Below are 57132 nucleotides of genomic sequence, written 5' to 3'. Positions count from 1 at the left end.
GCGCTGAAGAGCGGCGGTGACACCGAGCTGGAGTACGGCAACCTGCTGACCCTGCCGGTCGGCGGCGGGCTGCTCAACGTCGAGCCGGTGTACGTGCGCGGACGCGGCGCCAAGTACCCGACGCTGCAGAAGGTGCTGGCGGTGTACGGGAACGACAACGTGGCGTTCGAGAACACCCTGGAGGACGCGCTGAAGAAGGTGTTCGCCGGGGCGGCCCCGGGGACCACGCCGACCGCGCCGTCCACGCCGAACAACCCGGGGACGTCCACCAATCCGGGGACGTCGACCGGTCCGGGGACGGCGACGCCGGGCGGGACGATCTCGCCGGAGCTGCAGAAGGCTCTCGGGGACGCGGAGAAGGCGTACAACGACAGCCAGACCGCGTTCAAGAACGGCGACTGGGTGGCCTACGGCAACGCCCAGAAGGCGCTGGGCGATGCGCTGAAGGCGGCCGAGGCGGCCCGCGGCGGGAGCCCGGCGCAGGCCCCGACGCCGGGCGCGACCCCGGGCGCGACGCCGACCGGATCGCCGTCCGGGCAGCCGTAGCCGTAGCCGTAGCCGTAGCCCGCTGAGCTGCGGCAACCGATTCCTGTTCCACCCCGCACCCGTGCTATGGTTCAACTACCGACGCGGGGTGGAGCAGCTCGGTAGCTCGCTGGGCTCATAACCCAGAGGTCGCAGGTTCAAATCCTGTCCCCGCTACTCAGTGGCCAGAGGCCCGGAGGATTCTTCCTCCGGGCCTCTGGTGTTTTCCCCCGAAGCGGCGGGAACCGCTCCGGTACCATCAACCGTCGCCAACGACGACGGCACGGGGTTTGTGGGGCCCGAGTGTCGGGAAATCGACAAAGCGCCGAAGCAATTTCGTCGGCTTCGGGTCGGCCCCGCCCGAATTCGGCCGGGGCAGGTGTACGCGGGTTGCGGGTGGTGCGACGATGGGACACATGGGGGACGGTGCGCGGCTGCTGACCGGCCGTCGGTTCCGGTACCTCCCCTGGGGGTCCCCCCGGCCGCGGGCCGGGGCATGATGCCGCGACACTCTGGGGGAGCGGGAGTCGGCATGAGGCTGATCGGCAAGAACGGGTCAGGCACCAAGTCCGCGGCGGCCACCGAGGCGGACACCGACGCCTGGGCGGAGAGCCCCGAGAGCCGCCCCGGAGCCCTGCCCGCCCAGCGCACCAGCGGCCTGTCCGAGCGCCCCCCGGTCGCCGGCTACGGCCCCGACAGCCTGGTCCGCGTGCCCACCCGTCAGTTCGCCGACGCCGTCCGCCCGTACGGGCCCGACGGCGCCGCCGCCGACGGCCCGAACGCCGCCGCACTCGACCCGGCCGGCCTGGACACCACCAGCTTCGAGACCGCGCTGGCCGCCCGCGAGAGCGCCGCGCTGGAGGCCCGCCACCGGCAGGCCGCCGACGACGGCGACCCGGACGCCGCCAGCCGGCTCGGCACCCTGCTGCTGCGCCGCGGCGACCTGGAGGACGCCGAGCCCTACCTGCGCGCCGCCGCGGCCGCCGGGACGCGCGCCGCCGCCAACAACCTCGGCGTGCTGCTGCACCAGCAGGGCCACCGCGCCGAGGCCGCCCAGTGGTGGCGCCAGGCCGCGGTGGCCGGCAGCGCCCCCGCCGCGCACGCGCTCGGGCTCCAACTGCGCGACCAGGGCGAGGAGGAGGCCGCCGAGTACTGGCTGCACTTCGCCGCCGACCACGGCCACCCGCTCGGCGCCTACGCGCTGGGCGACCTGATGGAGCACCGGCGCGACGTGCGCGCCGAGCGCTGGTTCAAGGTCTCCGCCGACGCCGGGCACCGGGAGGCCGCCTACCGGCTGGCCCGGATGCGCGAGGCCGCCGGGGACAAGGAGATCGCCGAGGCCTGGTACCGCACCGCCGCCGCCCGCGGCCACGCCCGCGCCGCGCTGCGCCTGGGCGTGCTGCTGGAGGAGCGCGCCGCCACCGACCAGCCGCTGCTGGAGGAGGCCGCCCGCTGGTACCGGCAGTCCGCGCAGAACGGCGAACCGCGGGCCGCCTGCGCGCTGGGCTTCCTGCTGCGCGACTCCGGGGACCTGGCCGCCGCCGCCGAGTGGTGGCGGGAGGCCGCCGAGGCCGGCGACGGCAACGCCGCCAACGCGCTGGGCGCCCTGCACGCCGGCCGCGGCGAGTCCAAGGAGGCCGAGCACTGGTACCGCACCGCCCTGGACGCGGGCGACCAGAACGGCGCCTTCAACCTCGGCCTGCTCTGCGTCGCCACCGGCCGCGACCAGCAGGCCGAGCAGTGGTACCGCCGGGCCGCGTACGCCGGGCACCGGGAGGCCTGCAACGCGCTGGCCGTGGTGCTGCTGCAGCGCGGCGAGGAGACCGGCGCCGAGCCGTGGTTCTCCAAGGCGGCCGAGGCCGGCAGCGTGGACGGCGCGTTCAACCTGGGCGTGCTGCACGCCGGGCGCGGCGAGCAGCGGCAGGCCCAGGAGTGGTACGCGCGGGCCGCCGCCGAGGGCCACGGCGAGGCCGCGCTGCAACTGGCCGTCGCCCAGGAGCAGCGGGGCAACCTGGGCGGCGCGCTGGAGCGCTACCGGCAGGCGGCGTCCGGCGGGTCGGCGGAGGGCGCGTTCCGGCTGGCCTCGGTGCTGGACCGGCGCGGTGACGCGGACACCGAGGCCGAGCACTGGTACGCGCTGGCGGCCGATGCCGGGCACCGGCGGGCGCAGGTGCGGATGGGGGTGCGGGCGGCCGAGCGCGGCGCGCTGGAGATCGCCGAGAGCTGGTACCGGCGGGCGGCCGAGGCCGGCAGCCGCAGTGCCGCCTTCAACCTGGGGCTGCTGCTGGCCCGGCAGGACCGCGAGGCGCAGGCGATGCTCTGGTACACCCGGGCGGCCGACGCCGGGCACGGGCGGGCGGCGCTGCGCCTGGCACTGCTGGCGCTGCGCCGGGGGGAGCCGGTGCAGGCGGAGAACTGGTGCCGCCGGGCGGCCGACTACGGGCCGGCCGAGGTGGCGGAGCGGGCCGGGCGCCTGCTGGGCGCGCTGCACGCGGAGCTGAGCGCGTAGGGCGTGTCCGGAGGCCCCCGGGGCGGCGGTTTCTGGGGGCCGTGTTGGTTTCCGGGGGCCGTGTTACGGCGTGCCCGTGCAGTCCGGGCAGAGGCCGCGGTAGGTGACCTCGGCGGTGGTGACGGTGAAGCCGAAGCGTTCGCCGGCCGGGAGGGCGGCGAGCGGGTCGCCGTGCGGGTGGACGTCGCGGATGGCGCCGCAGCCGGAGCAGACCAGGTGCTGGTGGGCGCGGTGGGCGTTGGGGTCGTAGCGCTTGGCGCGTCCGTTGGTGGCGACCTCCAGGACCTCGCCGAGGCCGACCAGTTCGCCGAGGGTGTTGTAGACGGTCGCGCGGCTGATCTCGGGCAGGCGGGCGACGGCGCGGGCGTGCACCTCGTCCGCGGTGAGGTGCACGTGGTCGCCGTCGAGGACCTCGGCCACGACCCGGCGCTGTGAGGTCAGCCGCCAGCCGCGTCCGCGAAGTCGTTCCAGCAGGTCGCTCATGGGAACAGGGTAAGTCACGCTCTGAGATTGGTTCCAGTGTTGACTTGGACAAAGTCCAAGTTAGGATCGAGTCGTCACGACCGGATAACGCGGAGGCCCTCTTATGACGACCCAGGACGAGCTGCGCCCCACCCTCACCACGGAGGCGGGTGCCCCCGTCGCCGACAACCAGAACACCGAGACCGCGGGCCCCGGCGGCCCGGCGCTCATCCAGGACCAGCAGCTCTTCGAGAAGCTCGCGCACTTCAACCGCGAGCGGATCCCGGAGCGCGTGGTGCACGCCCGTGGCGCGGCGGCCTACGGCACCTTCACGGTGACCGCCGACCTGACGCCCTACACCCGGGCCTCGTTCCTGTCCGAGGTCGGCAAGCAGACCGAGGTCTTCCTGCGGTTCTCCACCGTGGCCGGCAACCTCGGCTCGGCCGACGCGGTGCGCGACCCGCGCGGCTTCGCGCTGAAGTTCTACACCGAGGAGGGCAACTACGACCTCGTCGGCAACAACACCCCGGTGTTCTTCATCAAGGACGCCGTGAAGTTCCCCGACTTCATCCACACCCAGAAGCGCGACCCGTACACCGGCTCCCAGGAGGCGGACAACGTCTGGGACTTCTGGGGCCTGTCGCCCGAGGCCACCCACCAGGTGACCTGGCTGTTCGGCGACCGCGGCATCCCGGCCAGCTACCGCCACCTCAACGGCTACGGCTCGCACACCTTCCAGTGGCAGAACGAGGCCGGCGAGCACTTCTGGGTCAAGTACCACTTCAAGACCGACCAGGGCATCAGGAACCTCACCCAGGACGAGGCCAACCGGCTGGCCGGCGAGGACCCGGACAGCCACCAGCGTGACCTGCGCGAGTCGATCGAGCGCGGCGAGTTCCCCAGCTGGACCGTGCAGGTCCAGATCATGCCGGCGGCCGACGCGGCGAACTACCGCTTCAACCCCTTCGACCTCACCAAGGTCTGGCCGCACGCCGACTACCCGCCGGTCGAGATCGGCCGGCTGGAGCTCAACCGCAACCCCGACAACGTCTTCGCCGAGGTCGAGCAGTCGATCTTCTCCCCGTCGCACTTCGTGCCCGGCATCGGCCCGTCCCCCGACAAGATGCTGCAGGGCCGCCTGTTCGCGTACGCGGACGCCCACCGCTACCGCGTCGGCATCAACGCCGACCACCTGCCGGTGAACCGCCCGCACGCCACCGAGGCGCGCACCAACAGCCGCGACGGCCACCTGTACGACGGCCGCCACGGCCGACAGAAGAACTACGAGCCGAACAGCTTCGGCGGCCCGGTGCAGACCGGCCGCCCGCTGTGGGCCGCCACCGCGGTCACCGGCGCCACCGGCAACCACGAGGCGCCCTCGCACGCCGAGGACGACGACTTCGTGCAGGCCGGCAACCTGTACCGGCTGTTCTCGGAGGACGAGAAGCAGCGGCTGATCGCCAACCTGGCCGGCTTCATCGCCAAGGTCTCCGCCGACCGCGAGGACATCGTCGAGCGGGCGGTCGACAACTTCCGCAAGGCCGACGCCGACTACGGGCAGCGGCTGGAGGCGGCCGTCCGGGAGCTGCGCAAGCAGTAGCCGGGACGCGCCCCGATGAGCGGCGGGCCCGGTCGACCGGAGGACCGGTCGACCGGGCCCGCACCATGTTCGGCCGGAGGACCTAGACGCTCAGGCGGCGCAGGGTCTCCTCGTGGAGGATGCCGTTGCTGGCGACGGCGTCGGCGCCGCCGGGGCCGGACACGCCGTCCAGACCGGTGAAGCGGCCGCCGGCCTCCTCGACGATGACGCAGTTGGCGGCCATGTCCCAGAGCGACAGCTCGGGCTCGGCGGCGATGTCGACCGCGCCCTCGGCCACCATCATGTAGGACCAGAAGTCGCCGTAGGCGCGGGTGCGCCAGCAGGCGCGGGTGAGGTCCAGGAAGGGGTCGAGGCGGCCGCGCTCCTCCCAGCCGGAGAGCGAGGAGTAGGAGAAGGAGGCGTCCTCGATCCGGGAGACGCCGGAGACGTGGATCCGGGAGGCCTTGGTGAGGCTGCGGCCGGCGTAGGCGCCGAGGTCCTTGGCCGCCCACCAGCGGCGCTGCAGCGCGGGGGCGGAGACGATGCCGACCACCGGGCGCTCGACACCGTCCGGGCCGTCCTCCAGCAGGGCGATCAGGGTGGCCCAGACCGGGACGCCGCGGATGTAGTTCTTGGTGCCGTCGATCGGGTCGATCACCCAGCGGCGCGGGCCGGAGCCCTGGAGGCCGAACTCCTCGCCGAGCACCGCGTCGCGCGGGCGGGCGCGCTGCAGCACGCTGCGGACGAGTTCCTCGGCGGCCTTGTCGGCGTCGCTCACGGGGGTGAGGTCGGGCTTGGTCTCGACCTTCAGGTCGAGGGCGCGGAAGCGCTCCAGGGTGACCGAGTCGGCCGAGTCGGCGAGGACGTGGGCGAGTCGGAGATCGTCGTGGTAATCGGCCATGTCCGAAACCCTAGCGATCCCGCCCGGATCGGGACAGCCGGGCTCGCGGACCGGGACGGGCCCGCCGGAGGCGATTGGGCTCGCGGACCGGGACGGGCCTGCTCAGTGCGCCGAGCCGCTGAGCTGGAGGCCGATCACGCCGGCGATCACCAGGGAGATGGACACCAGCTTCAGCACCGAGGTGGTCTCGTCCAGGAAGACCATGCCGTAGATGGCGGTGCCGGCCGCGCCGATGCCGGTCCACACCGCGTAGGCGGGGCCGACCGGCAGGCTCTTCAGGGACAGTGTGAGCAGGCCGAAGCTGCCCAGGGCGAACACGCAGAAGCTGATGGTGGGCCAGAGCTTGGTGAAGCCCTCGCTGAGCTTGAGGTTGATCGCGAAGCCGGTCTCCAGCAGGCCGGCCAGGACCACCAAGGCCCATGCCATCGCGTGCCCTCCCTGTCGATCGACGGGTCGGACCGCGCTGTGGCCCGACCTTCCTATGATCGCCAGGCCGGCGCGGTCCGACACCTCGAACGGTCGGGAAACCCATGGGACGGTAAAACCGCCGCCCGGGTCAGTCGCCCTCGCGGGCCTCCTTGCTGGCCAGCAGGCGGCGCAGCGAGTAGAGCCGGGCGCCCTCGGCGTGGCCGCCGGCGACCCAGGCGTCCAGCGCGCAGTCCGGCTCGTCGTGGCTGCAGGCGCGCGGGCAGTCGACGGTGCCGGGCTCCAGGTCGGGGAAGGCGTGGATGACCCGGGACGGGTCGATGTGCGAGAGGCCGAAGGAGCGGAAGCCCGGGGTGTCGATCACCCAGCCCGGGTCCAGCGCCTTCTTGGAGCCCGGCTTGGCGCCCGGGGGCGGGGGCAGCCGCAGCGCCAGGGCGGACACGGTGGTGTGCCGGCCGCGCCCGGTGACCGCGTTGACCCGGCCGGTCTGCCGCTGGTGGTCCGGGACGAGGGCGTTGACCAGGGTGGTCTTGCCGACGCCGGAGTGGCCGATGAACACCGTGGAGAGGCCGCGCAGGTGCGCGCGGACGGCCTCGGCGCCGGCCGTCTCCAGTTCGTCCCGACGGGTGACCACGTAGTCGATGCCGAGCGGCGCGTACGACTCCAGCAGCGGCCCGGCCGGGGCGAGGTCGGCCTTGGTGAGCACCAGCAGCGGCTCCATGCCCGCGTCGTACGCGGCCACCAGGCAGCGGTCGATCAGCCGGGGCCGGGGCTCCGGGTCGGCCAGCGCCGTGACGATGGCCAGCTGCTGGGCGTTGGCGACGACGATCCGCTCGTACGGGTCGTCGTCGTCCGCGGTGCGCCGCAGCACCGAGCTGCGCTCCTCGACCCGGACGATCCGGGCGAGCGTGTCGGTGTCCCCGGAGAGGTCGCCGACGATGTTGACCACGTCGCCCACGACGACGCCCTTGCGGCCCAGCTCGCGGGCCTTCATGGCGACGATCTCGCGTTCCTGCTTGGTGCCCGGGTCGATCAGGCAGGTCAGCCGGCCGCGGTCGACGGTCAGCACCATCGCCTCGGCGGCGTCCTCGTGTTTGGGCCGGATCCGGGTCCGCGGCCGGGAGCCCCGGCGGGCGGGGCGGTTGCGGATGTCGTCCTCGTCGGCGTCCTTGCCGTAGCGGCGCATGTGCTCAGTCTCCGCTCAGGCGTCCGCCACCGCTTCGCCGAGCAGTTCCGCCCACATCTTCGGGAAGTCCGGCAGGGTCTTGGCGGTGGTGGCCACGTTCTCCACCTCGACGCCGGGCACGGCCAGGCCGACCACGGCGGCGGCGGTGGCCAGGCGGTGGTCCTCGTAGGTGTGGAAGACGCCGCCGTGCAGCGGGCGCGGGCGGATCCGCAGGCCGTCCTCGGTCTCGGTGACGTCGCCGCCGAGGTCGTTGATCTCCTTGGCGAGCGCGGCGAGCCGGTCGGTCTCGTGCAGCCGCAGGTGGGCGATGCCGTACAGGTGGGACTCGGAGTCGGCCAGTGCGGCGACGGCGGCGATCACCGGGGTGAGCTCGCCGACGTCGTGCAGGTCCGCCTCGATGCCGTGGATCCGGCCGGTGCCGGTGAACTGCAGGCCCTCGTCGGTGAACTCGCAGGCGCCGCCCATCCGGGTGTAGATCTCGCGCAGCTGGTCGCCGGGCTGGCTGGTGTGCTTGGGCCAGTCGCGCACGGTGACCCGGCCGCCGGTGACCAGGGCGGCGGCGAAGAACGGCGCGGCGTTGGAGAGGTCCGGCTCGACCACCAGGTCGCGGCCGATCAGGGCGCCGGGGGTGACCCGCCAGACGTCCTTCTCGCCGCCGTCCTCGGGGGCGTCGACCTGGACGCCGGCCAGGCGCAGCATCTCGACGGTCATCCGGATGTGCGGCAGCGACGGCACCGGGCCGCCGACGTGCCGGACCTCGACGCCCTGGTTGTAGCGGGCGCCGGAGAGCAGCAGGGCGGAGACGAACTGGGACGAGGAGGAGGCGTCGAGCTCGACCGGGCCGCCGTCGAGCGCGCCGGTGCCGTGCACGGTCAGCGGGAAGGCGCCGCGGCCGCCGTCGTCGATCCGGGCGCCGAGCGCGCGCAGGGCGTTGATCACGCCGTGCTGGGGGCGCTCGTAGCTGCGCGGGTCGCCGTCGAAGTGCACCGGGCCGTCGGCGAGGACGGCGAGCGGGGGCAGGAAGCGCATCACGGTGCCGGCGTTGCCGACGTCGATCGAGGCGGGGCCGCGCAGCGCGGGGGTCGGGATGACCCGCCAGGCCTCGCCGCCACCGGTGCCGCCGGAGTCGTTGTTGACCTTCTCCTCGATGCCGACGCCGAGGGCGCGCAGGCCGTCGGCCATCAGCTGGGAGTCGCGGCTGCGCAGCGGCCGGCGTACCCAGCCGGGCTCGTCGGCGAGCGCCGCCAGCACCAGGGCTCGGTTGGTGACCGACTTGGAGCCGGGGATGGTGACGGTGGCGTCAACGGGGGTGGTCGCGACGGGGGCGGGCCACAGGGTCTCGGTCATGGGGCCAAGTTTAGGGGCCGTACCGGAACGGCCCCTGCGCCAACCGCATGGCGGGACGGGGGAGGCCCGGTGCAGGGGTTGTGGCAGCCGGCCCGTGCCGCGGGGGCGGCCCGGTGCGGGGCCGGGAGCAGCCGGCCCGTGCCGCGGGCGAGGTTCAGTACAGGGGCTGGAGCAGCCAGCTCGCGCTCAGGGCGAGGCAGGCGAGGGCGGTGAGCAGGAAGACGGTGATCCAGGCGAGGCCGGGGATGTGGGTGAGGCGGGCCAGTTGGTCGGCGTCGGAGTCGCGGGCCCAGCCGATGCGGCGCTGGTGCTGGAGTTCGAGGACCGGGCGGACGGCGCCGAACAGCAGGAACCAGCAGCCGAGGTAGGCGAAGCCGGCCTGGACCTCGGTGCTGCCGAACCAGGAGACCAGGAAGAAGGCGCCGCCGGCGACCAGCACGGTGAACAGGCCGAAGGCGTTGCGGATGCGCACCAGGAGGGCGAGCAGCAGGACGACGGCCAGCCAGAGCAGCAGGGTGATCCGGCCGGTGGAGAGCAGGGCGGCGCAGCCGAGGCCGAGCAGGGCGGGGGCGGTGTAGCCGGCGGCGGCGGTGAGGATCATGCCGGGGCCGGTGGGGCGGCCGTAGGAGAGGGTGAGGCCGGAGGTGTCGGAGTGCAGCCGGATGCCGGCGAGCCGGCGGCCGGTGACGAGGGCGATCAGGCCGTGGCCGCCTTCGTGGGCGATGGTCACGGCGTTGCGGGTGACGTGCCAGAGCGGGCGGGCGAGGACGGCGAGCAGGGCGGCGCCGGCGGTGGCCAGCACCAGCCAGCCGGGCGGCGCGGGCTGGGTGCCGGTGACCTGGTTCCACAGTTCGCCGAGGTTCTGGTCGGTGGGTTGTGCGCTCATCGTCTCGTCTCCGCCTCCGTCCGCTGCGTTGGGCCGTTCGGGGCAGCCTCCCATGCGGGGACGGGCGGGCGGGAGCGGACGGTTCTCCTGGCGGGATGAAGAAGTGGTGAGCGGGGGCGGCATGGCAAGCTGGCCCGCATGTGCGGTCGCTTCGCAGCCAGTGGCAAGCCCGAGGACATCGTCGAGCTGTTCGGCGTCGAGCAGTGGGATCCGGCGGAGACGCTGGCCCCCAACTGGAACGTCGCCCCGACCACCAGCGCCTTCGTGGTGCTGGAGCGGGTGCCGAAGGGCCGGGCGCGGCCGGTGCGCCAGCTGAGGGTGCTGCGCTGGGGTCTGGTGCCGCAGTGGTCGCGGTCGGCCGAGACGGCGGTGAAGATGATCAACGCCCGTTCGGACACGGTGCACGAGAAGCCCTCGTACCGGCAGGCGTTCGCCTCGCGCCGCTGCATCCTGCCGGTGGACGGCTACTACGAGTGGCAGACGGTGCCGGGCGAGCGCGGCAAGGCGCGCAAGAAGCCGTTCTTCGTCTCCCGGGCGGACGGCACCCCGCTGGCGCTGGCCGGGCTGTACGAGTTCTGGCGCGACCGGACGGTGCCGGCCGACCATCCGGCGGCCTGGCTGGTGACCTTCACCATCGTCACCACCGACGCCGAGGAGTCGCTGGCGCCGATCCACGAGCGGATGCCGCTGTTCCTCGACCCGGGCTCCTACGACGAGTGGCTGGACCCGGGGCTGGACGACCCGGAGGAGCTGCGCCGGCTGCTGATACCGCCGCCGCCCGGTGCGCTGCTGGCCACCCCGGTCTCGCCGGCGGTCGGCAGCATCCGCAACAACGGGCCGGAGCTCAAGGAGCCGTGGGCCGAGGCGGAGTACGAGACCACCCTGTTCTGACGTCTTCTGCCGTCCGATGTTTGAAGTTCGACGATCGAGTCCTGACAGCTGAGGGAGCCTGAGCCGGTTGGAGCGACCGACGATGACCACCGAACTCGTCCCCACCGAGGTGGGGGACGCCCGGATCAGCTACCACCGGGCCGGTGCGCCGAAGGCGCTGCTGGCGCTCGGTCACGGCGCGGGCGGCGGGATCGAGGCCCGGGACCTGGTGGCGCTGGCCGCGGCGCTGCCGGCGCGCGGGATCACCGTGGCGCTGGTGGAGCAGCCCTGGCGGGTGGCGGGCAAGCGGCTCGCCCCGGCGCCGCGCACGCTGGACCGCGGCTGGACCCCGGTCGCCGGGCGGCTGGCCGGTCAGGGGCTGCCGCTGGTGGTCGGCGGGCGCAGCGCCGGGGCGCGGGTGGCCTGCCGGACCGGGGCGGCGAGTGGGGCGGTGGGGGTGGTGGCGCTGGCGTTCCCGCTGCACCCGCCGGGCCGGCCGGAGAAGAGCCGGGCGCAGGAGCTGCTGGAGTCGGGGACGGCGACGCTGGTGGTGCAGGGTACGGCGGATCCGTTCGGCGGGCCGCAGGAGTTCCCGGAGCTGCCGCCCGGGCACGAGCTGGTGGCGGTGCCGTACGGCGGGCACGGTTTCGACGTGCCCAAGCGGGCGCCGGTGGGGCAGGACGAGGTGCTGGAGGCGATCTGCCGGGCGGTCGGGGACTGGGTGCTGCGGGTCGTCTGAGGCGGCGGGGGCGGCCGTGAGCGGGGGGTTTCCACTCGATCACCCGTACGAGCGATTTCGGGGCGGGCGCGGGAATGCGGGCGGGGCCGGGGTGGTTGGCACTCTCGTCAGCACGATTCCCGGTTGAGAGGCAGGGCAGATGGGTTCGATCGCGTGCCCCGAGCGGTCAGAGCAGCGCGAGGCCGCCGCGGCGTTCGGCCCCGCCTGGTCCGACTGGATTGTCGCGGGCGAGAAGCCCGTCAGCCCGATATCCTCCATTTCGGGGCGGCCTGCCGTGGGTCGTGCCCGCCATGCCGAGGAGGTGGGTCCGGTCGTCGGGACCGAGCACGAGGCCGAGCCGGGCCGGGGCCCGGAGGAGGGCCAGCCCGTGGGCGAGGCGCTCACCGGTGAGGAGCTGGCCGAGGCGATCGGTGAGGACACCTTCCGGGTGTCGGCACAGGAGAGCGAGGAGGCCCGGCGGGAGCGCTTCGAGCGCGACGCCTTGGGCTACCTGGATCCGATGTACTCGGCGGCGCTGCGCATGACGCGCAACCCCGCGGACGCGGAGGACCTGCTCCAGGAGGCGTTCGCCAAGGCGTACGCGTCCTTCCACCAGTTCCGCGAGGGCACGAACCTCAAGGCCTGGCTGTACCGCATCCTCACCAACACGTTCATCAACTCGTACCGCAAGAAGCAGCGCGAGCCCCAGCGCACGGCGGCGGAGGAGATCGAGGACTGGCAGCTGGCCCGCGCCGAGTCGCACATGTCGACCGGTCTGCGCTCGGCCGAGACCCAGGCGCTCGACCACCTCCCCGACAGCGACGTGAAGGACGCGCTCCAGGCCATTCCGGAGGAATTCCGGATCGCCGTGTACCTCGCGGACGTAGAAGGCTTTGCGTACAAGGAGATCGCGGACATCATGGGTACTCCCATCGGTACGGTGATGTCCCGGCTGCACCGCGGCCGCCGTCAGCTGCGCGGCATGCTGGAGGATTACGCCCGTGAGCGCGGGCTCGTCCCGGCCGGCAGCGGGGCAGGGCAGGAAGCGAAGGGCTCGGGCTCATGAGCTGCGGCGATCCGCACGACACGGAGTGTGGCGAGGTCCTCGACCACCTCTACGAATTCCTCGACAACGAGATGACCGAGGGCGACTGCGCCAAGCTGCGGGTGCACTTCGAGGAGTGCTCGCCCTGCCTGAAGCAGTACGGGCTGGAGCAGGCGATCAAGGCGCTGATCAAGCGCTCCTGCGGCTGCGACGACACCCCGGCTGACCTGCGCAGCAAGGTGCTGGCCAGGATCGACTCGATCCGGGCGGGGCAGCGTTCGGGCGAGCAGGTGGTGGTCGCCGTCGACACCACGGTCGAGTTGCACGTCGAGGCGGACCGGCCGGCGCCGGGCGCCGGCGAGGCCCCGGAGGAGTCGACGGTCCGGCCCGGTGCCACCGTCGAGGCGGGCGCCCCGGCGGAGTAGCCGCCCGGCCGTCCAACGGCCGGGCGGAGCAAGCGGACGGGCCTGCCGGCGAGGGCGGGCCGAGCGGTCCGGACACGGAGTCAGGCGGCCCCGGGAGCGTGCGCTCCCGGGGCCGCTCCCTTTGTGCTTGCATGCGCCCCTCACTCGTTCGAGTGAGTTGGCGGTGCGCCAGCAGCGTCGTCGCGCCATCATGCGTCCTTACGCCCGGGTGGCGGCCTATCCTCCTGACGGACGCTCACCGCCGGTCCGCCCGGCGAGCTGAGGCAACGCGGGCCCGGACGTCGGGGAGGTCGAGATCGCTATCGACGGCGAAGACGCGGCCCTGCCGGAGGGGGCGATGCGCTACCTGGTGGCCGTCCCGGTGGCGGCGCTGTGCTGCCTGCTGCCGCTGCTGCCGACCGGCGTGCCGCCCGGGGTCCCGCGCTGGCTCGGCGCCCCGGTGGACTGGCCCAAGGTCGGGCTGCTGGCCTTCCTGCACGGCTGCTGGGAGTCACTGGCCCAGGGCCTGCCGACACCCTGCCTGCGACTGGTCCGCCGGCTGCTGCGCCGCCCGCCGCCGCCCGAGCGGGCGCTCTCCCGCCCCGGGGTCAACGCCTTCTTCCCGGTGCTGTTCGCCGGCGTGCTGATGCTGCCGCCGGCCGCCGCCGCGCTGGTCGCGGTGCCCACCGCGGTGCTCGGTGGCCCGGCCGGGCGCGGCTGCCGGACCCGCCAGCTGTGGAACGGCTCCCAGCTCGCGCTGTGCGCCTTCGCCTCCGCGGCCGCCTTCCACCTGCTGCACGGGCCGCAACTGCTGCTCGGCTCCCGCTTCCCGGCCGCGCTGCTGCCCGGCTTCGCCGCCGTCGTCACGTTCTGCCTGGTCAACGGGGTGCTGGTGGGCGCGATGCTGATGCTCGCGGAGGACCGCCGGCCCGTCGTGCTGCTGCGCGGGGCGGTCGCGGTGTGCGGGCTGCCGGTGCTGGTGCACGCGGCCGGCGGCCTGATGGTGGCCGTGCTCTGGCAGGGCCCGTACGGGGCGTTCGCGGCGCTGCTGGCGCTGCTGCCGCTGTCGATCTCGGCCTGGGTGTTCGCCCAGGGGCAGCGCGAGCGGGACGCCCACCAGGCCACCGTGCAGTCGCTGGTGCAGGCCGTGGAGATCAAGGACTCGTACACCCGCGGGCACAGCGAACGGGTCGGCCGGGCCTCGGTGCTGATCGCCGGTCAGCTCGGCATGGAGGCCGAGCGGCTGCGCACCCTGCGCTTCGCGGGGATCCTGCACGACGTCGGCAAGCTGGGCGTGGCCACCGAGTTGCTGCGCAGAAACGGTCCCCTCAGCGAGACGGAGCGGCGGGCCGTCGAGGTCCACCCCGTGTACGGGTACGAGCTGGTGCGCGGGATCGCCTTCCTCGGCGAGGCGCACGCCGGGATCCTGCACCACCACGAGCGGATGGACGGCCGGGGTTACCCGAGCGGGCTGGTCGGCGAGCAGATCCCCGAGTTCGCCCGGATCATCTCGGTCGCCGACGCCTTCGACTCGATGACCTCCACCCGCTCCTACCGGCGCGGCCGCCCGGTCGCCGAGGCCGTGGCGGAGCTGGAGCGCTGCTCGGGCAGCCAGTTCGACCCGGTGATGGTCCGGGCGCTGATCGACGCGCTGGCCGGGCACGACTGGCAGCCGGTGCTGCCGCCGCCCGGGGACGGCATCCGGGCCGTCCCCGACATTCCGCTCGGAGTGCCCGAGCCGGCCCGGGCGGCGCCGGGCCGGGTGCCCGCGCAGGGCGGGAGCGTCCCCACGGCCGGGCAGCCGTGACCGCGGCCGGCCGGGAGGCCCGCGTGGTGCACGCGGCGGCGGCCGCGCTGCTGGTGTTCGCGGTGGGCGCGGTCGCGCTGCGCGGGGTGGCCGGGGCGCGGGTCGCGCTGGCGTTCACGGCGCTGATCGCGCTCGGCGAGTGCGTCCGGATCACTCTTCCGGGCGACCGCGAGCAGGCACCGATCGGCGCGGCCGGCGCGCTGGCGTACGCCCTGCTCGGGCCGCTGCGCGGGGTGCCCACCGCGCCCGGGATGCTCCAGGTCGTCGCGGTGACCGGCGTCGGCCTGCTGCTGTCCTGGCTGCCCGGCCTCGCGTTGCCCCGGCTCAGGGCGTGCCGCCCGGGCCGGGGCCGGCCGGGCCCGATCCAGCGGGCCCGCCCCGGCCGCCCGCACCGGCGCCCGCCCTGGGCCGACCCGGCCCGGCGGGACAGCGCCGCCCGCCGGCTGCTCGGGGTCGGCTTCGCGGCCGCCGTCTTCCAGCCGCTCTACAACGGCGGACTGGTCGACCGCTTCTCGCCCGAGGGCCCGGCGTACGGGGCGTTCCTGACCGCCGTCGCCGCGCTGGCCGCGCTCTGCGACGCGACCCTGGCGGCGCTGCTGCGCCGGTCGGCGGCGGGTCTGGAGGGCGGGCTGCGGTTCCCGGCGGCGCTGGAGGACGAGCTGCGCTCGCTGTTCGGGATCGGCTCGGCGATCGTCGCCACCGGGATGCTGGTCAGCCTGGCGGCCGGCGAGGTCGGGCTGTGGGCGCTGCCGCTGTTCTGTACCCCGCTGCTGCTCGCCCAGGTGTCCTTCCGGCGGGCCGCGGCCGTGCGGGCCACCACCGGGCAGACCATCGCCAGCCTGGCCCGGGCCACCGAGGTGGCCGGCTACACCCCGCACGGGCACGCCCGCCGGGTCGCGGACACGGCGTGCGCGCTGGGGCGCGAGCTGGGGCTGGGCACCCGGGAACTCGCCCTGCTGGAGTACGCGGCGCTGATGCACGACGTGGGCCAGCTGTCGCTGGTCGAGCCGGTGCCGGACGGCGCGACCGCGCTGCTGCCCTGCGCCGAGCAGCAGCGGATCGCCCGGCTGGGCAGCGAGGTGATCCGCCGCACCGGGGTGCCCCGGCAGGTCGCCGAGCAGGTCGCCCGGCTGGCCGATCCGGTGCTCGGCACGGCCGGCGGGGACGGCGCGGTGCCGCTGGCGGCCCGGATCATCCGGGTGGCCAACGCCCACGACGACCTGCTGACGGCGGCCCGCGGCCGCGGGGTCGGCGAGGCGGTGGGCCGGCTGGAGGCGCTGGAGGTGCTGCGGCTGGGGCGCGGCCGGGTGTACGACGCCCGGGTGGTGGACGCGCTGGCCCGGGTGGGCGGCTAGGCCCTGCCCGGTGGATCAGGCCCGGGCTCGGGCGGGCTCGGGCGCGGGCCTGAGTTCGGCGGCTGACCCGGGCTCCGGTGGAGCGCCGCGGACCGGCGGGCCTCCGTCGGGGTTGAGGCGGGGCGGCCGGGCGGGCAGGCTGGGTAGGGGCGGCCCCAACCTCGGCGGTGGGGAGCGCGGGCGGGGGCGGGCGTGGTTGGATGCGGTCGTAGCGTGGAACACCGACCCGGGGCACCGTGCCCCGGACCCCCGCGGAAGTGGATCCGGACGCGGCGGTACGGGACTTGAGCGGACGACGACGGCAGGGACGAACGTGAGGATCTTCCACCGGGCACGGCACCGGCCGTCCGCCACCTGGCGGCAGACGACCGACCGGGCCTTCACGCTGATCGGCGACGGCCGCTACGAGGACGCCGGCGCGCTGCTGGTGATGGCCGCCGACCTGGAGCCCTGGCTGTCCGACTCCTGGTTCAACCTCGCCCTGCTGCACAAGTTCCGCCGGGACTGGGAGCAGGCCCGCTCGGCCGGGCTGCGGGCCGTCGCCCTGCTGGACCGCGAGCACGGCGCCCCCGACTGGTGGAACCTCGGCATCACCGCGACCGCCTTGCAGGACTGGCCGCTGGCCCGCCGCGCCTGGCAGGCGTACGGGCTGAAGCTGCCCGGCGGCCCGGGCGGGCAGCAGGACGGCCCGGTCAGCCTGGACCTCGGCACCACCCCGGTGCGGCTCTCCCCGGACGGCGAGTCCGAGGTGGTGTGGGGCCGCCGGCTGGACCCGGCCCGGATCGAGGTGCTGTCCATCCCGCTGCCGTCCTCCGGCCGCCGCTGGGGCGAGGTGGTGCTGCACGACGGCGCCCCGCACGGTGAGCGGGTCACGGACGGGGTCGCCTACCCGGTGTTCGACGAGATCGAGCTGTGGGCGCCGTCCCCGGTGCCGACCTACGTGGTGCTGCTCCAGGCCGCCACGGCGGGGGACCGGGACGCGCTGGAGCGGGTGGTCGCGGACGCCGGCTACGCGGCGGAGGACTGGACGTCCTCGGTGCGGCTGCTCTGCCGGGCCTGTTCGGAGAGCCGGATGGCCGCGGACGACGGGAACACCGCCCACCACGACCCGCACGACGACGGCGACGCCGCTCACCCCGGACACCTCAGCCACCTCAGCCAGGGCGGGGAGGCCGGAATGTCCTGGCTGGTGGAGCGCGAGTGCGGGATCGCCGCGCCCGCCCTGCTGGTCCGCTCGCTGCTGGACCGCTGGGCCGCGTCCTCGCCCGGCACGCGGGCGTACCGCGATCTGGAAGAAGTCTGTTGAGCGCGCCGCTTACCCTTGAGCGGTGTACCCGGCGAGAGCCGAATACCTGGACCATTCTCGGAAGCGGAAGCGGATAAGCAGCGATGGCGGAGCAGCAGGACCACCAGCACGACCACGACCATGACCAGGAGTCGGCGGCCGACGAGGCCCCGCTGAAGGTGGTCGGCGAGCAGCCGGACCTCTCCAAGGGCACCGCGCGCCCGATCACCGTGGTGGGCAACCCGGTCCTGCACCGCGAGGTCAAGGACGTCACCGCGTTCGACGGTGAGCTGTCCGCGTTGATCGACGACATGTTCCAGTCGATGTACGCGGCCGAGGGCGTGGGCCTGGCGGCCAATCAGATCGGCGTGGACCTGAAGGTCTTCGTCTACGACTGCCCGGACGACGAGGGCGTGCGCCACGTCGGCCACGTGATCAACCCGACGCTGGAGGAGTACCCGGCGGACCGCCGGCGGGTGCTGGACGACAGCAACGAGGGCTGCCTGTCGGTGCCGGGCGCGTACGCCGAGCTGCCCCGCCCGGAGTACGCGGCGGTGACCGGCGTGGACAAGGACGGCCGGCCGATCCGGGTCGAGGGCACCGGCTTCTTCGCCCGCTGCCTGCAGCACGAGACCGACCACCTGTTCGGCACCCTCTACATCGACAAGCTGTCGAAGCGGGACCGCAAGGACGCGCTGAAGCAGATGGCCGAGGGCACCCCGCGGTACGCGACCGTGGCGAACGACTGACGAACCGCCGAGGGCCGGGGCGCGACGGGCGTCCCGGCCCTCGGCGTTCCCGCACGTGACGCTCCCGCTCCTGACGCCGCCGGTCGCGCCCTGCCGGTCGCGTCCCGTCAGCCGGGTGCCCGGCCGGTGGACTCGCGGGCGACCAGCTCCGGCGTGAACAGGTAGTCCCGGGCCCGCCCGCCGTGTCCCTCCAGCTGGCGCCACAGGGCCTCGGCGACCGCCGCGCCCATCTCCTGGATCGGCTGGCGCATGGTGGTCAGCGGCGGGTTGCTGTGGGCGGCCAGGTAGCAGTCGTCGTAGCCGACCACGGAGAGGTCGCCGGGCACCGAGCGGCCCGCCTCGCGGGCGGCCTGGGCGACGCCGAGGGCCATCAGGTCGCTGCCGGCGATGACCGCGGTGACGCCCGCGTCGAGCAGTTGGCGGGCGGCCGCGGCGCCGCCGGCGATCGAGTAGGAGGACTCGGCGTACCAGTCGGCGGGGGCGTCCTCGCCGAGCAGCTCGCGCATCGCCCGCCGGTAGCCGTCCAGCCGGTTGAGGGAGGGGCGCAGGTAGCCCTGGCCGCCGGCCAGGCCGATCCGGCGGTGGCCGAGTTCGCGCAGGTGGGCGACGGCGATCCGGGCGCCGATCGCCTCGTCGGTGGCGACCGTGGGCACGGCCAGGCCCTCGACCTTGCCGCTGACCAGCACCATCGGGATGCCGCGCTCGTGCAGCAGCCGGTAGAAGCCGTGGTCGGCGTGCGGGTTGGCGTGCCGGCCGGAGACCAGGACCAGTCCGGACACGCCCTTGCGGAGCAGGACGTCGATGTAGCCCAGCTCGGCGGTGCCCTGCCGGGTGGAGGTGCCGACCACGGCGGTCAGGCCGTGCTTGGCGAGCTGCACCTCGATCGCGGAGGCGAGCAGCGGGAAGACCGGGTTGTCGAGCTCGGGGACGACGATGCCGATCAGCGCGCCCTGGTGCGGGTCGTAGCCCTGGTCGGGCTGCCAGCCGAGTTCGCGCATGGCCTCGGCGACCTTGAGGCGGGTGTCGTCGGAGACGCCCGGCCGGTCGTTGATCACCCTGCTCACCGAGGCGGCGCTGACGCCTGCCCGGGCGGCGATGTCCCGTAGTGACGGGCCGCTCAATTGGTCCTCCCGACCTGGTCGAGCCTGCATCTTACAAATCCCCGGCCGTGGGCCAGCGAGGCTGGTGAAACAATCTTAGCAACGTATTGCGCAACAGTTTCATCGCCGTTACGGTTCCCTCGTCGGCCCCGGTAAGCGGAACGCCGCCTTCCATCAGTCTGTTCACCCGACCGAGGAGCTCCATGGACACGGCCAGCAGCCACCGCCTCGCCGCCCGCCACCAGCCGCACCACGACGGCTCCGCGCGGTACGTCGGCGACCTCGCGCCCCGGCTCGGGCAGCAGGTCGACCTGCTGGTCCGGATCCCGGCCGGACAGGAGGTGGAGCGGGTCTTCCTGCGCTCCGTCCCCGACGGCGAGCCGCACTTCGAGGCCGCCGTACCGGTGCCCGAACGCGCCGACGCCGACGCGACCTGGTGGCGGGCCCGCCTGGCGATGGTCAACCCGGAGATGAACTACCGGTTCTGGCTGCACACCCCCGACGGCGGGCGCTGGCTCACCGCCGCCGGCCTGCACGACCACGACCTGCCCGACGCCACCGACTTCCGCCTCACCACCCACCCGGCCCCGCCCGCCTGGACCGCCGACGCCGTGGTCTACCAGATCTTCCCGGACCGCTACGCCCGCGCCGGCGACGCACCGCTCGCCGCCTGGGCCCGCCCCGCCGACTGGGACACCCCGCTGCACACCGGCGACGCCGCCGCCCTCCAGCAGATGTACGGCGGCGACCTCTGGGGCGTGGTCCGCAGGATCGACCACATCCAGCGCCTCGGCGCCACCGTCATCTACCTCACCCCCTTCTTCGAGGGCCGCTCCAACCACCGCTACGACGCCGTCTCCTTCGACCGCGTCGACCCCGCGCTCGGCGGCGACGAGGCGCTCATCGCGCTCACCGCCGAGGCCCACCGGCGCGGCATCAAGGTCATCGGCGACATCACGCTCAACCACTCCGGCAGCGACCACGACTGGTTCCGCGCCGCGCAGCAGGACCCGCACAGCCCCGAGGCCGGCTTCTACTTCTTCGGCGAAGGCGGCCCGGACGACTACGCCACCTTCCTCGGCGTGCGCACCCTGCCGACCTTCGACCACCGCTCGCCCGAACTGCGCCGCCGCCTCTACGAGGGCCCCGACTCGGTGATCGCCAAGTACCTCAAGGCGCCGTTCCACCTGGACGGCTGGCGGGTCGACGTGGCACAGATGGCCGGCCGGCGCGGCGAGGTGGAGCTCAACCAGCGGGTCGCCACCACCACCGCGGCCACCGTCCGGGCCGCCAACCCCGACGCCGTCCTGCTCGCCGAGCACCAGCACGACGCCTCGCTCACCCTCAAGGGCGACGGCTGGCAGGGCACCATGAGCTACGCGGGCTTCACCCGCCCGGTGTGGTCCTGGCTCGCCGAGCGGCACGACCAGAAGGACTTCTGGGCGGTGCCCGGGCCGATCCCCGACTACGGCGGCGCCCAGGTGCGGGCCGTGATGACGGCGTTCGGCGCCGCCCTGCCCTGGCGCAGCCGGGTGCACAACCTCACTCTGCTGGACTCGCACGACACCGCCAGGTTCCGCAGCTTCGCCGGCCCCGAGCGCCAACTGCTGGGCGCGGCGCTGCTGTTCACCCTGCCCGGCACCCCGATGGTGTTCTCCGGCGACGAGGTCGGCGTCGAGGGCGAGGGCCTGGAGGAGGGCCGCAAGCCGTTCCCCTGGGACGAATCCGCCTGGGACCAGCACACCTACCGCACCTACCGCGAGCTGATCCGGCTGCGCCGCAGCCACAGCGCGCTCAGCGGCGGCGGGCTGCGCTGGCTGCTCGCCGAGCGCGACGTCCTGCTGTTCGAGCGCGAGGACGAGCGGGAGCGGATCCTGGTGCAGATCAGCCGGGCCGACCACCCGCCGGTGGCCGGCGAGTGGCACGCCACCCACCTGCTCGGCGGGCCCCAGCTCGTCCCCGGCCGCGACCTGCCCGCCGGGGGCCCGGCCGTGCACGTCTGGTCGGTGGCCCGATGAGCGCCGTGCGCACCACGGGGACTGCCGGGGCCGGCGTGCGCCGCGGCCGGATCGAGCGCATCCCCGGCTTCCGCTCCGAACTGCTCGGCAACGAGCGCGAGTTGCTCGTCCACCTGCCGCCCGGCTACGACGACGACCCGGGCGCCGACTACCCCGTGCTCTACCTCCAGGACGGCCAGCAGGTCTTCGACCAGGGGCAGCGACCCACCTGGGCGCTGGACCGGACGCTGGAGCAGCTGTACGCCGAGGGCCTGATCCCCGAGCTGATCGCGGTCGGCGTGCCCAACGCCGGCGTCGAGCGCGGCACCGAGTACTCGCACGTCGCCGAGTACTGGCGCACGCCCGGCACCCCGCTCAAGGGGCACCGCTACGAGGCGTTCCTCGCCGACGAGGTCAAGCCGTTCGTCGACGCCCGCTACCGGACCAGGACCGGGCCCGAGCACACCGCGGTGATGGGCTCCTCGATGGGCGGCCTGGTCGCCTACCACATGGCCTTCCGCCGCCCCGAGGTCTTCGGCCTGGCCGCCGTCCTCTCGCCGTTCCTCACCCACGTCGACCCGGCCGACCTCGGCGAGAAGGTGGTCCACGAGCGCTACCGGCGACGCGGCCCGCGCCGGCTCTGGCTGGACATCGGCGGCCGGGAGGGCCTGATCATGGCCAGGCCCGCCCGCGAGCTGGCCGTCCAACTGCTCGACGAGGCCGGCTACACCTCCGGCGCGGACCTCCTCTACTACGAGGACCCGGCCGCGCCGCACCACGAGGACGCCTGGCGACCCCGTTCCCGGCACGCGCTGCTGCACCTCTTCGGCGACCCCTCGCCGGTCGTCTCGCTCAGCGCCGCCGAGCGGCTGCGGCTCGCCCCCGGCGAGACCTGGAGCGCCGTCAACCCGGTCGCCGTCCGGGCCGACGGCGTGCGGTACACCGCCCTGGAGGCCGAATACCGGGTGGAGCGGCCCGAGGTCGCGGCCGTCTCGCCGCACGGGCTGCTGCGCCCGCTGGCCACCGGGCGCACCGCGCTGACCGTCCGGGCGCACGGGCTGGCCGCGCACTCCGAGATCGAGGTGGCGCCCGAACTGCCCGCGCGGCCCGTCCTGGAGGTGGTCGTCACCGTCCCGGACGGCACCCCCGACGACGCGCCGGTGATGTTCGGCCCGCTGCCCTGCCGCCCCGACGGCCCCGGGCGCTTCCGCGGCCGGATCGCCGTCCCGCGCGGCACCGGCTTCGACGGCGGCATCTCGCGCGGGTGGGGCCTGGACGCCGTCGACGAGGACGGCCTGCGGGTGATGCACCCGCTGACGGTCGAGCGCGACACCCGCCTCGACCTCACCGTCGACCGCTGGCACCGGCCGGTGGACGGCATCTGACCCGCCGCCCCTCCTCGGGGCCCCGGCCCTTCCCGGGGCTCCGGTCCCTCCCATCCCTCCCAGCCCAGACGAAGGAGTCTCGGACGATGCGTTACCGCAGACACGCCGCCCTCGGCGTCCTCGCCCTGCTGGTCACGGCCTGCGGCGGCACCTCGCCCGCCGGCACCTCGCCCGCCGGCGCCCCGTCCGGGAGCGGGTCGCCGGCGGGGGACTCGATGACCGCCCCGCCGATCGCCGGCCCGGAGGGCGACCTGGTGATCTGGGCGCAGACCCAGCAGGCCGCCGCCCTGCAGCCGCTCGCCGACCGGTTCGCCAAGGAGCACGGGGTCAAGGTCACCGTCGCCCCGCAGTCCGTCAACACCCAGCAGGCCTACGTCTCGGCCACCAACGCGGGCAAGGGACCGGACCTGGTGGTCGGCGCCTCCGACTGGCTGGGCAACCTGGTGCAGAACGGCGTCGTCGCGCCCGTGCCGCTGACGCAGGCGCAGAAGGCCCAGTTCCAGCCCGCCGCGATGGAGGCCGTCAGCTACGACGGCCGGCCGTACGGGCTGCCGTACGCGACCGAGAACCTGGTGCTGTTCCGCAACACCGAGCTCGCGCCGGACGCCCCCGGCACCTTCGAGGACCTGGCCGCCACCGGGCAGGACGCCGTCAAGGCCGGGAAGAGCGACGTCCCGCTCGCCCTGCCGATCGGACAGCAGGGCAACGCGTACGCCCTGCAGCCGCTGTTCACCTCGGCCGGCGGCTACCTGTTCGGCGCCAAGGCGGACGGCGGCTACGACACCGCCGACCTCGGCGTCGGCGGCCCGGGCTCGATCGCCGCCGGCGAGCTGTTCAAGCAGTACGGCGAGAAGGGCGCCGGGCTGTTCAACCGCTCGGTGGACACCAACGCCATCGCGCTGTTCACCGGGCGCAGGACGCCGTTCCTGGTGGCCGGACCGTGGGCGCTCGGCCAGCTCAAGCAGGCCGGGGTGCCCTACGCGATCTCGGCCGTGCCCGGGTGGGCGGGCAAGGGCCCGGCCCGCCCGTTCATCGGGGTGCAGAGCTTCTACCTCTCCGCCAAGGCCAGGAACCTGCCGCTGGCCCAGGAGTTCCTGCTGCGCGAGATCGGCGCCGAGGAGGGCCAGCTGGCGCTCTACCAGGCCTCGCCGGAGCCGCCCGCGCTGACCTCCGCACTCGCCGAGGCGTCCGCGAACGACCCGGACATCGGCTCCCTCGCGGCGGCCGGGGCGGGCGGCCAGCCGCTGCCGACGATCCCCGCGATGAACGCGATCTGGGGGCCGCTCGGCCAGGCCGAGGCCAGCATCGTGGCCGGTGCCGACCCGGCCGCGACCATGCGGCAGGCCGGCGACGCGATCCGCACCGCCCTCGGCTCCGCGCACTGAACACCCGTCGGGCCCGCCCGCCGGGCCCTCGCGTGCCGAGCCCCCCGGCACGCGCGCCGACACCCGGACGGCCACCACCGCCGGGCGCCCTCCGGACCAGGGACCACCCATGACCTCCCCCACCCTTCAGGACAGCAGGCGCCCGGCCGACCGATCCGCCGGCGCCCCGGACCGCCCTCCCGCCCGCCCGCCCCGCCGGGCGGGCGCCGCCACCGCGCAGCTGGTGAAGATCGCCCTGCTGGCCGGCGTCGCCGCCCTCGCCCTCTACGCGGCGCCCAGGCTGTACGACGACGGGCAGTGGGCCGCGCTCGGCGTACTGGCCGCGGCCGTCGGCGCGACGTTCTGGATCTACCTGTCGCCGCGCCGGCTGCCCGCCAAGTACCTGCTGCCCGCCACCGCGCTCTTCCTGGCCTTCGTGGCCTACCCCGTGCTGTACATCGTCGCGGTCTCCTTCACCGACTACGGCGACGGCCACCTGCTCACCAAGGACCAGGCGGTGCGCAGCCTCGTCGAGCACTCCGTCGAGCCCGCCCCCGGCAGCCCCTCGTACGCGCTCACCATCGCCACCGGCCCGGACGGCGGCCCGCTGGTGCTGCTGCTCACCGACCCGGACACCGGGCAGGTCTCGGTCGGCACCGCGCGCGGCCTGGCCCCCGCCCCCGCCGGGACGGTGACCGGGCCGGACGGCCGGGTGAAGGCCGCGCCCGGGCTGAAGCTGCTCACCTTCGGCCAGGTCAACGGCCGGTCCGGCGAGCTGACGGACCTCCGGGTGCCGGTGGACGGCGGGTTCATCGTCAGCCAGGGCCTCTCGATGGCCACCGCGGCACGGCCCACCCTGGTGTACGACCGGCAGGCCGACACCCTGACCGACACCCGCGACCACACCGTCTACCAACCCCGGGACGGCCGGTTCACCGCCGCCGACGGCTCCGGGCGGACCCTGCCCACCGGCTGGCACCGCACCGTCGGCTTCGCCAACTTCACCGCCGTGCTCACCAGCCCCGCCATCCGCGGGCCCTTCCTCGGCGTCCTCGCCTGGACCTTCGGCTTCGCCCTGCTCTCCACCGGCGCGTCCTTCGCCCTCGGCCTCGGCCTGGCGCTCACCCTGCACCACCCGCGGCTGCGCGGGCAGCGGGTCTACCGCTCGCTGATGCTGCTGCCGTACGCGATGCCCGCGTTCATCGGCATCCTGATCTGGCAGAGCATGTACAACCGGGACTTCGGGCTGCTCAACCAACTGCTGCACGCCAGGGTCGACTGGCTGGGCGACGCCTGGAACGCCCGGTTCGCGGTGGTGCTCACCAGCCTCTGGCTCGGGTTCCCCAACATGCTGCTGATCTGTACGGGCGTGCTGCAGGCGATGCCCGCCGAACTCAACGAGGCCGCCCGGATCGACGGCGCCGGGCCGTGGACGGCGTTCCGGGCGGTCACCTTCCCGCTGCTGCTGGTCGCCGCCGCGCCGGTGCTGATCTCGTCCTTCGCCTTCAACTTCAACAACTTCAACGCGATCCAACTGCTCACCGGCGGCGGGCCGTTCGACGGCGCGGGCGGCACGGCCGGATCCACCGACATCCTGATCAGCTACACCTACCGGCTGGCCTTCGGCGGGCAGGGCGCGCAGTACGGCTTCGCCGCCGCGCTGTCCATCGTCATCTTCCTGCTGGTCGGGCTGATCACGCTGGTGGGCTTCCGTCGCACCCGCGCCCTGGAGGAGCTGAACGCATGACCGCCACCCCTGCCCCTGCCCCTGCCCCCGCCTCTGCCCCCGCCCCTGCCCCCGCCCCCGCCCCTGCCCCCGCCCCTGCCGTCTCCACTGCCGCCCGCTGGCTGCGCCGCTTCGGCTGGCGGCACCTGATCGCCGTGCTCGCCGTCTGCTTCGCGCTGTTCCCGCTGCTGTTCGTGCTGTCCGCGGCGCTGAACCCGCTCGGCACGCTCCAGTCGTCCACGCTGCTGCCCCGGCACGCCTCGCTCGCCAACTTCACCGCGCTGTTCACCAGCGGGCAGTACCCCTTCGCCCGGTGGCTGGGGAACACGGCGCTGGTCTGCGGCACCTTCGCGGTGCTGAACGTGCTGCTCGGGGTGCTGGCCGCGTACGCCTTCTCGCGGTTCCGCTTCCGGGGCCGGCGGATCGGGCTGATGGCGGTCTTCCTGGTGCAGATGTTCCCGCAGTTCCTCGCGGTGATCTCGCTCTACCTGATGTTCGCCAAGATCGGGGACGTCCTGCCGGCGATCGGCCTGGACACCCCATGGGGCCTGGTGCTGGTCTACCTCGGCGGCGCGATGGGAGTGAACACCTGGCTGATGAAGGGCTACCTGGACACCATCCCGCGCGAGATCGACGAGGCCGCCAAGGTGGACGGCGCCGGGCACGCGCAGATCTTCTTCCGGCTGATCCTGCCGCTCGCCGCGCCGATGCTGGTGGTGATCTCGATCCTGTCGCTGACCGCCGCGCTCAACGACGTGATCCTGGCGAACATCTTCCTGACCTCGAACGACTCCAAGACCGTCGCGGTCGGCCTCTACGGGATCATCTCCGGCCAACAGGACCAGAACTACGGGCTGTTCGCGGCCGGGGCGCTGGTGACCTCGCTGCCGGTGATCGTCGTCTACCAGTTCCTCCAGCGCTACCTGGCCCAGGGCCTGACCGCCGGGTCGGTCAAGGGGTGACCGGTGGCGGGTGCGGCGGGGGGTTCGTCGGCGGGTTTGTATCCGCCGGGTATCAGGGAGCGCTCGGCCGGCCGTCGATGCGGGCGAGGAGGCCGATGCGTCCGGTATCTGCCGTATCGTGCCCTTGTCCGCCGCTGCCGTTTGCCACCGCCCACCGTGCGTCGCCGCCCACCGCCCACCGCCCACCGCCCACCGCCCGCAGCCGTCCGAGCAGGAGCCGTTCGCCCGTGTCCTCGCCCGCGCCGCCCCCGCACCCCGTCCGCGTGCTGCTGGTCGAGGACGACGAGCTGATGCGCCGCTCCTTCACCGTCGCGCTGGAACGCTACGGCTACGGGATGAGCGCCGCGGCGGACGGCCTCACGGCGCTGGAACTGTTCCGGGACGAGCAGTTCGACCTGCTGATCCTGGACGTGATGCTGCCCGGCCTGGACGGGATCGGCCTGTGCCGCAGGGTCCGGGAGACCAGCCTGGTGCCCGTCCTGATGATGTCCGCGCGCGGCGACGGCCTCGACGTCGTCGCCGGCCTGGAGGCCGGGGCGGACGACTACGTGGTCAAGCCCGTGGACACGTACGTGCTGGTGGCGCGCATCCGCTCGCTGCTGCGGCGGGCGACGTACGCGCCACCCGCCCCGGCGCCCTCGCCCGGAGCCGCCGACGGGGACGTCCTGGTGTTCGGGGACCTCACCGTCGACACCGCCGGAATGGAGGTGTCCGTCGGCGGGGCGCCGGTGGCGCTGACCCCGACCGAGCTGAAGCTGCTGCTGGAGTTCGCCGCCCACCCCGGCGTCGTGCTGGAGCGGCACACCCTGCTGCGCAACGTCTGGGAGTACGGCTGGGACGGCGACAGCCGGGTCGTGGACCTGTGCGTGCAGCGGCTGCGCCGCAAGCTCGGCCGGGAGCGGATCGAGACGGTCCGCGGCTTCGGCTACAAGCTCAGGCGCTGAGAGCGGTGCACACGATTCCCCGGCCGGCCCGCGCCCCCCTGCGCTGGAAGATCGCCGCGCTGGCCGCCGCCACCGCCTGCCTCGTCGCGGCGGCGGTCGGAGTGCTGGTGCACCTGTGGACGGCGCACGACATCCGCAGCCGGGCCGAGGCGCAGGCCTTCAACGCCGTCTACTCGGCCATGGACGTCTACCGGCGCACCGGATCGCTGGCGGACGGCGCCGAACTCGACCCCGTCGACCTGCCCGCCGCCCTGCGCCACCCGGTCGACGGCGAACGGCACACGGCCTACGACGGGCACGCCGAAGGGAACTCGGGCCCGAGCTACTGGGCCGCCCAGCGCACCGGCGGGCCCGGCAGCCCCGTCCTCGCCATCCGGGTCAACCTGGCACCGCAGCTCTCCGACCTGCCCCGTCTGGACGTGGCGATGGCGGTGGCCTCGCTGGTCGCGCTCGCCGCGGCCACACCGGCCGCGGTCTACGGGGCCGGGCTGCTCGCCCGCCGGCTGCGGCGGGTCGCCGAGACGGCCGGCCGGATCTCCGCCGGGGACCTCGACGCCCGGACCGGGCCCACCAAGGGCGGCGACGAAGTCGCCGACATCGCGGCGACGGTGGACCTGATGGCCGACAGCCTCGGCCGACGACTGCGCTCCGAACGGCAGTTCACCGCGGACGTGGCGCACGAGCTGCGCACGCCGGTCGGCGGACTGCTGGCCGCCGTCGACCTGCTGCCGGCGGGCGAGACCGAGGACCTGATCCGGGCGCGGGTGCGGGACCTGCGCGATCTGGTCGAGGACCTGCTGGAGATCTCGCGGCTGGACGCCGGGGCGGAGGAGGTGGCGCGGGCCCGGGTGCCGCTCGCGGCCGTCGTCCGGGAGGCCGCGCTGCGCACCGGGTACGAGGCCGAGATCGCCGTGGCGGCGGAGCTGACGGTGGAGACCGATCCGCGGCGGCTGGAGCGGATCGTCGGCAACCTCGTCGTCAACGCGCACCGGCACGGGGCCGCCCCCGTCCTGGTCACCGTCCAGGACCGTACGGTCGTCGTGCGCGACCGCGGCCCCGGCTTCCCGCCGGACCTGCTGCGCCACGGCCCGCGGCGCTTCCACACCGGCGCCGCCGAGCGCGGCACGGGCCACGGACTGGGGCTGACCATCGCGTTGGGGCAGGCCCGGCTGCTCGGCGCGGAGCTGCGCCTCGACAACGCGGAGGACGGCGGCGCGGTGGCGACTCTGCGGCTGCCGGGCTGACCGCCTCGGTTGCTACCGGACTGCAGCCGAGCGGAGCGGTCGTCGATACACGGCGGCGCAGGGGCCTGATACGTGCTCCGGACACCCTTCGAAGTGCACCGACTCGCACCTCGGACAGGAGCCCCTCCCGTGATCGCCAACCGCCTTGCCCTGCACGCGACCCCCGGGGTCGCGGCCGCCGTCGTCGACCTGACGAAGACCTACGGCCACGGTGACACCAGGGTCACCGCCCTGGACCGGGTCAGCGTGGCCTTCCGGGAGGGCGAGTTCACCGCGATCATGGGCCCGTCCGGCTGCGGCAAGTCCACCCTGATGCACTGCGCGGCCGGGCTCGACACCCCCACGTCGGGGTCGGTGCGGATCGGCACGACGGAACTGGGCAGCCTGGGCGACCGGGAGCTCACCCGGCTGCGGCGGGACCGGGTCGGCTTCATCTTCCAGGCGTTCAACCTGCTGCCCACCCTGACCGCGCTGGAGAACATCACGCTCCCGCTGTCGTTGGCCGGGCGGACGCCGGACCGGCAGTGGCTGGACCGCGTGGTGTCGATGGTCGGGCTCTCCCGGCGCCTCGACCACCGGCCGGCCGAGCTGTCCGGCGGGCAGCAGCAGCGCGTCGCGGTCGCCCGGGCGCTGGTCGCGCGGCCCTCGATCGTGTTCGGCGACGAGCCGACCGGCAACCTCGACTCGCAGTCCGGGGCCGAGGTGCTCGGCTTCCTGCGGGACTCCGTCAGGGAACTGGGGCAGACGGTGGTCATGGTGACCCACGACCCGGTGGCCGCCGGGTACGCGGACCGGGTGGTGTTCCTGGCCGACGGGCGGCTGGTCGACGAGATGGCGCACCCGACGCCGGACCGGGTGCTGGACGTCATGAAGTCCTTCGCGGGCTGACCCGCACCCCCCGACTCTCGAAAGCTGATCATGCTGACCACAGCCCTGCGCAACGTCCTGGCGCACAAGGCCCGGCTGCTCATGACCGTCCTCGCGGTCTGCCTCGGCGTCGCCTTCGCCTCCGGCACCCTCGTCTTCGCGGACTCGACCGCCGCCGCCCACCGGGCGGCCGCGTCCCGCACCTTCGCCGACATCGCGGTCAGCGTCACCGCGAAGGAGTCCCCTGCCGCCCCCGACCAGCCGAACGTGTTGACGGACGAGTTGGCGCGCCGGATCGCGGACGTGCCCGGCGTCGCGGCGGTACGGTCGTCGGTCGAGGGGAGCGCCACGTTGAACGCGGCCGACGGCAGGCCGCTGCGGGTCAAGCGGGGGACGAACCTCGCGGACGCCTACGTCCCGGGGCGCGACGGCGAGGACGCCCGCTACCCCGTGGTCGAGGGGCGTGCTCCGGCCGGTGCCGACGAGATCGCCGTCGACCGGGGTACCGCGGCGGCGGGCCGGTACCGGGTGGGCGACCCGGTCACGCTCGCCACGGACGGCCCGGCCCTCACCGCGCGGCTGGTCGGCATCGTGACCACCACGGACACCCGGGTCACGGCCGGCGGTACGCTCACCCTGTTCGACCGGGCCACCGCGCAGCGGCTGTTCGCAACTCCCGGGCACTACACCAGCCTTGAGGTCTCCGCCGGGCCGGGCGCCGGCCAGTACGAGCTGGCGGAGCGGATCGCCGCCGTCCTGCCGCCCGGCCGGGCCGAAGTCACCACCGGACAGGCGCAGGCGAACCAACAAGCCGTCTACGTCGGCACGTTGACCCGGGGCTACCAGAAGCTGCCGATGGTCTTCGCCGGGGTGTCGCTGTTCATCGGCTCGTTCCTCGTGGTCAACACCTTCACCATGCTCGTCGCCCGGCGCACCCGGGAGATCGCCCTGCTGCGGGCGGTCGGCGCGACCCGGCGCCAGGTGGTGCGCTCGCTGCTGGCCGAGGCGGTGCTGGTCGGGGTCGTCGCGTCGGTGGTGGGGTTCGTCCTCGGGCTCGGCATCGCGGCCGTGCTGCCCGGGCTGTTGAGTGGCGAGGGCGGCCGGCTGCCGGAGGGGCCGTTGGTCATCGGGCCCCGGCCGGTGGCGGCAGCCCTGTTCGTCGGGGTCGGCGTGACGGTGTCGGCCGCCTGGCTGCCGTCGCGCAGGGCGGCGCGGATCGCGCCGATCGAGGCGCTGCGGGCGGCGGCCGCGCAGCCGGGCGGGCGCTCGCGGCTGCGTCCGATCGTGGGGGTGGGGCTGCTCGTCCTCGGCGTCGGCTGGCTGGTCGCGCTCGCGGGTGCGGCGAAGGACGCCTCCGAGGCGAATCTGCGGAGTGCGATGGCGGGTTGCGGGCTCCTGGTCGTCGCCCTGATCGTGCTGGCACCGACGCTCGCCGTCCCGGTGATCCGGCTGACGGGCCGCCTCACCCGGCGGTTCGGCGTCGTCGGCCTGCTGGCCCGGCAGAACGCGCTGCGCGACCCCCGGCGCACGGCGGCGACCGCCGCCACGCTGCTGATCAGCACGGCGCTGGTCAGCGGGCTCGCCACCATCGGCAGCTCCACCGGACAGGCCCTCGACCGGCAGACGGCGGACGGCCTCGCCGCCGACTACGTGATCAGCACCGGCGACACCATGACCGGCATCGACCCGGCGGCCGTGCAGCGGGTGGCCGGTCTTGCGGGGGTGCGCGGCGCGAGCGCGGTCGCGGACTCCACGGTGGTCATCGGCGGCAAGGTCCGTGAGATCTCCGGCATCGACCCCGTCTCTGTTGAACAGGCCGTGAAGCTCGACTTCGTGAGCGGTTCCGTGCAGGACCTCGGGCCCGGCCGGATCGCCGTCTCCAGCAGCGTCGCCCGGGAGACCGGGGTGAGCACGGGCGGCCAGGTCAACGCGCGGATGGGCCGGAGCGGGGAGTTCACCAAGTACACCGTGGTGGGTGTCTACCAGGACAACCCCACCGCCCACGACGCGGTCGGCGCCCGGGGCGAGGTGCAGAAGAACGGCTTCAAGCCCGGCTCCGTCCAGCGGATCCTGGTCCGGGGCGACGGCTTGTCCGGGGACGGGCTGCGGGCCGCCGTCGGCAACAACCCGCTGCTGAAGGTGCAGGACCGGGCCGAGCTGGTGCGGGAGGCGGCGGGGACGATGGGCGACCTGCTGACGCTGATGTACGGGCTGCTCGGCATCGGCGTCGTGATCGCCGCGCTCGGCATCGTCAACACCCTGGCCATGTCCGTCACCGAACGGACGCGTGAGATCGGCGCCCTGCGCGCCATCGGCATGGATCGCGCGGGCATCCGTCGCATGATCCGCCTGGAGGCCGTGACGGTCGCGGCGTTCGGCACCCTGCTCGGCCTGGCGGGCGGGCTGTTCGGCGCCTGGGCGGTCGGGGCGCTGGCGGGCGGCGCGGTCAAGCAGTACGCGCTGGTGCTGCCCGGGGGCACGCTCGCGCTCGTCTGCCTGGCGTCCCTCACGATCGGCGTCCTCGCCGCCGCCGTCCCCGCCCGCCGGGCCGCCGCCCTCAGCCCGCTGGAAGCGGTCGCGGAGGTGTGACCGGTCGATCGCCCTGTCCCCGCCCGGTGCGAACGCCGGGCGGGGACCATCAGCGTCGCGGCCGGGACAGGGCGATCGGGTCGTCCGGGTCCTCGATGTGGTCGCTCACTGGCCCCGAGACGGTGAAGGAACGTTGAGGCCTGGGTCCGCGGGATCGGTTGCTGGTGGTCGTGGTGGCCGTGCAGGGACCCTGCGCTCACCATTCCTCCGGAAGTCTCGTGCAGGCGGGACCGGCATCAGTGTCTTCCCCCGCAGGCCTGGCCGGTACCGGAGCCGTCACGAGAGTCCTGAGCTGGTGTTCCTTCCCGGCGAAGATTGACCGGCTTGTCCGTCTCAGCAAAGGTTGACCAGGCGTTGCTATGGCCCTGCAACCTACACAGCCCTCACAAGAGAGCCCAATGCCTGAACTTCCCGCCACACGCCGCATCACCCTCCACCTACCCGCCGACCTCGTCGACTGGCTCCACGAGTTCGCCGAGATCTCTCACCGATCCGTTGACGAGGTGGTCCGGCCACTGATCGAGGCGGAGAAAGCCCGCTTCGATGCAAACTGGGATCGGACGTCACCAGGGCCTGGTTAGAGTCGAGGAGCGCCACGACCAGCAGCTCGACGCCCACACGCGACCGGTTGGCAGCCGCTCCTTCGTCGTGTGCGGGTCGGGCGCCATGTACCAGACGATGGAGGGCCGTTGGGGCTGCGCCTCTTGTGGCTCCACCTGGGCCTGAGACAGCGAGAAGGGCCAAGGAGCATGCCGATCTGTGCGGAGTGCCGCACCGCTGAGGCGGTCATCAAGGACCTGGACGTCGGGTGACTGGCCTGGCCGGCGATCGCTCATCAGGCTGACGGCCGGGCAGCGGGTCGGATCGGGCACGGGATGTCCGGCCAGATCCGGTTGGGGCACACGACCACGTAGTGGCCCGACCAGCGGCTGTCGGACACCCAGCGGGACCAGACGACGTCCGAGGCGCCCTCCAACTGCTCAACCGCGCGGAGTCGCCGTGCCTCCAAGGGAAGTTGGGGGTCGCCGCCAGGAGTGTGTTCCTCGTACCGTTCCGCAAGCCAGTTGGCTGCGCCTGCCGCCGTCTCCCAGGTGCCCCGCACCTGGGCGGCCGGGCGCAGTAGCCACCAGCCGGTCATCATCGGCGGGAATTCCGAGAGGCCGAACCGTGCGGCCTCGATCGGGCGACGCTCCGGCTCCTTCGCCAACAGCCGGCCGTCACCGGTCCACTCGTAGCCGTGGAAGTGCAACTGTGCTTCTCCTCGGAGACGTTGAAGCCCCGGCCGCCCGCACGGGACTGCGGGCGGCCGGGGCTGTCAGGGGACTTCAGACGGACAGGCCGAACCGCGCCGGGTCGATTCCGGCCTCGGTCAACTCCTCGGCGGTGAACAGCAACGGTTCGCGGTCGGGACGCTTGCTGTCGCCGAGGGCGAAGACGCCGTGCTCGACCAGGCCGAGGGTCACGCACGACTCGCCGTCGTCGCCCCCGCCCTGGTTGCCGCCGCACGCACGGTTGAACTCGACCTGGGAGAGGTCGAGTCCGTACAGGTTGCGCTCAGTCATCGCCTGCACCTTCCGGTATCGCTTCGGGGCAGCACGGAACGGCCCCGCCCCGCCCAGGACTTGGGCGGGAGAACGAGGGGGAGTTCAGCCCCACAGGCTGATGCGGGTGGTGAGCTGGTCGGCCGGTACCTGGCGCGACTTGGCGTCCGGATCGAACAGCGGCCGGACCAGCGCCCGGCCGTCCTGGGCGCCCACGATTTCGACCAGACACCCGGTCGTCAGGTCCTTCCGGACCGGATTGTTGTCGATCCGCTCCATGAGTTCCGCGTGCGTACGGCGGCGTGTGGTGCCGGTCGGCTGTGCGAAACCGTCAGTGGGCATGGAGCGCTCCTGTGGCTCTCGAATCATTTCGGCGAGTCACCAAATTACCGGGGCGTTGGGGTTATTCCCGCGCACTTTCCTGATCCCGCAAGAACTCGTCCCGGACGGTCCCAGCCAGATGTCGCATGGCGTCTCCAGCAAGAGCTTTCAGTTCGAATCGGCCAAACCGCTCCAGGTATAGCTCCACATCTTTCGGCTCGCTGGTGGTGATCTCCGCATGAGGGATCTCCACGATCACCATCCGGTTGTCGTAGATGGCGAATGATGAGGATGGTGCTTCCGTCATGTGAGCTGAGAGCGGTACTACGCCGATCCAGACGTTCGGGAGGCGAGAAAGAGCGATAAGTCGGTCCAGCTGGACGGCCATTTCGGGTGGGGAGATAAGTCGCCAGCGCAGTACCGATTCGGTGATCAGGTAGCGAAATGACTTGGCGGACTCGAAAAGTACGGCTTGGCGCTGGATTCGGGCACCGATGGTCCGGGAAAGCACTTCCTCGGTCAGGCCCTTTGTGCTGAGGATTGCCCGGACGTACTCCGGCGTTTGGCACAGGCCAGGGATGCAGGACGGCTGGAAGATCCGTTGAACGACCGTTTCGGCTTCTACGGCGCGGATGGCGTCCTGGTGCAAGTGGAAGCCGCTGCGGCGGTACAGGCGCCATGCTGTAGCCTCTGTGGCTTCTCTCCGGGCCGTCTCGACCAGTCCGGCTCGGACTTCATCGGATACCCCGATCGCCGTGAGGATGCGGTCAACATCCATGGCCGTCGGAGCGATCTTCCCCGTCTCGATACGGCTCAGCTTGGACGCGGACATGGCAGCGCTGCGGGCTACTGCTTTGGCCTCTTTCCCGCTGGCCTTTCGCAGCTCCCGCAGCGTGCTACCGATACTGCCTTTCACCTGCTTCCGTACCGCTCCCACCAGCCCGTGAACGGTTCGGCGTGACTCAGCGCCGCATCTCGCCAGTGAATCCACTTCTTCACGTTGGGCTCATCCTCTGCACCGAGGAAACCGCCCTCGTTGTCGTAGGTCATCGAAACGGTCGTGGACTCGTCGAACAACCAGAAGTCGGGAACGCCTTCGATGGGGTTTGGCTTCTCCGTGATGTCGAGGATGAAGAACTCTTCACCAGCGGTGGTGTTCGTCCGGTAGCCCCAGCCCAGTTCGAATTGGAGATACGGGGTGAGCGGCCGGGTCAGGATGTGAACGCGGTACATCCTGCGGCCGGCAGTGGTGTTCCGCCGGACCTGCGTCAGCCAGGCGGCGTTGTAGTCGGCGGGCTGAGGTTCCCCGGCCAAGAAGGCCTGATAGGCGTCGACGCTGCCGGACTTGCTGTAGTCGTCCAGCGTCTCCAGCCGGAACGCTTCCCGCTGGAAGCCGTCGAAGAGTGCGCCGAAGGCGTCAGGAGAGATGGTCACGGGCAACCCTCACCAGGAGGTCGATCGGGATACGTACGGCTGTTTCGGTGTCCGGCAACTGCATCGTGGCCAGGGCTTCCGGGTCGTCCACCCGGAAGCCCTGGACGACCAGTTCCCCGGTGTCGGTGGCGTAGATCGTCGGGCAGGGCCCGTTGTCGCAGGAGCTGTCCAGTTCGGTCAGCTTCATGGCTGTTCCTCCCCTTGGCGTCTCGTTCGATGTTCCCGACTCCCGGGGTGCAGGGTCAAGGACTCGATCTTTCCAGAACGGGAAATCGGTCGGGTGGGTTGTGGCCGCCCCCGATCGGTGCGAACGCCGTTCGGGGGCGAGGGAGTTCAGGGTTGGTGGGTGGTGATGGGGTGGGCGGTCCAGTCGGTCATCTCGCCGATGTAGAGGGTGGTGCTCCAACTGCTGCCCCGGGTGAGGCAGCGGGCGACGCCGTTGCCGCCGCCGGGGCCGATGCAGAGGCGGATGAAATCCCGGTGGGCCGCGCGGATCGGGAGCGTTCGGACGTGTTCCCAGAGGACGGGGAGCGCGTGGTCGAGGCTGGGGAACGGGGCGGGGAACATGATGCCCGTGATCTCGGGACGTACGGCGGTCATGCGGCGGTCGCGGCGGCGGAGACGTGGCACCAGATGAGCTTGCCGATGCCGCCGGCGCGGGGCAGCAGCCCCACTGGGTGGCGAGCTCCTGGACGAGGAGCAGGCCTCGGCCGGTCTCGGAGGAGGTGGAAGCGGGGCGGAATGCGGGCTTCTCGCTGTCGGCGTCGTACACCTCGATGCGGAGGGTGTCGTCCGGGGCGAGGTGGTAGCGGACGAAGATCAGCCGGTCGCGCGGGGCTCGGGCGTGCTGGATGGCGTTGGTGACGAGTTCGCTGACCAGTAACCCGCCGATGGGGGAAACACCAGAGGTGCCCCGCGCGGCGGTGAGCCGGGCGGGGCACCTCTGGTGTGTCTGAGCGGTTTAGAAGTCGTCGTCGAAGGCGACGGAGCCCTCGACGGCGACCTGGTACGCCGACACACGGCGCTCGAAGAAGTTGGTCAGCTCCTGGACGTTCTGGAGCTCCATGAACCCGAACGGGTTCGTCGACCCGTAGCGGATCGGCAGGCCGAGGCGGGCGAGGCGCTGGTCGGCCACGGCCTCCAGGTACTGGCGCATGGAGTCGGTGTTCATGCCGGCGAGGCCGTCGCCGCACAGGTCCTGGGCGAACTGGAGCTCGGCCTCGACGGCCTCTTCCAGCATCTCCGTGACCTGCTTGGCCATCTCGTCGTCGAAGAGGTCGGGCTCCTCCTCGCGGACCGTGTCGACGACCGACATCGCGAAGTCCATGTGCATGGACTCGTCGCGGAACACCCAGTTGGTGCCGGTGGCCAGACCGTGCAGCAGGCCGCGCGAGCGGAACCAGTACACGTACGCGAACGCGCCGTAGAAGAACAGGCCCTCGACGCACGCCGCGAAGCAGATCAGGTTCAGGAGGAACGCGCGGCGGTCCTCCTTGGTCTGGAGCGAGTCGATGTGGTCGACGGCGTTCATGTACTTGAAGCAGAACTGCGCCTTCTGGCGGATGGAGGGGATGTTCTCCACCGCGTCGAAGGCCGCCGCGCGGTCCTCGGGGTCGGGCAGGTAGGTGTCGAGCAGCGTCAGGTAGAACTGGACGTGCACGGCCTCCTCGAAGAGCTGGCGCGACAGGTACAGCCGCGCCTCCGGGGAGTTGATGTGCTTGTAGAGGCTCAGCACCACGTTGTTGGAGACGATCGAGTCCCCGGTGGCGAAGAAGGCGACCAGGCGGCCGATGAGGTGGCGCTCGCCCTCGCTGAGCTTGGCCAGGTCGGCGACGTCGGAGTGCAGGTCCACCTCCTCGACGGTCCAGGTGTTCTTGATCGCGTCCCGGTACCGGTCGTAGAACGACGGGTAGCGCATCGGGCGCAGGGTCAGCTCGAAGCCGGGGTCGAGCAGCATCTTCTCGCGGTCGGGGGTGCTCACTGGCAGGCCTCGCAGGACTCGGGGTTCTCCAGGGAGCAGGCCAGCGCGGCCTCCTCCTCCGGGGTGAGGGTCGGGGTGTTCACGGGCACGGGCGCGGACGAGGACGCGGGCGCGGCGGCGCGGGCGGTACCGGAGGCGGCCTGGGCGATCCGGGTCGCCGGGCGCGAGCGCAGGTAGTAGGTGGTCTTGAGACCGACCTTCCACGCGTAGGCGTACATCGAGCTGAGCTTGCCGATGGTCGGCGCCGCCATGAACAGGTTCAGCGACTGGCTCTGGTCGAGGTACGGCATGCGGGCCGCGGCCAGGTCGATCAGCGCGCGCTGGGGCAGCTCCCAGGCGGTGCGGTAGAGCGAGCGGACCTCGGCGGGCAGCCAGCCCAGCTCCTGGACGGAGCCGTTGGCCTCGCGCAGGGCGTCGCGGGTCTGCTGGTCCCAGACGCCGAGCTCCTTGAGCTCGCGCACCAGGTACGGGTTGACCTGGAGGAACTCGCCGGACAGCGTCTCGCGCTTGAACAGGTTGGAGACCTGCGGCTCGATGCACTCGTAGACGCCGGCGATGGACGCGATGGTCGCGGTCGGCGCGATGGCCAGCAGCAGCGAGTTGCGCAGGCCGGTCTCGGCGATGCGGGCGCGCAGCGCGGTCCAGCGGTCGGCCCACTGCGGGGCGGCCGTCGGGAAGTGGTCGATGTGCAGCTCGCCGCGGGCGGCGCGGGTCTCGCCGTAGGCCTCGTGGCGGCCCAGCTGCTCGGCCAGGTCGGCGGAGCGCTCGTACGCGGTGAGCATGATGCGCTCGGCGATGAGGGTGGACAGTCGCGCGGCCTCGGCGGAGTCGAAGTCGATCCGCAGCTTGAAGAAGACGTCCTGGAGGCCCATCACGCCGAGGCCGACCGGGCGCCAGCGGGAGTTGGAGGTGCCGGCCTCGGTGGTCGGGTAGAAGTTGATGTCCACCACGCGGTCGAGGAACGTCACGGCGGTGCGGACGGTGGCGTCGAGGCGCTCCCAGTCCATGGCGCCGAGCAGGTCGTCGACGGAGGCCCCCGGGGCGACGTGGGCGCCGAGGTTGACCGAGCCGAGGTTGCAGACGGCGGTCTCGGAGTCGTCCGTGACCTCCAGGATCTCGGTGCACAGGTTCGAGGAGTGCACCGTGCGGCCGGGCAGCGCGGTCTGGTTGGCGGCGCGGTTGGAGGCGTCCTTGAAGGTCATCCAGCCGTTGCCGGTCTGCGCCAGGGTGCGCATCATCCGGGCGTACAGGGTCTGCGCGGGGATGGTGCGCACGGCCTTGCCGGCCAGCTCGGCCTTGCGGTAGGCCTCGTCGAAGTCGGAGCCCCACAGGTCGACGAGCTCGGGCACGTCGGCGGGGGAGAACAGCGACCAGTCCTCGTTGGCGTTGACCCGGCGCATGAACTCGTCCGGGATCCAGTGAGCCAGGTTGAGGTTGTGGGTGCGCCGCGCCTCCTCGCCGGTGTTGTCGCGGAGCTCCAGGAACTCCTCGACGTCGGCGTGCCAGGTCTCCAGGTAGACGCAGGCCGCGCCCTTGCGGCGGCCGCCCTGGTTGACGGCGGCGACCGAGGAGTCGAGGGTGCGCAGGAACGGGACGATGCCGTTGGACTTGCCGTTGGTGCCGCGGATCAGGCTGCCGCGCGAGCGGATGCGCGAGTAGGACAGGCCGATGCCGCCGGCGTGCTTGGACAGCCGGGCGATCTGCGCGTAGCGGTTGTAGATCGAGTCCAGGTTGTCCAGCGGGGAGTCGAGCAGGTAGCAGCTCGACATCTGCGGGTGCCGGGTGCCGGAGTTGAACAGGGTCGGCGAGGAGGTCAGGTACTCCAGCCGGCTCATCAGGCCGTACAGCTCGGCGACCTCCCGCACCGACTGCTCGCTGTCGCCGACCGCCAGGCCGCAGGCGACGCGGAGCAGGAAGTGCTGCGGGGTCTCGATGACCTTGCGGGTGATCGGGTGGCGCAGCAGGTAGCGGGACTGCACGGTGCGCAGGCCGAAGTACTCGAAGCGGTCGTCGCCGTGCGCGTCGATCAGCGCGTCCAGGGCGGCGGCGTGCTTGGTGACGAAGGCGGCGGTGGTGTCGCCGATCAGGCCCTCGGCGTGGCCGACGGCGATCGAGGCGGCGAAGGAGCGCGAGCCCTGGCTGTTCGCCTCGTCGACGATCTCCAGGGCGAGCAGCCGGGCGGCCAGCTTCGAGTACTGGGGGTCCTCGGCGATCATCGACGCGGCGGCGTCCACGGCCAGCCCGCGCAGCTCGGCGAAGTCCGAGCCGGCGTGGCGGCCGCGCAGCGCGGCGGCGGCGACATGGCCGGGGTCCACCTGGGGGAGATCGACGCTGCGGTCGGTGAGCAGCCGAAGGAGCGCGCCGCCGGGGTCGGAGACCGTCGGGTCGGTGGGGGCGGGGCCGGTGCCCTGGGCGGGCAGGGTGGCTGAGGCAGCGGTGGTCAAGGCGCTCTCTCCTGGCGGCGATCGGCGGCGGTGATCGGGGGTACCGGGCCGTTCGGGGCAGGGGAGCACGGCACGTACGCAGGAAGCGTCGCGCGACGGTGGCGTCCCCGGCCCGCCCGCGAGGCCCGGAAGGTAGTTCTCGTGCTGGCGCGGCCTCTGCGGGAGGGCCCGTGCGCACACCGTCGGCAGGTACTCGGACTCGCGGGGCGGCTACTGGAGCCGCCCGCTCACCGCTGCGGGGCAGTCCCGGATTCGCACCGGGTTCCCCTGCATCGACAGCAGGATTGAGCATACATCTAGTGGTGTCTCTCTGATGCGACCCCACATGTAGTACGGCGCGGTGTGTCGGAGCGATGACCGGGGGTGCCGGGAGGGGGCGGGTCGTGGCCTTGGGGCGCCTCGGATCCGGGCTCCCGGCGCCCTGATTCCGGGCTCCCGGCGCCTTGATTCCGGGCCCCGGCGTCCTGGTTTCGATACGGAACGGTCACCAGGCGGACCGGTTGCCGCGGGCATGCCCTACGATCTGGGCGCATGAGCGAGCGAAGCGCCGAGGGGCGCGTTTCGCGAAGCGATCATCGAGCGAAGCGAGGGGGCGCGTGAGCGACGGAACTGGCGCACCCGGGCAGGGTCCGCAGGGAACGCCTCCCCCCGGGCCGGGGGACGCGCACGGTCAGCAGCCGCCGGTGGTGCCCGGTCCGGTGTTGCCGCCGAGCGGGGGCTTCGGGCCGCCGCCGGCCTCGTACGGGCCTCCGGTGCCGCCCGCGCAGCCGGTGGCGCAGCCCGGTCCGCCGGGGCAGCCTCCGCTGCCGCAGCCGGGACCGCCAGGGCAGCAGCTGCCGCCGCAGTGGCAGCCGCACCCCCAGCCGAACCCCCAGGCACACCCCCAGCCGCATCCGCAGTCGTACCCGCAGCCCCAGGCGCCGCAGCGCGCCGAGCCGAACTGGGAGGCGCTGGCCGACCGCAACGCGGCGGACGGCAAGCGCCGCCGCCGGCTGCGGGCCCTCGGCGTGGCGGTCGCGGTCGTCCTGGTCGGCGGCCTGATCGCGGGCGGGGCGGTGCTGCTGACGAAGGGCGGCGGCGACAAGCCGGTCGCCGGGCCGATCGCCTCGGCCTCCAACCGGCCGTCCTCCGCCGCATCGGGTGCCGCGCCGAGTGCCGCCGCGACCCCGGGCGGGAACCCGTCCGGCACCCCGGGCGGCGCGCCGGACGACCCGTCGAAGCCGATCTGGGAGGCCGCCACCGACCCGGCGCCGCAGGACGCGGGGGCACTGTTCTCCGCGCTCCAGGTGACGGTCAACGGCGCCACCTGGAACCGGACCTTCGTCTCGCTGGACTCGCCCTGCTGGGACGGGAACTCGACGACCGGCGGGCTCGGCAAGGTCCTCGGTGACCAGGGCTGCCAGAAGGTGCTCCGGGCGACCTACGTCTCCGGCGACAGCGCGGTGACCGTCGGCGTCGCGGTCTTCGACCACAAGATCCAGGCCGAGACCTCGATGAAGAGCTACACCGGCCACCTCAAGGGCGCCGTCGCGCCGGGCGCGCCGGCCTTCTGCGCCACTCCGGGCTGCACCAACACGCACAACACCCTGGGCCGGTACGCCTACTTCACGGTCGAGGGCTCGGCGAAGGGCGGCGACACCGCCGACGCCGCCGCCACCGCGGCGGCCGCCGGCTTCGGCGAGCACGTGAAGGGCCAGCTGCTCCAGCGCGCCAAGGCCGCGTCCGCGGCCGCGCCGGGTGCGCCGGGTGCGTCGGGGGCCGCCGCGGCCGGCTGATCCGCCGTGACACCCCGGCCCCGGCGGGTTCGCTCGCCGGTGCCGGGGGAGTGTGGCAGGCTCTCGGGGCAGTCATTCGCACGAGTGTTCCGGTTGTGTCCGCCTGGGCCGGTGCCGGCGAGCAACCGGAGGAGCGGTCCGTGGCCCTGCCCAGAGCCCTGCGCGGCAAGCCCGCCGTCCTGGCCGCGGCCGGGGTCGTGGTCGCCGCGGGCGCCGTGGCGCTGTTGCAGCGTGACGGCCGGGCCGACGGCGAACGGCCCGCCCGCGTCCCGGTGACGGTCGGCCTCCCCGGCCGCACCCTGCCGCCGGAGGTCGGCCGGGACCTGCTCGCCCGGGATCCGCAGGCCTCGCCGAACGCCCGGGCCGTCCAGCAGCTGCTCGCCGACCTGGAGGGCCGGGCCCGCACCGGGCAGAGCGGCGGGACGGTCATCGGCCAGCACGTCGAGGCGCACAACGAGCGCAACAACCCCGAGTACGGCGACTACCGCGGCACCAAGCAGGTCGGCTACTACTACAAGAAGGCCGCCGACCTCACCGGCAAGCTGCCCGGCTTCGTCGAGACCGACCTCGGCCCCGGCTACGGCCAGACCGGCTGGGGCGTCGGCGACCCGCGCTCCTACTCGGCCGGCCGGTGGCCCACCTGCCGGGCCGGCTGGCAGTACACCGACGACGCCGTCGACCTGCTCTCCGCCGTCTGGTCCGGTCACCCGCGCGCCGACGACGGCAGCTACGGCACGGCCGGCGTCCAGCACAACTGCGACGGCACCACCACCGAACTGCCCGACAACGGCGGGGGGCCGGCCGGGATCGTCGGCATGTCCTTCCACCAGCCCTACCCGGGTTCGGACGTCAAGTCCTTCGAGCAGGTGCTCTGTTCGAACTCTCCGGCCGCCAAGGACAAGGGCTGGTTCGGCCGGGTCGTCGACAGCGCGCACGACACCCCCGAGTACCGCGCGCTGATGACCGACCTGTCCTACCTGGCCGACCACCTGGAGTACCTGGCCGCCCACGACGTGCCGGTGCTGCTGCGCCCGTACCACGAGATGAACGTGCAGGACTGCTCCCGCAGGTTCTGGTGGTCGGGCCAGAAGCCGGCCGACTACCAGGCGCTGTGGCGGATCACCTACCGCTACCTGGTGGAGACCAGGGGCCTGCACAACCTGCTGTTCGTCTGGACGCCGGTGTCCTGGGACGGAGCCCCCGGCGCGGACCCGTGGGACTACTACCCGGGCTCGCAGTACGTCGACGTGGTCGGGGTGGACGACTACAGCGGCAGCCCCGCGCACCCGATCGGCACCGGCGAGGTGTGGACCAAGCGGTACTACGACGGGCTCGCCGGCTACGGCAAGCCGCGGATCCTGGCCGAGTCCTTCGCCGTCCCGGTCAACTCCCGCCAGCCGGACACGCTGCGGCGCACGCCCTGGACGATCTGGACGGTCTGGGGGCAGTCGCTCACCTCGGACAACCTGACGCCGGACCAGCCGCGCAACGCCAGCGCGGACGTCAACGCCACCTACCACAGCCCGCTGGCGCTCACCGGCGGCGCCGGGCCGTTCGGCGCGAACGTCGACTGGGGCGGCCTGCACGTTCGTTGAGCCGGTCCGTAGGGTCGTCGAGCCGCCCCCGCGCGTCCGCCGAGCCGGTCGCCGTGAGGTGCGCTACACCACCGAATTCCGTTGAACGGCCGGAATACCGTGTCCGTTGTGCCGTGTGGCATCCTGTGGCGGCGAAGCCGAGGGGCTGACGCCGGGACGGGCCCGGCGGGGCGGGGGTGCGGGATGGGACAGGCGCGTGCGATGCGCGCGGCCGGCGGCATCGCCGTCGGCTGGGGCGTGGTGCTGCTGGCTTGGGCGGCGTACAACTGCTTCGGCCAGGTCGGGTTCGCGACCTACGTCAAAGGCATCTTCTACTACGGCGGCACCTCGGTGGACGCCGAGACCGGCAGCCTCAACTACGGCCTGATCTACCTGCTTTCGGGAATCCTGCTGCTGCGCGGGCGCAGCTGGGCGCTCGGGGTGGCGGCCGGCGTCGCGCTGGTCGAGGGGTACAACCGGGTGCGCAGCCTGACCGGCGCGCTCCTGGACAAGCCGCAGCGGGAGTGGTTCACCAGCACCACCGAGGGCGGGCTCAAGCTCGCGACCTTCGCGCTCGGCGTGGCCGTCACCGCGGCGCTGATCCTGCTGCTGGCCCGGCTGAAGTGGCGGGAGCAGCGGGCGCCGGAGGCCGCCGCGGCGTCGGGCGGCCAGGTGCACTGGTCACTGCTGCAGACGATCCCGGCCGAGCCGCCCCCGGGCCCGCAGCCGTACCAGCAGCCGCCGTTCCAACACCAGCCCGCCTGGCAGCCGCAGCCGCAGCCGCAGCCGCAGGCAGCCTGGCCACCGCAGCCGCCCTTCCAACAGCAGCCGCAGCCCGCGTGGCCGCAGCAGCCCCCGGCCTCGCAGCCGCAGCCGCAGTCGCAGCCTGCTGCCTGGCCGCAGTCGGCGCCGGCCCAGCCGACCCAGCCTTCGCAGCCGTCACAGCCGGTGCCGTACGCGCAGCAGCCCGCCCAGCCGGCCCCGCACCCGTCGACGCTCGCCCAGCAGCCGTGGCCCGCCGCGCCGCCGGTGACGCCCGGTCCGGTCGCCCCCGGCCCGGTCGTGTCCCCGGTCGACCGCCCGCCGACGGACCGCCCGCCGACGGACCGCCCGCCCCAGGCCTGAACCTCCGCAGCCCCGGACCGCTCACGAACGACCCGGCTCCCGCACGGGATCGGCCCGACACCAGACGAGGAGCGACTTTCGCCATGCCATCGACATCCCCCGCACGGACGGTGCTCACCACGTCCCGCGAGGCCGCCCGGCTCGCCGAGCGACAGATGTCGTGGAAGCCCCGGGTCCTCCCGTTCTACTTCTCCTTCACGGTCATCTTCGCCTTCTCGGTCTGGGCCTACGTGCCCAACCCCACCCCGCTCGGCTGGACGATCACCATCCTGTGGGGGATGCCGGTGTTCGGCGTCCTGATCGGCTTCCAGGGCGTGCTGATGGTCCGCCGCCGGCTGCGCCAGGTGAGCCGGATGACGCCGGCCGTGCCGGTCGAGGACGACTTCCTGATCGTGCTGGTGCCGACCATCGGCCGCCACGACACCTATCCGGCGCTGGAGCGCTCGGTGCTCTCGTACGTCGAGCACCTGCCGGCCTACTTCCCGTGGATGCGGGTGGACGTCCTCACCGAGGAGGGCTGCGCGGCCGCCGAGAAGATCGACGGTCTGGCCGCCCGCAACCCGCTGATCCGGGTGGTGACCGTGCCGAAGGCCTACGAGACGGCCAACGGCACCAAGTTCAAGGCCCGCGCCAACCACTACTCGCACGAGCTGCGGATCGAGGAGGGCGAGGCCGAGGACGACGTCTGGGTGCTGCACATGGACGACGACACCGGCGTCGGCCCGGACACCGCCGCCGCCGTCGCGCAGTTCGTCAACCGGCAGCGCCGGGCCGGGGACGACGCCAAGCACATGGCGCAGGGCATCCTGACGTACCCGCGGGAGAACGCCGTCTCCACCTTCACCTGGCTCGCCGACGCGATCCGCCCGGCCGACGACATCGCCCGCTTCCGCGCGATGACCGGCACCGGCACCCCGATCGCCGGCGTGCACGGCGAACTGCTCCTGATGCGCTCCTCGGTGGAGGCCACCATCGGCTGGGACTTCGGCCCGAAGACCATCGTCGAGGACGCCCAGATGGCGCTGAACTTCTGCCAGCGCTACCCGGGCCGCAGCGACTGGTTCAACGGGCGCTGCTACGGAGCCTCGCCGGCCGGGGTCAAGGACTTCCTCAAGCAGCGCGAGCGCTGGGCCTGGGGCCTGGTCGCGCTCTGCTTCAACAGGACGATCCCGCTGCGGTACCGGCTGTTCATCGGGATGGGCATGGTCAGCTGGGTGCTCGGTCCGCTCCAGCACGTCGGCCTGGTGCTGCTGGTCGCCTGGTTCACCGGCACCTGGAACACCTCCCCGGTCACCCAGTCCGTGGTGCTGGTCTGGTCGATCAACTTCGCCTACGTCATCTGGACGTACTGGGAGGGCCTGCGCCTGAACGTCGTCGCCTCGGCGAACCACCGGCGCAAGTGGTGGGAGCCGATCGTCGTGGTGGCGGCCATCCCGCTGTTCTCCTTCCTGGAGGGCTGGGGCGGCCTGCGCGGGCTGGTCAAGTTCCTCAAGGGCGAGGAGAACAAGTTCGTCGTCATCGCCAAGCCGGCCTGATCGGAGGTCACCGCTGTGAAGCGCCCCGCCATCTTCATCCTGCCGACCGTGGTGGTCGCCGTCACCGTCGCCGTCCCGGTGGTCTGGGGGGACCACCCGCTCAAGTTCGTCCACCAGCGCCCGACCGCCGTGCACTGGGCCGGCTCCGCGACCGAGCAGGGACGGGTCTGGGGCTTCGGCAAGGACGCGCCGTCGGCCGAGGACACCGGCCCCAGGGTGGCCCGCCCGTGGGCCAAGGGCAGCCCCGAGTGGGGCGTGCAGGTGTACTGGCTGGACGATCCGGCGGACCCGGACAACTTCGTCCAGGGCAAGGTCGACCGCATCGTCAAGTACGTCGTCGGGCTGAACGCCAACTCCCTGTCGGTGACCTTCCCGTACTACACGACGGGCACCAGGTCGAACGCCGTCGCCGCCCGGCCGACCACCCCCACCCCGGAGCGGCTGGCCCTGCTGCTGGACGCCGCCCACCGGGCGGGCCTGCGCACCACCATCCGTCCGATCATGGACGAGGACGTCTTCGACTACCTCAACACCCTCAAGTGGCGCGGCAACATCGCACCGACCGACCGGGACGCCTGGTTCGCCAGCTACGCCGCCTTCCTGACGCCCTACCTGAAGACCGCCCAGGAACACTCCGCGGCCGAGGTCACCATCGGCACCGAGTTCAACTCGCTGGAGGGCGACCCGCGGTGGCCCGGTCTCATCGACCAGGCGCGGAAGACCTTCCACGGCGAGCTGGTGTACGACGCGAACTTCGACAACTGGTCCAAGGGCCCGATAGCGGTACCGGCGGACGGCACGGGCGTGGACGCCTACCCGCCGGCCAAGTCGGCCGGTGACGACGCCCCGGTCGCCGACCTGAAGGCCAGCTGGAACGCCTGGCTCGACAAGCGCGGCAGCGGTCCGCAGCCGACCACCAAGCTCACCGAGGTGGGCATCCCGGCGCAGAAGGGCGCCTACAAGACGCCCGGCGAGTACTACAAGAAGACCGAGCTGAACGAGACCGTCCAGGCGACCTGGTTCACCGCGGTCTGCCAGGTGGCGCAGGAGCGCAAGCTGCGCGGGCTGTACTTCTGGTCGCTGTACTTCGGCATCGACCCGAACCTGCCGACCAACCAGGACACCCCGCGGATGGACTACGCCGGGCGCCCGGCCTCCGAGCAGGCGATCCGCGACTGCTTCGCGCAGACCTACGAACTGCCGCCGTCCTAGGCCCCGGTCAGGGCGCGGTCCGGCCGGGCTTGGCCGAACTCGGCAGGCCCGTGGGCTTGGTGGTGGCCGGCGTCGCAGTTGTCGGAGTCGGAGTCGGAGTCGGCGTGGGTGCGGGCGTCGGTGTCGAGGTCGGCGCCGGGGCGGCCGTGGGCGGCCCCGACGGCGGCCCGGTCAGTCCGTCCGCGATCTGCTGCTCCAGCCACGGCGTCACGAACCGCATGCCGGCCGGAGTGAGGTGCACCCCGTCGTTGGCGGGGGTGACCCAGTGGCCGTCGCGGTCCTTCCACGCGCAGGTCTCGTACGGGCAGAAGAAGGTGTTGAGGTCGACCAGCCGGACGGCGCCGGCGGTGGCCTTCACGTAGGCGGCGACCTGCTGGTCGTAACAGGTGCCCCAGCCCTTGTCGATGGCGCCGTTCTCGACCCGTTCGTTCATCAGCAGCACCCGGGCGCCGGGCGCCCGGCGACGGACCTGGTCCACGGCCTGGCTGAGCTGGGCGGTGTAGCGGCTCCGGTAGTCCTCCTCGCAGGGACTGAGCCAGCTGCCGTCGAGGTACTGCTCGGCGGCGTCCCAGCCGAGGTGGATCACGACGGCCTGCGGGGCGGCGCCGGTGAGCTGCCGGTCCCACGCGGCGGCCCGGTCGCGGCACTCCCGGCTGGTGTCGAACTCCTCGCCGGAGGTGGTGCGCACCTTGTCCGGGTCGAACACGCCGCAGCCGCTGATCCCGCCGTCGACCACCCGGTAGCGGTCGCCGTGCCGGTAGAGGCCGGTGGCGAGGTCCTGGGCGAAGGAGTCGCCGAGGACGAGGACCGCGGGCTTGTCGCTCGGCCCGGACCGCATGTCGTACTGGACCCAGGCGGGCAGGTACCAGGCGCCGGTGGTGGCCACCGCCGTGGCGACGGCCAGCAGCGGGACGGCCGGGAAGGCCCGCCAGCGCAGCACCCGCAGCTTCTCGGTGCCGGTGTGCATCAGCCAGGCCAGCACCCAGGAGAGCGGTGCGCCGATGGCGAGCAGCAGTTGTGGCGAGATGTCGTCGACGTAGTGCTGGAGCAGCCAGTACACCGGCAGGTGGAGCAGGTAGAGGCTGTAGGAGATGGTGCCGGTGAGCCGCAGCGGGGGCAGTGACAGCAGCCGGACCAGCGGGCCCCGGTCGTGGCAGAGCGAGGCGGCCAGGACGGCGGCCAGCGCCGCGACCGCGGCCAGCCCGCCCTGGTAGAGCAGCGGCTCGTGGTAGCCGCTGACGGACAGGCTGGCCCAGACCAGGCCGCCGAGGGCCGCGGTCCCGAGCAGGGCGGGCGCCAGGGTGCCGGCCGCTCCGGAGCGGTCGAGCAGGCGCCGCCGGGAGCGGGTGGCGCCGTCGCGGTCGGGGGCCGCCGCGCGGACCTGGCGGCGCAGCCGCAGGTGGACGGCGAAGGCGGCGGTGGCGCCGGCCGCGAAGCCGACCGCGCGGGTCTCGGTGCCGAGGTAGAGGCGGTCGCTGTTGTCGCCGTTCCACATCAGCGGGGCGACGAGCGCGGCGACGACGAACAGCCCGGCGGTGACGACGCCGGTCGCGCGCAGCGAGCGGCGGCAGAGGCCGAAGACCGCGAGCAGCAGCAGCGGCCAGAGCGCGTAGAACTGCTCGGTGATGCTGAGCGACCACATGGCCGCGAGCGGGTCGATGGAGGCGAAGTGCTGCCAGTAGGCGTCGCCGCGGGCCAGCTGGGCCCAGTTGGCGACCTGGCCGAGCGCGGCGAGCGCCTGCGGGCGGAGGTCCCTGACGTCCCGTAGCGGGCTGACCAGTGCGGACAGCGCGACGACGAGGAGGACGGTGGCGAGCAGTCCGGGCAGCAGCCGCTTGGCCCGGCGGCGGTAGAAGACGCCGAGCCGGATGCCGTCGGTGCGGTCCAGTTCGCGGATCAGCACCAGGGTCACCAGGAAGCCGGAGAGGACGAAGAAGACGTCCACTCCGAACAGGCCGTTCTGGAACCAGTTGGTGTGGTAGAGCAGGACGGAGGCGATGGCGAGGCCGCGCAGCCCGTCGACCGCCGGGAAGCGGACGGAGGGCGGCAGCGGCCCGCGCGGCCGGGGCGCCGGTGCGGGGATCGCGTAGCGGCTGGTGGCCGGGGGCTCGATGCCCCGGGACGTGCGCATGTCCTGGAGCGTGGGGCCGCTCGCGGGCGTGCCGAGGCCGGGCCCGTCGTCCATGTGGTGCGTCCCCCCGGGATCGGTCGGCTGCCGCGACGTGGCATCAGACGTGATCTGTGGTTTATATCAAAAGACGTCCGTTGATCGTCTGTCGGTCACCGGGGAGGAGGAGGGCCGACGACGCCCCGGCCGGGCTCAGAACGCCAGGCTGTAGACCATCAGGTCCATGCCCGGGTACGGGGACCAGTCGCGCTCGGGGGTGCGGCGGAAGCCGGTCCGCTCGTAGACGCGGTGGGCGGCGGTCATCTGCGGGCGGGTGGAGAACGCCATGCCGTCCAGGGCGAGTTCGCGGCTGCGGGCGATGGTGGCGCGGACCAGGGCCTCGCCGACGCCCCGGCCGCGGGCGGCCGCGGCGGTGGCGAGCATCCGGATCTCGCCCTCGCGCGGGCCGGCGATGTCGGCCCACTCGGTGCCGCCGACGGCGTAGGTCACGCAGCCGAGGACCCGTCCTTCGGCCTGGTCGACCGCGACCAGGAGCTCGGCCTCCCGGGCCCGGCGGGCGGCGTCGCGCAGGAGCTCGACGTAGCTGCTCTCGGGCGAGGTGTGGCCGTCGCCGACGAAGGCCTCGACGGTGATGCGGCCGGCGTCGTCGAGGTCCTCCGGAAGGGCCTGGCGGATGAGGATGTCCATCCCGTCAGTGTGCCGGAACCGTCCGGGGTGGTGATCTCCGGGGTGGCCCGGACCGGGAGGGTGGCCGGGTCGGCGGAGGGGCGCAGCGAGGCGGCGGGCATGGTGCCGTACAGCCGGTCCAGGCGTTCCGGGCCGGCCGGGTAGCCGCCCGGGCGGTGCCAGTTGTCGCGGCCGGTGGCGGCGCCGCGGGCGACCTCCCGGCCGATCAGGGTGCCGAGCAGGCCGAAACCGCCGACGGCCCCGACCAGGGCGATTGCGCTTGCGAGAGTGCCGCTGTCCATGGCTCCACTCTGGTCGGGCGGGGCGGCGGCCACGAGTGGCAGGAATGACTGATCTCATCGAAAAACTGCCATCCGGCCCTTCCGTCGCCGGTGCCGGCCGGGCATCCTGGGCGGCATGCTGAAGAACGTGGTCGCGGTGGTGCTGGAGGAGATCCACCCCTTCGAGCTCGGTGTCGCCTGCGAGGTCTTCGGCCTCGACCGCACGGCCGACGGCCTGCCCGGGTACGACTTCGCGATCGCCGGCGCCCGCCCCGGGCCACACGCGACGCACGCCGGGTTCGCGGTGGACGTCCCGCACGGCCCCGAGCGGCTGGCCGGGGCCGACCTGGTGGTGGTCACCGCGACGGCGATCCGCCCGGAGTACCCGGAGCCGCTGCTGGCGGCGCTGCGCTCGGTGGTGGCGGACGGCGGCAGGGTGCTGTCCATCTGTAGCGGCGCCTTCGTGCTCGGCGCCGCCGGGCTGCTGGACGACCGCCGCTCCACCACCCACTGGCGGCACAGCGAGGACCTGGCCCGGCGCTTCCCGCGGACCGCCGTCGAGCCGGACGTGCTGTACGTGGACGACGACCCGGTGATCACCTCGGCCGGGACGGCCGCCGGCATCGACGCCTGCCTGCACCTGGTGCGCAAGGTGCAGGGCGCGGAGGTGGCCCGGGGGATCGCCCGCCGGATGGTGGTGGCGCCGCACCGGGAGGGCGGGCAGGCCCAGTTCGTGAGCCGCCCGCTGCCCGGCGGCGACGGCGACTCGCTGGCGCCGCTGCTCGACTGGATGCGCCACCACCTGGACCGGGACTGCACCGTCGAGCAGTTGGCCGCCAGGGTCCACATGTCCCCGCGCACCTTCGCCCGCCGCTTCCAGCAGGAGACCGGCACCACGCCGCACCGCTGGCTGACCGGGCAGCGGGTGCTGCTCGCCCAGCGGCTGCTGGAGTCCACCGCCGAACCGGTGGACGCGATCGCCGCCCGCTGCGGCTTCGGCAACGCGGCCGCGCTGCGGCACCACTTCGGGCGCCGGCTGGGGACCACGCCGCTGGCCTACCGGCGCTGCTTCGCCTGCCCGGACGACGAGGCATGACCGGACGACGGGGAGTGACCGGACGACGAGGCGCGACCGGACGAGGGCGCGTGACGGCTCGTCAATTCTCCAGGGCGAGGTGGTCGACGGTGTTCCAGCGCTCCGGGTGCAGCCGCCCGTCCTGGGCGCGCCACAGGCTGGTGGAACAGTTGCGCACCGGCGCGAGCGCGGTGAGCCGTTCCTCGGTGAGCCGCTCCAGCACGTAGCGCAGCATCAGCACCGTGCAGTCGTGCGCGACCAGCAGGACGGGCCGCCCGGCCTCCTCCTCGCAGACGTCCCGCAGCAGGCTGCGCACCCGCAGCGCGACGTCGGCCCAGGACTCGCCGCCGGGCGGCCGGTAGTACAGCTCGCCCATCTTGCGCCGCCGGGCGGACTCCTCCGGGTGCTTGGCCTCGATCGCGGCCCGCGTCAGCATCTCCAGGACGCCCAGCTCGCGGTCGCGCAGCCGCTCGTCGTGGCGCACGGCGAGGGTGACCGGGACGGCGCCGAGCCCGGCGGCCTGGGCGAGCGCGATCCGGGCGGTCTCGGTGGTGCGCACGTACGGCGAGCACCAGACGCTGCGCGGGCGGTCGGTGCTGGGCAGGGCGGCCCACCAGCGGCCGAGCGCCTGGGCCTGCTGCTGGCCGTGCAGCGACAGCGGGATGTCGGCGTCCCGGCAGCTGATCGGGACGCTGAGCGCGCCGGCGGCCTCGGCCAGCTGGAACTCGACGTTGGCGGTGGACTCGCCGTGCCGGGTGGCGATCAGCACGGACGGCAGCCGGGTGGCCGACGCCGGGCGGTGGGTGGTGAGGTGGTGCGGGCTCTGGGTGGACTGGTGCTGGCCGTTGAGGGTGGTGCCGAGTTCTGCCATGGCCGCGTGCTCCCCGTGGGTCGATCAGTTGCCGGCCGGTCGCCGGTCCGGTCTGGTGGTGCCCTGCGAAGGCGGCTGTTCATACATATGATCGCGCCGCCTTCTCCAGTGTTCACGGAGAGGGCGGCGCGATCACAGGGCGCGTGCGGCGCGAATCAGTGCGCCGCTACGGGCTCCGGCGCGTTCTTCGGCTCCTCGTCGCCGGCCTCGGCGCTGTAGTCGGCGGGCCTGGTCTCGTCCGGGCCCTCGGGCGCCTTGACGGCGCGCAGCACCAGGGTGAGCGCCACCGCGACGATCAGGTTGAGCGCGAAGGCGGTCAGGCCGATGTAGCCGATCTCGCCGATGCCGGGGATCGCGGCCGCGTTGCCGCCGAAGTGCTTGGTGGCGGGGCTCGCGATGCCGTAGGCCTTCCAGGTGCCGTAGGCCATGCCGGCCGCCCAGCCGGCGAACAGCGCCCAGTGGTGGAACCAGCGGGTGAACAGGCCGCCGACGATCGCCACGAAGGTCTGGAGGATCCACAGGCCGCCGAGCAGTTGGAGGTTGATCGCGGCCTGCTTGTCCATGCCGAGCACGAAGACCAGCGCGCCGACCTTCACCAGCAGCGAGACCAGCTTGGCGATCCGGGTCTCGTCCGCCGGGGTGGCGGCGGGCTTCAGCCACTCCTTGTAGACGTTGCGGGTGAACAGGTTGGCCGCCGCGATCGACATGATGGCGGCCGGCACCAGCGCGCCGATCCCGATCGCCGCGAAGGCCACGCCGGTGAACCAGTCCGGGAACATGTCGGCGAACAGCTGCGGCACGGACAGCTGGGCGTTGAACTTCTTGTCGCCCTTGCCGACGCCCGCCGCGATGGCCATGAAGCCGAGCAGCGCCAGCAGGCCCAGCATCAGCGAGTACGCGGGCATGATCGCCATGTTGCGGCGCACCGTGCCGCGGGACTTGGAGGCCAGCACGCCGGTCACCGAGTGCGGGTACATGAACAGCGCCATCGCCGAGCCCAGCGCCAGCGTCGCGTACGTCCACTGCTTGTCGCCCGGGAGGGTCAGCGAGCCGGCGGACTTGGGGGCGCTGAACTTGTGCGCGGCCGCGTCGAAGATGTGCCCGTAGCCGCCGAGCCGGATCGGGATGTAGATCACCGCGACGATGATCACGATGTAGATCAGGGCGTCCTTGACGAAGGCGATCAGCGCCGGGGCGCGCAGCCCGGAGGAGTAGGTGTACGCGGCCAGCACGCCGAAGGCGAGGAACAGCGGCAGGTCCTTGACGAACCAGTTGGCGTTCTCGCCGCCGCCGACGCCCAGCACGTCCAGCACCGCCTGGATGCCGACGAGTTGGAGCGCGATGTACGGCATGGTGGCCAGGATCCCGGTCAGCGCGACGACCAGGGAGAGCGGCCGCGAGCCGTACCGGCCGCGGACGAAGTCGGCCGGGGTGACGTACCCGTGCACCCGGGAGACCGACCAGAGCCGGGGCAGGAAGAGGAAGACCAGGGGGTAGGCGACGATCGTGTACGGCACCGCGAAGAAGCCCGCCGCACCGGTCGCGTAGACCGCCGCCGGGACGGCGACGAAGGTGTACGCGGTGTAGAGGTCGCCGCCGAGCAGGAACCAGGTGACCCAGGTCCCGAAGCTGCGGCCGCCCAGGCCCCACTCGTCCAGGTGCGCCGCGTCGTCCGCGCGCCGCCAGCGGGCGGCGAGGAAGCCCATCACGGTGACCAGGACGAAGAACAGCACGAAGACCGTGAGGGCCGGCACGTTGACGTGGCTCATCGCGCGCCACCCGCCTTCCGCGCCGCCTTGCGGGCCTTCTCGTCCCGGTTGATCAGCAGGTACGCGGCCACGGTGAACACCGCCGACACCGGCACCCAGAGCAGTTGGTACCAGTAGAAGAACGGCACCCCGCCGACGTCCGGGTCGGTCTTGTCGTACGAGGACACCCACAGCGTCGCGACGATCGGCACGAGCAGGGCGAGCCCGGCCAGCACCCGTTCGGGGGTCACGGCGGGCACCCGCTCCCCGGGTGGCTCGGGCATGACAGGTTCGACGGTATCGGGATCAGACGGCATCTTCGGCTCCGCTCCGGAGGGTTCTCCCCGTCGGCGCCGCAGCCCGCGGGGCACCGCACGCCCCCGCGAACCCGCCGAGCAGCACCATCGGTGATCGACAGTCAGTACGGCTGCGCAATCTAGGGCATGGGGTGATCCATGTCACCGGGGTCGGCGCAACTTCCCGCCATCCGGACGGCATCCGGTCGTATTCGACCGGTACTGCCCCTTCCGTGACGCGAACGGGCACCGGCGCGCGCGGGTCGCGCGCGCCGGTGCCCGTGGTGCGCGGGGGGAGTGCCCCGCCCGGACTGCTTCGCCCCGGACTGCCCCGCCCGGACTGCTTCGCCCCGGACTGCTCCGCCCGGACTACTCCGGGCGCTTGAGCCGGGTGATGAACTTGTAGCGGTCGCCGCGGTAGATCGAGCGGACCCACTCCACCGGGTCGCCGTCGGCGTCGAAGGAGTGCCGGGAGAGCTGGAGCATCGGCAGTCCGAGGTCGGAGCCGAGCAGGCCGGCCTCGCGCGGGTTGGCGAGGGTGGTCTCGATGGTCTCCTCGGCCTCGGCCACGGTGACCCCGTACACCTCGCGCAGCGCCGCGTACAGCGAGTTGTGCTTGGCGAGGTTGCGCCGCAGCGCGGGGAAGCGCTTGGCGGACAGGTGGGCGACCTCGATGGCCATCGGGTCGCCGTTGGCCAGGCGCAGGCGCTCGATCCGCAGCACCCGGCCGCCGGGCTTGATGTCGAGCAGCGGGGCGAGCCGGTCGTCGGCGGTGATGTAGCCGATCTCGATCAGCCGCGAGGCGGGCTCCAGGCCCTGGGCCCGCATGTCCTCGGTGTAGGAGGTGAGCTGGAGGGCCTGGGCGACCTTGGGCTTGGCGACGAAGGTGCCCTTGCCCTGGATGCGCTCCAGCCGGCCCTCGACGACCAGTTCCTGCAGCGCCTGGCGCACGGTGGTGCGGGAGGTGTCGAACTGGGCGGCCAGCGCGCGCTCGGGCGGGACCGGGGTGCCGGCGGGCTGGGTCTCGGTGAGCTGGAGCAGGTGGCGCTTGAGACCGTAGTACTTGGGGACGCGCGCGGTCGGGTCGGCGCCGGCCTGCGTCGGGAGGTTTTTCACCTCGGGGTCGTTGACCTGGGCGGTGGTTCCCCCGTCGCTGCTCATCGGACCTGTTCTCCCGCTTCTCGCGGGGCCTTTACGGGCCCCGCCACATAGTTAACGGGTGACATCGTTGCATGTATGGCTACGGAACGAATACCTCATCACGCGATGAACGATGTGCGGTGTCGGCTTGATAACGGGTGGTCCGGATCGGTCGAACAGCCGTTGACAGGCCCATTGGTCTAGGCCAAGCTCCAGGCATCTGGTCTACACCACTAGGCCGGTCACTATGAATCCCCCCACCCGCTCGAAGGGGTCCGCGGCACCTTTCCCCCCGCTTTACGTGGGTCTGCCGCTGCCGCCCGACGGGGGTAACCCAGGCATCCCTCAGGAGGATGGCGTGAAGCGTCAGCTCATCGCGGCGGTCGGCGTCGCAGCAATGGTCGTCGGCCTGGCGGCCTGTGGCTCGGACGGCAAGAGCAAGGACAACGCCGGTTCGAACTCGTCGTCCGCGGCGGGCGCCAAGAACTACAGCGGCAAGACGCTGAAGGTGTGGCTGATGACCGGCTCCGCCCCGAAGGGCTGGACCGACGCGGTCAAGAGCGAGTTCGAGACCACCTACCCGGGCTCCAAGGTCGACTTCCAGATCCAGGAGTGGGACGGCATCGGCCAGAAGGTGACCGCCGCGCTGTCCGAGGGCTCGGTCGACGTCGTCGAGCTCGGCAACACCCAGACCTCCGGCTACGCCGCCTCGGGTGGCCTGCTCGACATCACCAAGGACAAGTCCGCCCTGGGCGGCGACGGTTGGAACGCCAACCAGAACGAGGCCGCCCAGCTGGACGGCAAGCAGTTCGCCGCCCCGTGGTGGGTCTCCAACCGCGTCGTCGCCTACAACAAGGACCTCTGGGCCAAGGCCCAGCTGACCGACGCGCCGAAGACCCTGGACGAGTTCTACGCCGACCTGGACAAGCTGAAGGCCACCGAGGGCGTCGTCGACCCGATCTACCTGCCGGGTCAGGAGTGGTACACCTACTTCGGCCTGCTCACCGGTGAGGGCGGCAAGATCGCCAAGAAGGACGGCGACAAGTGGGTCGGCGGCCTGTCCTCGCCCGAGGCGCAGAAGGCCTTCGAGACCTACAAGAAGCTGCAGGGCTACTCGGCCACCGGTCCGAAGGACAAGGACGAGGCCACCCCGCAGCAGAAGGACGTCTTCGGCAAGGGCAACGTCGGCACCATGATCGCCCTCGGCTGGGAGCTCCCGGCGGAGAAGGACATGCCGAAGGACAAGATCGGCTTCTTCCCGCTCCCGGGCAAGACCGCTGACAAGCCCTCCGGCGTCTTCCTCGGCGGCTCGAACCTGGCGATCGGTGCGCAGAGCAAGAACACCGACATGGCCAAGGACTTCCTGAAGATCGCCCTCAACGACAAGAACGAGGGTGCGGTCGCCGCCGCCGGCAACATCCCGAACAAGGCCGCGCTGAACAGCCAGCTCACCGGCGACTTCGCGAAGGCCGCCCAGTCCGCCTCGGCGGTCGGCGCGGTCACCCCGATCACCCCGAACTGGGCGAGCGTCGAGGACAAGCCGAACCCGATCAAGGAGTTCCTGACCGCCGCCCTCCAGGGTGGCGACTACGCGGCCACCGCGAAGAAGTACGACGACGAGATCGCGAAGCGGCTCAACCAGAAGCAGTAGGCACCGAGCGGCGGGGGGGGGGGGGGGCCCCCCCCCGGGGGGGGGGGGGGGGGGGGGGGGGGGGGGGGGGGGGGGGGGGGGGGGGGGGTTGGTGTCAGGGTG

General features: G+C 72.9%; 49 protein-coding genes, 1 tRNA gene, 1 pseudogene and 1 riboswitch (1 of these 52 only partly in view). Of the genes and pseudogenes, 28 read left to right on the top strand and 23 right to left on the bottom strand.

The features are described 5' to 3' along the window. The 3 genes from ACIO9K_RS19600 to ACIO9K_RS19590 all read left to right on the top strand — a co-directional run. On the top strand, positions 1–546 hold the end of the coding sequence (locus ACIO9K_RS19600; RefSeq protein WP_400331367.1) for a UPF0182 family protein. 2424 nt of this gene lie to the left of the window's left edge; only the last 546 of its 2970 coding nucleotides appear in the window; its start codon lies beyond the left edge, outside the window; it ends in the stop codon at positions 544–546. 82 nt (positions 547–628) lie between these two features. After that, positions 629–702, top strand: a tRNA-Met gene (locus tag ACIO9K_RS19595). A 355-nt stretch (positions 703–1057) separates the two neighbouring features. Then, positions 1058–3034: a tetratricopeptide repeat protein gene (locus ACIO9K_RS19590; RefSeq protein WP_363619366.1), complete on the top strand. Its 1977-nt coding sequence runs from the start codon at positions 1058–1060 to the stop codon at positions 3032–3034. Positions 3035–3097: 63 nt separating this feature from the next. On the opposite strand, the gene ACIO9K_RS19585 is transcribed toward ACIO9K_RS19590, so the two are convergent. Continuing rightward, positions 3098–3517, bottom strand: coding sequence for a Fur family transcriptional regulator (locus ACIO9K_RS19585; RefSeq protein ID WP_063347892.1), 420 nt, complete (start codon positions 3515–3517; stop codon positions 3098–3100). A 103-nt stretch (positions 3518–3620) separates the two neighbouring features. On the opposite strand from ACIO9K_RS19585, the gene ACIO9K_RS19580 reads away from it, so the two are divergent. After that, positions 3621–5096 carry a catalase gene (locus ACIO9K_RS19580; RefSeq protein ID WP_363586983.1) on the top strand — a complete coding sequence of 492 codons (1476 nt, stop codon included), beginning with the start codon at positions 3621–3623 and terminating at the stop codon, positions 5094–5096. Between the two features lie 82 nt (positions 5097–5178). Here the strand turns inward: ACIO9K_RS19580 and hisN are convergent, their stop codons facing one another. The 5 genes from hisN to ACIO9K_RS19555 form a co-directional block, all read right to left on the bottom strand. Further along, positions 5179–5976: a histidinol-phosphatase gene (gene hisN, locus ACIO9K_RS19575; protein ID WP_363586982.1), complete on the bottom strand. Its 798-nt coding sequence runs from the start codon at positions 5974–5976 to the stop codon at positions 5179–5181. A gap of 102 nt (positions 5977–6078) precedes the next feature. Further along, a complete protein-coding gene (locus ACIO9K_RS19570) occupies positions 6079–6402 on the bottom strand; it encodes a multidrug efflux SMR transporter (RefSeq protein ID WP_063347889.1) in 324 nt (107 codons plus the stop codon). A 130-nt stretch (positions 6403–6532) separates the two neighbouring features. Then, complete coding sequence (rsgA, locus tag ACIO9K_RS19565; protein WP_363619364.1) at positions 6533–7588, bottom strand: ribosome small subunit-dependent GTPase A; 1056 nt, start codon at positions 7586–7588, stop codon at positions 6533–6535. Between the two features lie 15 nt (positions 7589–7603). Next, positions 7604–8935: a 3-phosphoshikimate 1-carboxyvinyltransferase gene (gene aroA / locus ACIO9K_RS19560; RefSeq protein WP_063347887.1), complete on the bottom strand. Its 1332-nt coding sequence runs from the start codon at positions 8933–8935 to the stop codon at positions 7604–7606. Between the two features lie 154 nt (positions 8936–9089). Beyond that, positions 9090–9821, bottom strand: a complete 732-nt coding sequence (locus tag ACIO9K_RS19555) for a M50 family metallopeptidase (RefSeq protein WP_400331362.1) — start codon at positions 9819–9821, stop codon at positions 9090–9092. Between the two features lie 138 nt (positions 9822–9959). On the opposite strand from ACIO9K_RS19555, the gene ACIO9K_RS19550 reads away from it, so the two are divergent. From ACIO9K_RS19550 to def, 8 genes are all read left to right on the top strand, one after another. After that, positions 9960–10712 carry an SOS response-associated peptidase gene (locus ACIO9K_RS19550; RefSeq protein ID WP_363619363.1) on the top strand — a complete coding sequence of 251 codons (753 nt, stop codon included), beginning with the start codon at positions 9960–9962 and terminating at the stop codon, positions 10710–10712. Positions 10713–10794: 82 nt separating this feature from the next. Beyond that, positions 10795–11430: an alpha/beta family hydrolase gene (locus ACIO9K_RS19545; protein WP_363619362.1), complete on the top strand. Its 636-nt coding sequence runs from the start codon at positions 10795–10797 to the stop codon at positions 11428–11430. A 301-nt stretch (positions 11431–11731) separates the two neighbouring features. Next, on the top strand, positions 11732–12475 hold the full coding sequence (locus ACIO9K_RS19540; RefSeq protein WP_400331387.1) for a sigma-70 family RNA polymerase sigma factor: 744 nt from the start codon (positions 11732–11734) through the stop codon (positions 12473–12475). Continuing rightward, on the top strand, positions 12472–12879 hold the full coding sequence (gene rsrA, locus ACIO9K_RS19535) for a mycothiol system anti-sigma-R factor (RefSeq protein ID WP_363619361.1): 408 nt from the start codon (positions 12472–12474) through the stop codon (positions 12877–12879). Before ACIO9K_RS19540 ends, rsrA begins: the two co-directional genes overlap by 4 nt. 337 nt (positions 12880–13216) lie before the next feature. Then, a complete protein-coding gene (locus tag ACIO9K_RS19530; protein ID WP_400331358.1) occupies positions 13217–14665 on the top strand; it encodes an HD-GYP domain-containing protein in 1449 nt (482 codons plus the stop codon). A 23-nt stretch (positions 14666–14688) separates the two neighbouring features. Next, positions 14689–16020 (top strand): HD-GYP domain-containing protein, encoded by a 1332-nt coding sequence (locus tag ACIO9K_RS19525; protein WP_400331355.1) that lies wholly within the window; start codon positions 14689–14691, stop codon positions 16018–16020. Positions 16021–16333: 313 nt separating this feature from the next. Next, positions 16334–17326 carry a hypothetical protein gene (locus ACIO9K_RS19520; protein WP_363586975.1) on the top strand — a complete coding sequence of 331 codons (993 nt, stop codon included), beginning with the start codon at positions 16334–16336 and terminating at the stop codon, positions 17324–17326. Between the two features lie 83 nt (positions 17327–17409). Next, positions 17410–18054: a peptide deformylase gene (gene def / locus ACIO9K_RS19515; protein ID WP_363628646.1), complete on the top strand. Its 645-nt coding sequence runs from the start codon at positions 17410–17412 to the stop codon at positions 18052–18054. 107 nt (positions 18055–18161) lie between these two features. On the opposite strand, the gene ACIO9K_RS19510 is transcribed toward def, so the two are convergent. Further along, positions 18162–19175: a LacI family DNA-binding transcriptional regulator gene (locus tag ACIO9K_RS19510; protein ID WP_400331351.1), complete on the bottom strand. Its 1014-nt coding sequence runs from the start codon at positions 19173–19175 to the stop codon at positions 18162–18164. Positions 19176–19357: 182 nt separating this feature from the next. Here ACIO9K_RS19510 and ACIO9K_RS19505 point away from each other — a divergent pair, with 182 nt between their 5' ends. From ACIO9K_RS19505 to ACIO9K_RS19465, 9 genes are all read left to right on the top strand, one after another. Next, positions 19358–21172: a glycoside hydrolase family 13 protein gene (locus ACIO9K_RS19505; protein WP_363619358.1), complete on the top strand. Its 1815-nt coding sequence runs from the start codon at positions 19358–19360 to the stop codon at positions 21170–21172. Then, positions 21169–22536, top strand: coding sequence for an alpha/beta hydrolase-fold protein (locus ACIO9K_RS19500; protein WP_363619357.1), 1368 nt, complete (start codon positions 21169–21171; stop codon positions 22534–22536). Before ACIO9K_RS19505 ends, ACIO9K_RS19500 begins: the two co-directional genes overlap by 4 nt. A gap of 86 nt (positions 22537–22622) precedes the next feature. Beyond that, positions 22623–23921, top strand: a complete 1299-nt coding sequence (locus tag ACIO9K_RS19495; protein WP_400331346.1) for an extracellular solute-binding protein — start codon at positions 22623–22625, stop codon at positions 23919–23921. 109 nt (positions 23922–24030) lie between these two features. Beyond that, positions 24031–25647 carry an ABC transporter permease subunit gene (locus tag ACIO9K_RS19490; RefSeq protein WP_400331343.1) on the top strand — a complete coding sequence of 539 codons (1617 nt, stop codon included), beginning with the start codon at positions 24031–24033 and terminating at the stop codon, positions 25645–25647. Continuing rightward, complete coding sequence (locus ACIO9K_RS19485) at positions 25644–26588, top strand: sugar ABC transporter permease (protein ID WP_400331340.1); 945 nt, start codon at positions 25644–25646, stop codon at positions 26586–26588. Before ACIO9K_RS19490 ends, ACIO9K_RS19485 begins: the two co-directional genes overlap by 4 nt. Positions 26589–26878: 290 nt before the next feature. Continuing rightward, the gene (cseB, locus tag ACIO9K_RS19480) at positions 26879–27532 is read left to right on the top strand and encodes a two-component system response regulator CseB (RefSeq protein ID WP_400331384.1); all 654 of its coding nucleotides are present in this window, start codon (positions 26879–26881) and stop codon (positions 27530–27532) included. A 5-nt stretch (positions 27533–27537) separates the two neighbouring features. Then, complete coding sequence (locus ACIO9K_RS19475) at positions 27538–28776, top strand: sensor histidine kinase (protein WP_400331337.1); 1239 nt, start codon at positions 27538–27540, stop codon at positions 28774–28776. A 132-nt stretch (positions 28777–28908) separates the two neighbouring features. Beyond that, positions 28909–29664: an ABC transporter ATP-binding protein gene (locus ACIO9K_RS19470; RefSeq protein WP_400331381.1), complete on the top strand. Its 756-nt coding sequence runs from the start codon at positions 28909–28911 to the stop codon at positions 29662–29664. A gap of 30 nt (positions 29665–29694) precedes the next feature. Continuing rightward, positions 29695–32232, top strand: coding sequence for an ABC transporter permease (locus ACIO9K_RS19465; RefSeq protein WP_400331334.1), 2538 nt, complete (start codon positions 29695–29697; stop codon positions 32230–32232). Positions 32233–33067: 835 nt separating this feature from the next. Here ACIO9K_RS19465 and ACIO9K_RS19460 read toward each other — a convergent pair. The 10 genes and pseudogenes from ACIO9K_RS19460 to ACIO9K_RS19415 form a co-directional block, all read right to left on the bottom strand. Beyond that, complete coding sequence (locus ACIO9K_RS19460; protein ID WP_363619350.1) at positions 33068–33481, bottom strand: hypothetical protein; 414 nt, start codon at positions 33479–33481, stop codon at positions 33068–33070. 76 nt (positions 33482–33557) lie between these two features. Beyond that, entirely contained in the window at positions 33558–33794 is a 237-nt protein-coding gene (locus ACIO9K_RS19455; protein ID WP_363586966.1) for a DUF397 domain-containing protein, read from the bottom strand. An 84-nt stretch (positions 33795–33878) separates the two neighbouring features. Further along, on the bottom strand, positions 33879–34115 hold the full coding sequence (locus tag ACIO9K_RS19450; protein ID WP_400331330.1) for a hypothetical protein: 237 nt from the start codon (positions 34113–34115) through the stop codon (positions 33879–33881). A gap of 61 nt (positions 34116–34176) precedes the next feature. Continuing rightward, a complete protein-coding gene (locus ACIO9K_RS19445) occupies positions 34177–35010 on the bottom strand; it encodes a helix-turn-helix domain-containing protein (RefSeq protein ID WP_400331327.1) in 834 nt (277 codons plus the stop codon). Beyond that, complete coding sequence (locus tag ACIO9K_RS19440) at positions 35007–35528, bottom strand: DUF6879 family protein (protein WP_400331324.1); 522 nt, start codon at positions 35526–35528, stop codon at positions 35007–35009. The genes ACIO9K_RS19445 and ACIO9K_RS19440 overlap by 4 nt, the downstream gene beginning before the upstream one ends. Further along, on the bottom strand, positions 35512–35715 hold the full coding sequence (locus ACIO9K_RS19435) for a hypothetical protein (RefSeq protein ID WP_400331321.1): 204 nt from the start codon (positions 35713–35715) through the stop codon (positions 35512–35514). The genes ACIO9K_RS19440 and ACIO9K_RS19435 overlap by 17 nt, the downstream gene beginning before the upstream one ends. A gap of 146 nt (positions 35716–35861) precedes the next feature. Beyond that, a complete protein-coding gene (locus ACIO9K_RS19430; protein WP_400331318.1) occupies positions 35862–36128 on the bottom strand; it encodes a hypothetical protein in 267 nt (88 codons plus the stop codon). 91 nt (positions 36129–36219) lie between these two features. Beyond that, a pseudogene (locus ACIO9K_RS19425) lies at positions 36220–36408 on the bottom strand (ATP-binding protein); the annotation flags it as partial. An 81-nt stretch (positions 36409–36489) separates the two neighbouring features. Beyond that, on the bottom strand, positions 36490–37509 hold the full coding sequence (locus ACIO9K_RS19420; RefSeq protein WP_363619348.1) for a ribonucleotide-diphosphate reductase subunit beta: 1020 nt from the start codon (positions 37507–37509) through the stop codon (positions 36490–36492). Further along, the gene (locus ACIO9K_RS19415; protein WP_400331315.1) at positions 37506–39953 is read right to left on the bottom strand and encodes a ribonucleoside-diphosphate reductase subunit alpha; all 2448 of its coding nucleotides are present in this window, start codon (positions 39951–39953) and stop codon (positions 37506–37508) included. Before ACIO9K_RS19415 ends, ACIO9K_RS19420 begins: the two co-directional genes overlap by 4 nt. A 166-nt stretch (positions 39954–40119) precedes the next feature. Beyond that, a riboswitch (cobalamin riboswitch) is annotated at positions 40120–40262 on the bottom strand. A 443-nt stretch (positions 40263–40705) separates the two neighbouring features. On the opposite strand from ACIO9K_RS19415, the gene ACIO9K_RS19410 reads away from it, so the two are divergent. The 5 genes from ACIO9K_RS19410 to ACIO9K_RS19390 all read left to right on the top strand — a co-directional run bounded on the left by ACIO9K_RS19410 (position 40706) and on the right by ACIO9K_RS19390 (position 47174). Continuing rightward, positions 40706–41728, top strand: coding sequence for a hypothetical protein (locus ACIO9K_RS19410; RefSeq protein WP_400331312.1), 1023 nt, complete (start codon positions 40706–40708; stop codon positions 41726–41728). A gap of 140 nt (positions 41729–41868) precedes the next feature. Continuing rightward, positions 41869–43323, top strand: coding sequence for a glycoside hydrolase family 26 protein (locus tag ACIO9K_RS19405; protein ID WP_400331309.1), 1455 nt, complete (start codon positions 41869–41871; stop codon positions 43321–43323). 183 nt (positions 43324–43506) lie between these two features. Continuing rightward, entirely contained in the window at positions 43507–44427 is a 921-nt protein-coding gene (locus tag ACIO9K_RS19400; protein WP_400331306.1) for a hypothetical protein, read from the top strand. Between the two features lie 83 nt (positions 44428–44510). Next, the gene (locus tag ACIO9K_RS19395) at positions 44511–45962 is read left to right on the top strand and encodes a glycosyltransferase family 2 protein (RefSeq protein WP_363586958.1); all 1452 of its coding nucleotides are present in this window, start codon (positions 44511–44513) and stop codon (positions 45960–45962) included. Positions 45963–45977: 15 nt separating this feature from the next. Next, positions 45978–47174, top strand: a complete 1197-nt coding sequence (locus tag ACIO9K_RS19390) for a glycoside hydrolase family 113 (protein WP_400331303.1) — start codon at positions 45978–45980, stop codon at positions 47172–47174. A gap of 7 nt (positions 47175–47181) precedes the next feature. Here the strand turns inward: ACIO9K_RS19390 and ACIO9K_RS19385 are convergent, their stop codons facing one another. Together ACIO9K_RS19385 and ACIO9K_RS19380 are read right to left on the bottom strand one after the other, a co-directional pair. Further along, the gene (locus ACIO9K_RS19385) at positions 47182–49359 is read right to left on the bottom strand and encodes an acyltransferase family protein (protein WP_400331300.1); all 2178 of its coding nucleotides are present in this window, start codon (positions 49357–49359) and stop codon (positions 47182–47184) included. 135 nt (positions 49360–49494) lie between these two features. Next, positions 49495–49989, bottom strand: coding sequence for a GNAT family N-acetyltransferase (locus ACIO9K_RS19380; protein WP_363586955.1), 495 nt, complete (start codon positions 49987–49989; stop codon positions 49495–49497). Between the two features lie 396 nt (positions 49990–50385). Between ACIO9K_RS19380 and ACIO9K_RS19375 the strand changes: the two genes are divergently transcribed. Then, entirely contained in the window at positions 50386–51345 is a 960-nt protein-coding gene (locus ACIO9K_RS19375; RefSeq protein WP_400331297.1) for a helix-turn-helix domain-containing protein, read from the top strand. Between the two features lie 61 nt (positions 51346–51406). Here ACIO9K_RS19375 and ACIO9K_RS19370 read toward each other — a convergent pair whose 3' ends face one another. From ACIO9K_RS19370 to ACIO9K_RS19355, 4 genes are all read right to left on the bottom strand, one after another. Continuing rightward, the gene (locus ACIO9K_RS19370) at positions 51407–52195 is read right to left on the bottom strand and encodes a histidine phosphatase family protein (RefSeq protein ID WP_400331294.1); all 789 of its coding nucleotides are present in this window, start codon (positions 52193–52195) and stop codon (positions 51407–51409) included. Positions 52196–52350: 155 nt separating this feature from the next. Then, positions 52351–53964, bottom strand: a complete 1614-nt coding sequence (gene mctP, locus ACIO9K_RS19365; RefSeq protein WP_350879664.1) for a monocarboxylate uptake permease MctP — start codon at positions 53962–53964, stop codon at positions 52351–52353. Further along, entirely contained in the window at positions 53961–54227 is a 267-nt protein-coding gene (locus ACIO9K_RS19360; protein ID WP_363619341.1) for a DUF3311 domain-containing protein, read from the bottom strand. The genes mctP and ACIO9K_RS19360 overlap by 4 nt, the downstream gene beginning before the upstream one ends. Before the next feature lie 381 nt (positions 54228–54608). After that, complete coding sequence (locus tag ACIO9K_RS19355; protein WP_244293370.1) at positions 54609–55400, bottom strand: GntR family transcriptional regulator; 792 nt, start codon at positions 55398–55400, stop codon at positions 54609–54611. A 337-nt stretch (positions 55401–55737) separates the two neighbouring features. Between ACIO9K_RS19355 and ACIO9K_RS19350 the strand changes: the two genes are divergently transcribed. Further along, complete coding sequence (locus ACIO9K_RS19350; protein WP_363619340.1) at positions 55738–57030, top strand: extracellular solute-binding protein; 1293 nt, start codon at positions 55738–55740, stop codon at positions 57028–57030. Positions 57031–57132 lie beyond the last annotated feature (102 nt).

Origin of the sequence: Kitasatospora sp. NPDC087271 (assembly GCF_044744605.1) — a bacterium.
Classification (GTDB): domain Bacteria; phylum Actinomycetota; class Actinomycetes; order Streptomycetales; family Streptomycetaceae; genus Kitasatospora.
The sequence above is the reverse complement of the archived record's forward strand: the minus strand, read 5'-3'. Positions and strand labels throughout refer to the sequence as shown.

Excerpts from the sequence above, each read along its gene's own strand:
- ACIO9K_RS19360 (WP_363619341.1), bottom strand. The coding sequence starts at position 54,227 with ATGCCCGAGCCACCCGGGGAGCGGGTGCCCGCCGTGACCCCCGAACGG.
- ACIO9K_RS19355 (WP_244293370.1), bottom strand. The coding sequence starts at position 55,400 with ATGAGCAGCGACGGGGGAACCACCGCCCAGGTCAACGACCCCGAGGTG.
- ACIO9K_RS19505 (WP_363619358.1), top strand. The coding sequence starts at position 19,358 with ATGGACACGGCCAGCAGCCACCGCCTCGCCGCCCGCCACCAGCCGCAC.
- ACIO9K_RS19385 (WP_400331300.1), bottom strand. The coding sequence starts at position 49,359 with ATGGACGACGGGCCCGGCCTCGGCACGCCCGCGAGCGGCCCCACGCTC.
- ACIO9K_RS19395 (WP_363586958.1), top strand. The coding sequence starts at position 44,511 with ATGCCATCGACATCCCCCGCACGGACGGTGCTCACCACGTCCCGCGAG.
- mctP (WP_350879664.1), bottom strand. The coding sequence starts at position 53,964 with ATGAGCCACGTCAACGTGCCGGCCCTCACGGTCTTCGTGCTGTTCTTC.
- ACIO9K_RS19545 (WP_363619362.1), top strand. The coding sequence starts at position 10,795 with ATGACCACCGAACTCGTCCCCACCGAGGTGGGGGACGCCCGGATCAGC.
- ACIO9K_RS19500 (WP_363619357.1), top strand. The coding sequence starts at position 21,169 with ATGAGCGCCGTGCGCACCACGGGGACTGCCGGGGCCGGCGTGCGCCGC.
- ACIO9K_RS19435 (WP_400331321.1), bottom strand. The coding sequence starts at position 35,715 with ATGAAGCTGACCGAACTGGACAGCTCCTGCGACAACGGGCCCTGCCCG.
- cseB (WP_400331384.1), top strand. The coding sequence starts at position 26,879 with ATGCGCCGCTCCTTCACCGTCGCGCTGGAACGCTACGGCTACGGGATG.
- ACIO9K_RS19370 (WP_400331294.1), bottom strand. The coding sequence starts at position 52,195 with ATGGCAGAACTCGGCACCACCCTCAACGGCCAGCACCAGTCCACCCAG.
- ACIO9K_RS19455 (WP_363586966.1), bottom strand. The coding sequence starts at position 33,794 with ATGACTGAGCGCAACCTGTACGGACTCGACCTCTCCCAGGTCGAGTTC.
- ACIO9K_RS19400 (WP_400331306.1), top strand. The coding sequence starts at position 43,507 with ATGGGACAGGCGCGTGCGATGCGCGCGGCCGGCGGCATCGCCGTCGGC.
- ACIO9K_RS19450 (WP_400331330.1), bottom strand. The coding sequence starts at position 34,115 with ATGCCCACTGACGGTTTCGCACAGCCGACCGGCACCACACGCCGCCGT.
- ACIO9K_RS19375 (WP_400331297.1), top strand. The coding sequence starts at position 50,386 with ATGCTGAAGAACGTGGTCGCGGTGGTGCTGGAGGAGATCCACCCCTTC.
- hisN (WP_363586982.1), bottom strand. The coding sequence starts at position 5,976 with ATGGCCGATTACCACGACGATCTCCGACTCGCCCACGTCCTCGCCGAC.
- ACIO9K_RS19530 (WP_400331358.1), top strand. The coding sequence starts at position 13,217 with ATGCGCTACCTGGTGGCCGTCCCGGTGGCGGCGCTGTGCTGCCTGCTG.
- ACIO9K_RS19465 (WP_400331334.1), top strand. The coding sequence starts at position 29,695 with ATGCTGACCACAGCCCTGCGCAACGTCCTGGCGCACAAGGCCCGGCTG.
- ACIO9K_RS19380 (WP_363586955.1), bottom strand. The coding sequence starts at position 49,989 with ATGGACATCCTCATCCGCCAGGCCCTTCCGGAGGACCTCGACGACGCC.
- def (WP_363628646.1), top strand. The coding sequence starts at position 17,410 with ATGGCGGAGCAGCAGGACCACCAGCACGACCACGACCATGACCAGGAG.
- ACIO9K_RS19590 (WP_363619366.1), top strand. The coding sequence starts at position 1,058 with ATGAGGCTGATCGGCAAGAACGGGTCAGGCACCAAGTCCGCGGCGGCC.
- ACIO9K_RS19430 (WP_400331318.1), bottom strand. The coding sequence starts at position 36,128 with ATGACCGCCGTACGTCCCGAGATCACGGGCATCATGTTCCCCGCCCCG.
- ACIO9K_RS19570 (WP_063347889.1), bottom strand. The coding sequence starts at position 6,402 with ATGGCATGGGCCTTGGTGGTCCTGGCCGGCCTGCTGGAGACCGGCTTC.
- aroA (WP_063347887.1), bottom strand. The coding sequence starts at position 8,935 with ATGACCGAGACCCTGTGGCCCGCCCCCGTCGCGACCACCCCCGTTGAC.
- ACIO9K_RS19485 (WP_400331340.1), top strand. The coding sequence starts at position 25,644 with ATGACCGCCACCCCTGCCCCTGCCCCTGCCCCCGCCTCTGCCCCCGCC.
- rsgA (WP_363619364.1), bottom strand. The coding sequence starts at position 7,588 with ATGCGCCGCTACGGCAAGGACGCCGACGAGGACGACATCCGCAACCGC.
- ACIO9K_RS19490 (WP_400331343.1), top strand. The coding sequence starts at position 24,031 with ATGACCTCCCCCACCCTTCAGGACAGCAGGCGCCCGGCCGACCGATCC.
- ACIO9K_RS19550 (WP_363619363.1), top strand. The coding sequence starts at position 9,960 with ATGTGCGGTCGCTTCGCAGCCAGTGGCAAGCCCGAGGACATCGTCGAG.
- ACIO9K_RS19580 (WP_363586983.1), top strand. The coding sequence starts at position 3,621 with ATGACGACCCAGGACGAGCTGCGCCCCACCCTCACCACGGAGGCGGGT.
- ACIO9K_RS19585 (WP_063347892.1), bottom strand. The coding sequence starts at position 3,517 with ATGAGCGACCTGCTGGAACGACTTCGCGGACGCGGCTGGCGGCTGACC.
- rsrA (WP_363619361.1), top strand. The coding sequence starts at position 12,472 with ATGAGCTGCGGCGATCCGCACGACACGGAGTGTGGCGAGGTCCTCGAC.
- ACIO9K_RS19495 (WP_400331346.1), top strand. The coding sequence starts at position 22,623 with ATGCGTTACCGCAGACACGCCGCCCTCGGCGTCCTCGCCCTGCTGGTC.
- ACIO9K_RS19555 (WP_400331362.1), bottom strand. The coding sequence starts at position 9,821 with ATGAGCGCACAACCCACCGACCAGAACCTCGGCGAACTGTGGAACCAG.